Annotated in this window: 52 protein-coding genes and 1 pseudogene (1 of these 53 running past the window's edge); 32 read left to right on the top strand and 21 right to left on the bottom strand. The window is 62.8% G+C overall.

Annotated elements, in window-relative coordinates:
- The 6 genes from apnL to LPA34_RS22385 form a co-directional block, all read left to right on the top strand.
- Positions 1–1,141 carry the 3' portion of a D-apionate lactonase gene (gene apnL, locus LPA34_RS22410; protein ID WP_228982370.1) on the top strand. The gene continues 881 nt to the left of window position 1, outside the view, so 1,141 of the gene's 2,022 nt are visible here — the last part of the coding sequence; the start codon falls outside the window, past its left edge; its stop codon occupies positions 1,139–1,141.
- A 183-nt stretch (positions 1,142–1,324) separates the two neighbouring features.
- Positions 1,325–2,695: an MFS transporter gene (locus LPA34_RS22405; protein WP_228982369.1), complete on the top strand. Its 1,371-nt coding sequence runs from the start codon at positions 1,325–1,327 to the stop codon at positions 2,693–2,695.
- Positions 2,696–2,736: 41 nt separating this feature from the next.
- Entirely contained in the window at positions 2,737–3,567 is an 831-nt protein-coding gene (locus tag LPA34_RS22400; protein WP_228982368.1) for a phosphogluconate dehydrogenase C-terminal domain-containing protein, read from the top strand.
- 51 nt (positions 3,568–3,618) lie between these two features.
- Positions 3,619–4,863 (top strand): ribulose-bisphosphate carboxylase large subunit family protein, encoded by a 1,245-nt coding sequence (locus LPA34_RS22395; RefSeq protein ID WP_228982367.1) that lies wholly within the window; start codon positions 3,619–3,621, stop codon positions 4,861–4,863.
- Complete coding sequence (oiaK, locus tag LPA34_RS22390; protein ID WP_228982366.1) at positions 4,860–6,245, top strand: 3-oxo-isoapionate kinase OiaK; 1,386 nt, start codon at positions 4,860–4,862, stop codon at positions 6,243–6,245. The genes LPA34_RS22395 and oiaK overlap by 4 nt, the downstream gene beginning before the upstream one ends.
- 145 nt (positions 6,246–6,390) lie before the next feature.
- A complete protein-coding gene (locus LPA34_RS22385; protein ID WP_228982411.1) occupies positions 6,391–7,098 on the top strand; it encodes a transcriptional regulator NanR in 708 nt (235 codons plus the stop codon).
- A 28-nt stretch (positions 7,099–7,126) separates the two neighbouring features.
- Here LPA34_RS22385 and ehuA (LPA34_RS22380) read toward each other — a convergent pair whose 3' ends face one another.
- The 4 genes from ehuA (LPA34_RS22380) to ehuB (LPA34_RS22365) form a co-directional block, all read right to left on the bottom strand.
- Positions 7,127–7,954 (bottom strand): ectoine/hydroxyectoine ABC transporter ATP-binding protein EhuA, encoded by an 828-nt coding sequence (ehuA, locus tag LPA34_RS22380; RefSeq protein WP_324251774.1) that lies wholly within the window; start codon positions 7,952–7,954, stop codon positions 7,127–7,129.
- Between the two features lie 71 nt (positions 7,955–8,025).
- Positions 8,026–8,685, bottom strand: coding sequence for an ectoine/hydroxyectoine ABC transporter permease subunit EhuD (gene ehuD, locus LPA34_RS22375; RefSeq protein WP_228982365.1), 660 nt, complete (start codon positions 8,683–8,685; stop codon positions 8,026–8,028).
- The gene (gene ehuC / locus LPA34_RS22370) at positions 8,682–9,341 is read right to left on the bottom strand and encodes an ectoine/hydroxyectoine ABC transporter permease subunit EhuC (protein WP_228982359.1); all 660 of its coding nucleotides are present in this window, start codon (positions 9,339–9,341) and stop codon (positions 8,682–8,684) included. The genes ehuD (LPA34_RS22375) and ehuC (LPA34_RS22370) overlap by 4 nt, the downstream gene beginning before the upstream one ends.
- A gap of 105 nt (positions 9,342–9,446) precedes the next feature.
- Positions 9,447–10,301, bottom strand: coding sequence for an ectoine/hydroxyectoine ABC transporter substrate-binding protein EhuB (ehuB, locus tag LPA34_RS22365; protein WP_228982357.1), 855 nt, complete (start codon positions 10,299–10,301; stop codon positions 9,447–9,449).
- 229 nt (positions 10,302–10,530) lie between these two features.
- Here ehuB (LPA34_RS22365) and ehuR point away from each other — a divergent pair, with 229 nt between their 5' ends.
- From ehuR to LPA34_RS22330, 7 genes are all read left to right on the top strand, one after another.
- A complete protein-coding gene (ehuR, locus tag LPA34_RS22360; RefSeq protein WP_228982407.1) occupies positions 10,531–11,928 on the top strand; it encodes a MocR-like ectoine utilization transcription factor EhuR in 1,398 nt (465 codons plus the stop codon).
- 164 nt (positions 11,929–12,092) lie between these two features.
- Positions 12,093–13,097 (top strand): hydroxyectoine utilization dehydratase EutB, encoded by a 1,005-nt coding sequence (gene eutB / locus LPA34_RS22355; protein WP_228982351.1) that lies wholly within the window; start codon positions 12,093–12,095, stop codon positions 13,095–13,097.
- Entirely contained in the window at positions 13,094–14,122 is a 1,029-nt protein-coding gene (locus tag LPA34_RS22350; protein ID WP_228982350.1) for a cyclodeaminase, read from the top strand. The genes eutB and LPA34_RS22350 overlap by 4 nt, the downstream gene beginning before the upstream one ends.
- Positions 14,123–14,207: 85 nt before the next feature.
- Complete coding sequence (gene doeB / locus LPA34_RS22345) at positions 14,208–15,245, top strand: N(2)-acetyl-L-2,4-diaminobutanoate deacetylase DoeB (protein ID WP_228982348.1); 1,038 nt, start codon at positions 14,208–14,210, stop codon at positions 15,243–15,245.
- 7 nt (positions 15,246–15,252) lie between these two features.
- Positions 15,253–15,744, top strand: a complete 492-nt coding sequence (locus LPA34_RS22340; protein ID WP_228982345.1) for an Lrp/AsnC family transcriptional regulator — start codon at positions 15,253–15,255, stop codon at positions 15,742–15,744.
- A gap of 143 nt (positions 15,745–15,887) precedes the next feature.
- A complete protein-coding gene (locus LPA34_RS22335) occupies positions 15,888–17,396 on the top strand; it encodes an NAD-dependent succinate-semialdehyde dehydrogenase (RefSeq protein ID WP_228982343.1) in 1,509 nt (502 codons plus the stop codon).
- Positions 17,397–17,437: 41 nt separating this feature from the next.
- The gene (locus tag LPA34_RS22330) at positions 17,438–18,835 is read left to right on the top strand and encodes an aspartate aminotransferase family protein (RefSeq protein ID WP_228982340.1); all 1,398 of its coding nucleotides are present in this window, start codon (positions 17,438–17,440) and stop codon (positions 18,833–18,835) included.
- Between the two features lie 141 nt (positions 18,836–18,976).
- Here the strand turns inward: LPA34_RS22330 and LPA34_RS22325 are convergent, their stop codons facing one another.
- Both LPA34_RS22325 and doeA read right to left on the bottom strand, forming a co-directional pair.
- On the bottom strand, positions 18,977–20,071 hold the full coding sequence (locus LPA34_RS22325; RefSeq protein WP_228982337.1) for an alcohol dehydrogenase family protein: 1,095 nt from the start codon (positions 20,069–20,071) through the stop codon (positions 18,977–18,979).
- A gap of 61 nt (positions 20,072–20,132) precedes the next feature.
- Positions 20,133–21,353 carry an ectoine hydrolase DoeA gene (gene doeA, locus LPA34_RS22320; RefSeq protein WP_228982334.1) on the bottom strand — a complete coding sequence of 407 codons (1,221 nt, stop codon included), beginning with the start codon at positions 21,351–21,353 and terminating at the stop codon, positions 20,133–20,135.
- A gap of 392 nt (positions 21,354–21,745) precedes the next feature.
- Between doeA and ehuA (LPA34_RS22315) the strand changes: the two genes are divergently transcribed.
- The 11 genes from ehuA (LPA34_RS22315) (at position 21,746) to LPA34_RS22265 (ending at position 33,943) form a co-directional block, all read left to right on the top strand.
- A complete protein-coding gene (gene ehuA, locus LPA34_RS22315; protein WP_324251773.1) occupies positions 21,746–22,648 on the top strand; it encodes an ectoine/hydroxyectoine ABC transporter ATP-binding protein EhuA in 903 nt (300 codons plus the stop codon).
- A 69-nt stretch (positions 22,649–22,717) separates the two neighbouring features.
- Positions 22,718–23,560, top strand: a complete 843-nt coding sequence (gene ehuB, locus LPA34_RS22310) for an ectoine/hydroxyectoine ABC transporter substrate-binding protein EhuB (RefSeq protein ID WP_228982333.1) — start codon at positions 22,718–22,720, stop codon at positions 23,558–23,560.
- A gap of 73 nt (positions 23,561–23,633) precedes the next feature.
- Positions 23,634–24,293, top strand: coding sequence for an ectoine/hydroxyectoine ABC transporter permease subunit EhuC (gene ehuC, locus LPA34_RS22305; RefSeq protein WP_228982331.1), 660 nt, complete (start codon positions 23,634–23,636; stop codon positions 24,291–24,293).
- Between the two features lie 4 nt (positions 24,294–24,297).
- Complete coding sequence (gene ehuD, locus LPA34_RS22300; protein WP_228982329.1) at positions 24,298–24,957, top strand: ectoine/hydroxyectoine ABC transporter permease subunit EhuD; 660 nt, start codon at positions 24,298–24,300, stop codon at positions 24,955–24,957.
- A gap of 3 nt (positions 24,958–24,960) precedes the next feature.
- Positions 24,961–25,752 carry an ectoine utilization protein EutA gene (eutA, locus tag LPA34_RS22295; RefSeq protein WP_228982327.1) on the top strand — a complete coding sequence of 264 codons (792 nt, stop codon included), beginning with the start codon at positions 24,961–24,963 and terminating at the stop codon, positions 25,750–25,752.
- A gap of 223 nt (positions 25,753–25,975) precedes the next feature.
- Positions 25,976–27,283: an MFS transporter gene (locus LPA34_RS22290; RefSeq protein WP_228982325.1), complete on the top strand. Its 1,308-nt coding sequence runs from the start codon at positions 25,976–25,978 to the stop codon at positions 27,281–27,283.
- Positions 27,284–27,464: 181 nt separating this feature from the next.
- A complete protein-coding gene (locus LPA34_RS22285; RefSeq protein ID WP_228982324.1) occupies positions 27,465–28,508 on the top strand; it encodes a LacI family DNA-binding transcriptional regulator in 1,044 nt (347 codons plus the stop codon).
- Between the two features lie 213 nt (positions 28,509–28,721).
- Entirely contained in the window at positions 28,722–29,897 is a 1,176-nt protein-coding gene (locus tag LPA34_RS22280; RefSeq protein WP_228982321.1) for a porin, read from the top strand.
- Between the two features lie 98 nt (positions 29,898–29,995).
- Positions 29,996–31,804, top strand: a complete 1,809-nt coding sequence (gene araD, locus LPA34_RS22275) for an L-arabinonate dehydratase (RefSeq protein ID WP_228982319.1) — start codon at positions 29,996–29,998, stop codon at positions 31,802–31,804.
- A gap of 17 nt (positions 31,805–31,821) precedes the next feature.
- The gene (locus LPA34_RS22270; RefSeq protein ID WP_228982316.1) at positions 31,822–32,553 is read left to right on the top strand and encodes a ribonuclease activity regulator RraA; all 732 of its coding nucleotides are present in this window, start codon (positions 31,822–31,824) and stop codon (positions 32,551–32,553) included.
- A 136-nt stretch (positions 32,554–32,689) separates the two neighbouring features.
- The gene (locus LPA34_RS22265) at positions 32,690–33,943 is read left to right on the top strand and encodes an MFS transporter (RefSeq protein WP_411179024.1); all 1,254 of its coding nucleotides are present in this window, start codon (positions 32,690–32,692) and stop codon (positions 33,941–33,943) included.
- 185 nt (positions 33,944–34,128) lie between these two features.
- Here LPA34_RS22265 and LPA34_RS22260 read toward each other — a convergent pair whose 3' ends face one another.
- The 7 genes from LPA34_RS22260 to LPA34_RS22230 form a co-directional block, all read right to left on the bottom strand.
- The gene (locus tag LPA34_RS22260; protein WP_228982312.1) at positions 34,129–35,763 is read right to left on the bottom strand and encodes an FGGY-family carbohydrate kinase; all 1,635 of its coding nucleotides are present in this window, start codon (positions 35,761–35,763) and stop codon (positions 34,129–34,131) included.
- A 27-nt stretch (positions 35,764–35,790) separates the two neighbouring features.
- Positions 35,791–36,519, bottom strand: a complete 729-nt coding sequence (locus LPA34_RS22255) for an SDR family oxidoreductase (protein WP_228982310.1) — start codon at positions 36,517–36,519, stop codon at positions 35,791–35,793.
- Between the two features lie 26 nt (positions 36,520–36,545).
- Entirely contained in the window at positions 36,546–37,829 is a 1,284-nt protein-coding gene (locus LPA34_RS22250; RefSeq protein WP_228982308.1) for a sugar ABC transporter permease, read from the bottom strand.
- A gap of 15 nt (positions 37,830–37,844) precedes the next feature.
- Positions 37,845–38,648, bottom strand: a complete 804-nt coding sequence (locus LPA34_RS22245; RefSeq protein WP_228982306.1) for an ATP-binding cassette domain-containing protein — start codon at positions 38,646–38,648, stop codon at positions 37,845–37,847.
- A gap of 69 nt (positions 38,649–38,717) precedes the next feature.
- A complete protein-coding gene (locus LPA34_RS22240; protein WP_228982304.1) occupies positions 38,718–39,776 on the bottom strand; it encodes an ABC transporter substrate-binding protein in 1,059 nt (352 codons plus the stop codon).
- Between the two features lie 80 nt (positions 39,777–39,856).
- Entirely contained in the window at positions 39,857–40,828 is a 972-nt protein-coding gene (locus LPA34_RS22235) for an AraC family transcriptional regulator (RefSeq protein WP_228982302.1), read from the bottom strand.
- A 465-nt stretch (positions 40,829–41,293) separates the two neighbouring features.
- Positions 41,294–42,319: a substrate-binding domain-containing protein gene (locus LPA34_RS22230; protein ID WP_228982299.1), complete on the bottom strand. Its 1,026-nt coding sequence runs from the start codon at positions 42,317–42,319 to the stop codon at positions 41,294–41,296.
- Between the two features lie 256 nt (positions 42,320–42,575).
- On the opposite strand from LPA34_RS22230, the gene LPA34_RS22225 reads away from it, so the two are divergent.
- The 3 genes from LPA34_RS22225 to LPA34_RS22215 all read left to right on the top strand — a co-directional run bounded on the left by LPA34_RS22225 (position 42,576) and on the right by LPA34_RS22215 (position 45,101).
- The gene (locus LPA34_RS22225) at positions 42,576–43,634 is read left to right on the top strand and encodes a fatty acid desaturase (protein ID WP_228982298.1); all 1,059 of its coding nucleotides are present in this window, start codon (positions 42,576–42,578) and stop codon (positions 43,632–43,634) included.
- A 15-nt stretch (positions 43,635–43,649) separates the two neighbouring features.
- A complete protein-coding gene (locus tag LPA34_RS22220; RefSeq protein WP_228982295.1) occupies positions 43,650–43,973 on the top strand; it encodes a non-heme iron oxygenase ferredoxin subunit in 324 nt (107 codons plus the stop codon).
- A 93-nt stretch (positions 43,974–44,066) separates the two neighbouring features.
- Positions 44,067–45,101, top strand: a complete 1,035-nt coding sequence (locus LPA34_RS22215) for a sugar ABC transporter substrate-binding protein (protein ID WP_228982293.1) — start codon at positions 44,067–44,069, stop codon at positions 45,099–45,101.
- A 208-nt stretch (positions 45,102–45,309) separates the two neighbouring features.
- On the opposite strand, the gene metE is transcribed toward LPA34_RS22215, so the two are convergent.
- Positions 45,310–47,601: a 5-methyltetrahydropteroyltriglutamate--homocysteine S-methyltransferase gene (gene metE, locus LPA34_RS22210; protein ID WP_228982291.1), complete on the bottom strand. Its 2,292-nt coding sequence runs from the start codon at positions 47,599–47,601 to the stop codon at positions 45,310–45,312.
- Between the two features lie 110 nt (positions 47,602–47,711).
- Here metE and LPA34_RS22205 point away from each other — a divergent pair, with 110 nt between their 5' ends.
- The 3 genes from LPA34_RS22205 to LPA34_RS22195 all read left to right on the top strand — a co-directional run bounded on the left by LPA34_RS22205 (position 47,712) and on the right by LPA34_RS22195 (position 50,680).
- Complete coding sequence (locus tag LPA34_RS22205) at positions 47,712–48,620, top strand: LysR substrate-binding domain-containing protein (RefSeq protein ID WP_228982289.1); 909 nt, start codon at positions 47,712–47,714, stop codon at positions 48,618–48,620.
- A gap of 183 nt (positions 48,621–48,803) precedes the next feature.
- Positions 48,804–49,874: an MBL fold metallo-hydrolase gene (locus LPA34_RS22200; RefSeq protein ID WP_228982403.1), complete on the top strand. Its 1,071-nt coding sequence runs from the start codon at positions 48,804–48,806 to the stop codon at positions 49,872–49,874.
- 146 nt (positions 49,875–50,020) lie between these two features.
- Positions 50,021–50,680 carry a glutathione S-transferase family protein gene (locus tag LPA34_RS22195; protein WP_228982286.1) on the top strand — a complete coding sequence of 220 codons (660 nt, stop codon included), beginning with the start codon at positions 50,021–50,023 and terminating at the stop codon, positions 50,678–50,680.
- Positions 50,681–50,802: 122 nt separating this feature from the next.
- On the opposite strand, the gene LPA34_RS22190 is transcribed toward LPA34_RS22195, so the two are convergent.
- On the bottom strand, positions 50,803–51,411 hold the full coding sequence (locus LPA34_RS22190) for a TetR/AcrR family transcriptional regulator (RefSeq protein WP_228982284.1): 609 nt from the start codon (positions 51,409–51,411) through the stop codon (positions 50,803–50,805).
- 178 nt (positions 51,412–51,589) lie between these two features.
- Between LPA34_RS22190 and LPA34_RS22185 the strand changes: the two genes are divergently transcribed.
- Positions 51,590–52,621: a saccharopine dehydrogenase family protein gene (locus LPA34_RS22185; protein ID WP_228982278.1), complete on the top strand. Its 1,032-nt coding sequence runs from the start codon at positions 51,590–51,592 to the stop codon at positions 52,619–52,621.
- Between the two features lie 126 nt (positions 52,622–52,747).
- Here LPA34_RS22185 and LPA34_RS22180 read toward each other — a convergent pair whose 3' ends face one another.
- The 3 genes from LPA34_RS22180 to LPA34_RS22170 are packed head-to-tail and all read right to left on the bottom strand — an operon-like array spanning position 52,748 to position 54,382.
- Positions 52,748–53,458, bottom strand: coding sequence for an RNA polymerase sigma factor (locus LPA34_RS22180; protein WP_228982276.1), 711 nt, complete (start codon positions 53,456–53,458; stop codon positions 52,748–52,750).
- Positions 53,459–53,478: 20 nt separating this feature from the next.
- Positions 53,479–53,826, bottom strand: coding sequence for a cupredoxin domain-containing protein (locus LPA34_RS22175; RefSeq protein WP_228982402.1), 348 nt, complete (start codon positions 53,824–53,826; stop codon positions 53,479–53,481).
- Positions 53,827–53,848: 22 nt separating this feature from the next.
- Positions 53,849–54,382 (bottom strand): DUF4142 domain-containing protein, encoded by a 534-nt coding sequence (locus LPA34_RS22170; protein WP_228982274.1) that lies wholly within the window; start codon positions 54,380–54,382, stop codon positions 53,849–53,851.
- Between the two features lie 393 nt (positions 54,383–54,775).
- Between LPA34_RS22170 and LPA34_RS22165 the strand changes: the two genes are divergently transcribed.
- Positions 54,776–55,828 carry an alpha/beta fold hydrolase gene (locus tag LPA34_RS22165; protein ID WP_228982273.1) on the top strand — a complete coding sequence of 351 codons (1,053 nt, stop codon included), beginning with the start codon at positions 54,776–54,778 and terminating at the stop codon, positions 55,826–55,828.
- An 89-nt stretch (positions 55,829–55,917) separates the two neighbouring features.
- On the opposite strand, the gene ppnP is transcribed toward LPA34_RS22165, so the two are convergent.
- The 3 genes and pseudogenes from ppnP to LPA34_RS22150 form a co-directional block, all read right to left on the bottom strand.
- Positions 55,918–56,238 carry a pyrimidine/purine nucleoside phosphorylase gene (gene ppnP / locus LPA34_RS22160; protein WP_228982271.1) on the bottom strand — a complete coding sequence of 107 codons (321 nt, stop codon included), beginning with the start codon at positions 56,236–56,238 and terminating at the stop codon, positions 55,918–55,920.
- Between the two features lie 156 nt (positions 56,239–56,394).
- A complete protein-coding gene (locus LPA34_RS22155; RefSeq protein ID WP_228982269.1) occupies positions 56,395–57,099 on the bottom strand; it encodes a hypothetical protein in 705 nt (234 codons plus the stop codon).
- 162 nt (positions 57,100–57,261) lie between these two features.
- A pseudogene (locus LPA34_RS22150) lies at positions 57,262–57,422 on the bottom strand (porin); the annotation flags it as partial.

Below are 57,422 nucleotides of genomic sequence, written 5' to 3'. Positions count from 1 at the left end.
GCAACTGACGCTGCACTTCGATCCGCTCGCCGGTCACGGTCAGGCGGAGCTCGACCGGTTCGCGCAATTCCAGCGTCGCGCCGGGATTGCGGCCGTGCTTGAATGCGCGCTGCCCGGCGTCGGCGCTCCTGAAGAGGAATTGCAATCGATTGCGGTACAGATCCGGCAGGCCGGGCTCGCGTTGACCGGCATCGTCGTCAGTCCGTCCGTACACCGGCAGTCGAATCCGCCGGGGAGCAGCAGCCCGCCGTGCCCGTCGCTGGACGATGTGTACCGCGCCTGCCGTCGGGCGTTTCCGGATTTGCGTCTGGGCGGCGGGATGCTGAGTTACTTCACGGAACTCAACCGGAAGCGGCCGCCACTGGATCGGGTCGATTGGGTCACGCATGCAACCTGTCCAATCGTTCACGCAGCCGACGATCGCAGCGTAATGGAAACGCTGGAGGCGATCCCGCATATAACGCGCTCGTGTCGCGCGTTGATCGGCACGCAGCCGTATGCGATCGGACCGGTATCGATCGGCATGCGACAGAACCCGTATGGTTCGCGCGTGATGCCCAATCCGCAAGGTGCGCGCGTGGCGATGGCCGGTGACGACCCACGTCAGCGCGGTCTGTTTGGCGCCGCCTGGCTGGCGGGTTATGCGATGGCGCTGGAAGGCGCCGCGCTCGAGTGTCTAACTCTCGGCGCGTTGACAGGACCGCGTGGGCTGGCCGGTGGGCTGGCCGATAGCGCCACGGATCCGGCGCGCTACCCGGTATTTCATGTCGCGGCTGCGCTGGCGCGGATGGCGGGTAGAAGCCGGTTGCAGTGCCGCTCCGAAAGACCTCGGGACGTTGCGTGCTTCGGGGCGCGGGACGCCGGGGGACGCCTGCGCCTGATCATCGCCAATCTGACGCCGGAGAAACGCACGGTGCGGCTGGATTCCGGTTGCGGGAACAGGATGGGTGAACTGGGCGTCGCGACGCTCGACGAATCGTCGGCGGCGAAGGCGCGCGTCGGGCGCGTACTGGCGGACCCCATCAGCACCGGGTGCGACACCTTCGCCCTCGATCCATTTGCCTGCGTCCAGATCGCTTCCGGGCTGACACCTTTTGGACGGGATTTCCCGCCATACGAAGCCCGACGTTCATCTTCCTGACCGGCTGTCGACGTCAACGCGAAAACGCGTGATGGCGGAACGACCGATGCCCGCTTTTCTTGCTGATGAAACTTACTTGGTGAATACCCCAGTGTCTAAATTTCAAGCATGATGGTCTACTCATCATACCAGTTCATCACATGAGTGATGTGCACGAAAGGCGGCCAGCCTGGAGGATGTGAGATGCAAACCGTACCTGTGGATCCCATCGAACGATCGGCCATACGCAAGGTGTCGATCCGGCTGGTGCCGTTCGTGGCGTTGATGTTCTTTATCAATTTTCTCGACCGCACGGCGATCTCGTTCGCCGGTCCGAACGGCATGACGAAGGATCTCGGCTTGAGCGCCGCGCAGTTCGGGCTCGCAGCCGGCGTGTTTTTCATCGGCTACATCGTGCTGGAAATTCCGAGCAACCTCGCCTTGCACAAGTTCGGCGCCCGTCGCTGGCTGGCGCGGATCATGGTGTCGTGGGGCATCGTCGCGCTGCTGTTCACGTGGGTCAGCAGCATTCCCGGTCTGTACACGTTGCGTTTCCTGCTCGGCGTCGCCGAGGCGGGATTTTTCCCGGGCGCCATCCTGTTCCTCAGCATGTGGGTGCCCGCGCGATATCGCAGCCACATCCTCGCGCTCTTCTACCTGGCGCAACCGCTGACGATCGTGATCGGTGCGCCCGTCGCCGCCTTGCTGATCGAGGCGCATGGCGTGCTCGGGCTCGCGGGCTGGCGTGTGATGTTCTTCGGTGTCGCTGTGCCGGCCATCGTGATCGGCGTCGTGGCATGGTTTTATCTGGCTGACCGTCCATCGCAGGCGCGCTGGCTGACACCCGCCGAGAAAACCTGGCTCACCGCCGAACTCGAAGCGGAGGAGCGCGTCCGCGCCGACGCTTCCACACCGCACTCGATGCATGCGTTTGCCGCGCTCAGAAGCGGCCGCGTCTGGATGTTCGCGCTGATGTATTTCGGCCTGATCTACGGTCTCTACGCGCTGGCATTTTTCCTTCCGACGATCATCGGCGGCTTCGAAGGCCAGTTCGGCACGCATTTCAACGTGTTCCAGAAAGGCTTGATCACGGCCATTCCGTATCTGCCCGCCGCAATCGCACTGTTTTTCTGGAGCCGCAACGCGACGAAACACGGCGTACGTGCCTGGCACATCGGTGTGCCGGCGCTGATCGGCGCGGCGAGCATCCCGGTCGCGCTGTACATGCAATCGCCGGCGGCCACCGTCGCGGTGATCACCGTCACCGCTTGCGCGATCTTTTCCGCGCTGCCGAACTTCTGGGCACTGCCCGCGCGTTTCCTGTCCGGCGCCGCCGCCGCCGCGGGCATTGCGCTGATCAACACCATCGGCAATCTCGCGGGCTTCGTCGCGCCGTATCTGACTGGCGCAGTCAAGGACGCCACGGGTTCCTATCACATGCCCATGTTTGTCGTCGGCGCACTGATGCTGGTTAGCGCGGGACTCGCTTTCGCGTTCTGCAGTAACTCGCGGCTGCAGCAATCCGGCGACGGCGCTGCACCTGCGGCGCTCGAACCCCAATCGCATTCAGGCTAGCTGTCGCGCATTTCAATGAATCCATGCAAGGAGGTCGCACCATGAAAGAAAAGATCGCACTGTTCGGCGCTGGCGGAAAGATGGGCTTTCGCCTCACCAGCAACCTGTTGAAGTCCGACTACCGCGTCGCCCACGTCGAGGTGAGCGAGGCAGGACAGAAGCGCCTCAAGGAAGAATTGAACGTCGAGTGCGTATCGGTCGATGCAGCGCTCGACGGCGCGCAAGTGGTGATTCTCGCCGTACCTGACACGCTGATCGGCAAGCTCAGTCACGAGATCGCGCCGAAGCTGCCGGCGGGCACGATGGTGATGACGCTCGATGCCGCGGCGCCGTTCGCAGGTCATCTGCCAAAGCGCGACGACCTGACGTATTTCGTCGCGCACCCGTGTCATCCGCTGATCTTCAACGACGACGCCGATCCCAGGGCGCGCCGCGATTTCTTTGGGGGCGCGTATGCGAAGCAGTCGATCACCAGCGCGCTGATGCAAGGTCCGGAAGCAGCGTTCGATCTCGGTGAAGATGTGGCGAAGGTGATCTACGCGCCGATTCTTCGCTCGTATCGACTGAGTGTCGACCAGATGGCATTGCTCGAACCCGGGCTGTCGGAAACGGTCTGCGCGACGCTGCTGTACGTGATGCGCGAAGCGATGGACGAGACCGTGAAGCGAGGCGTGCCCAGGGAAGCCGCGCGCGACTTTCTGCTCGGCCACATGAACATCCTGAGCGCGGTGATCTTCAACGAAATTCCCGGCGCGTTCTCCGATGCGTGCAACAAGGCGATCGAATTCGGCAAGCCGCGGCTGATGCGCGACGACTGGAAGAACGTGTTCGATCATGCGGAGATCGCCGAGAGTATTCGCCGGATTACCTGACAGACCGGAGAACCATGCCTGCATGCTGATTTATGAACAGGGACTGATATCGTGAGCGAACGTATCCACGCCACTTACTGGCTCGAAACGGGCGATGATCCACAGCGCGCCGCCGACGTGATTGCCGGCGAACAGTCGAGCGGCACCTTCGTCGCGCTGCCCAACGAAACGCCGGAACTGAAGGCCCGTTCGGGCGCGCGTGTCGAGCGCCTCACCGTGCTGGAGACGGTTGGCGCGCCGAGCCTGCCGGGTGGAATCGCGTCGGACACGTACACGCGTTGCACGCTCGAACTGTCGTGGCCGATCGGGAACATCGGTCCATCGTTGCCGAATCTGATGTCCACGATTGCCGGCAATCTGTTCGAGTTGCGCCAGGTGTCGGGCCTGCGTCTGACTGAGCTCAGACTGCCGCCGTCGTTCGCGGCGGCCTATCCGGGGCCGGCGTTCGGTATCGAAGGCACGCGGCGGCTGAGCGGCGTGACCCACGGACCGTTGATCGGCACGATCATCAAACCGAGCGTGGGCCTGTCGGCGGCGGAGACCGCGCAGCAGGTGCGCGAACTCGTCGCGGGCGGCATCGACTTCATCAAGGACGACGAGTTGCAGGCGGATGGTCCGCATTGTCCGTTCGACGAGCGCGTGCGGGCGGTCATGCGCGTGGTCAACCGGGAGGCGGATCGCACCGGCAAGAAGGCGATGGTCGCGTTCAATCTGACCGGCGACCTGGACCAGATGCGTCGTCGCCACGATCTCGTGCTGGCCGAGGGCGGGACGTGCGTGATGGCGGTGCTGAACTCCGTCGGCCTCGTCGGTCTGCATGAACTGCGTCGCCACTCGCAATTGCCGGTTCACGCGCATCGCGCCGGCTGGGGGTATCTGTCGCGCTGCCCGGAACTCGGCTGGGACTACGCGCCGTGGCAAATGATCTGGCGTCTTGCCGGTGCCGACCATTTGCATGTGAACGGACTGCGCAACAAGTTCAGCGAACCCGATGACAGCGTGATCGCCGCCGCGCGCGCGGTGCTCGCGCCGGTGATGCCCGAAGCGCCGATGCCGGCGATGCCCGTCTTCAGTTCGGGACAGACCGGCCTGCAGGCAGCGGACACGTACGCCGCGATCGGCTGCGCCGATCTGATTCATACAGCCGGCGGCGGCATTTTCGGTCATCCCGGCGGCGTGGCGGCAGGCGTCGAGGCGTTGCGCGAGGCATGGGTCGCGGCCATCGCAGGGGTGCCGCTGAAGCAGCATGCTGCACGTCATCCCGCACTGAACGCCGCGCTGGAGTTCTGGAAATGAACGGAACGAGCGAGGCGACGTGGCCCGATGGGCTGCTGCTCGCGTATTACGGTGACGACTTCACCGGGTCGACGGACGCGATGGAGGCCATGTCGGCCGCCGGCGTGCCGACGGTGCTGTGTCTGCAACAGCCCACGCGCGAGTTGCTGGCGCGATTTCCAGAAGTTCGATGCGTGGGCATGGCCGGCTCTTCACGTGGACGTTCGACCACCTGGATGGACGACGAACTGCCAGAGGCATTTGCAAGCCTTGCCGCGCTCGGTGCGCCGATCCTGCAATACAAGGTTTGCTCGACGTTCGATTCGTCCCCGGAGGTCGGGTCGATCGGCCGCGCGATCGACATCGGCGTGAAGCATATGCCCGGAAGCTGGTCGCCGATGGTGGTGGGTGCGCCGCGCCTGAAGCGTTATCAGATGTTCGGCAACCTGTTTGCCGCGGTCGATGGTGCCGGCTACAGACTCGACCGGCATCCGACGATGTCACGGCATCCCGTCACGCCGATGAACGAGGCCGATCTTCGCCTGCATCTCGCGAGGCAGACAGCGCGCCGCATCGAACTGATCGACATGATCCAGCTTCGCGGCAGCGATATCGACACCCGGGTGCGCGCACTGAGCGCAGCCGACACGCCGGTGGCACTGATCGACGTGCTCGACGAAGAGACGCTGGCGGCGGCGGGCCGTTTGATCTGGGAGCAGCGCGGTGAAGGGATCTTTACGGCGGCGTCGTCGGGCTTGCAATACGCGCTTGCGGCGTACTGGCGAGCGTGCGGCCTGTTACCGCCGACGCCATCGCTACCCGTCGCCGGACCCGTTCAGGCGATTGCTGTAGCAAGCGGCAGCTGCTCGCCGGTGACGGCCGCGCAGATCGGCTGGGCGCGCGCGCACGGTTTTCACGCGGAGCGCCTGGATTTGCACAGGGCGCTCGATCCGCGCGATGGCGCCGCGGAGATCGAACGCGTCGTGACGGCGGCCGGACAGGCGTTGACTCAGGGGATCAGCACGATCGTGCATAGCGCCGAGGGGCCGGACGATCCGGCGGTAACCGGCTTCGACGCCATTGCATCGTCAGCACGGCTTGCGCGCCACGACGCGGCGCGCATGGTCGGGCACGCATTGGCGGAGGTGATGCGGCGGCTGCTCGACCGCTTCGATCTGCCGCGTGTAGTGGTCGCGGGTGGCGACAGCTCGGGCGAAGTGGCAGGCGCGCTCGGTATCGATGCGCTGAGCGTCGTGGCAGGACTTGCGCCAGGCGCCCCTCTGTGTCGCGCGTGGTCCGCCGAGGCGCGGCGCGATGGTCTGCAAATCGTGCTGAAAGGCGGCCAGCTGGGCGATGCGGCATTCTTTGGCGCAGTCAGGGAAGGGCGGGTGTCGGGGGCGTGACGTCGGGACGCGTGTCGAAACAGCGAACGGTTGCGCCGCGGCCAGTGGTCTTGCGGTGTCACGCTCACCGTTCGCCTGGCACGCTTCCATCTGTCGGGTGGTCCGTGGTAAGGTCATTACACCACCTGTTTTATGCGGACATGTTATGGCTGAGATCATTCAGCGTCGAAAGCTGTATCAGGAAGTTGTCGACCGGCTCATGGAGCGCATCCGCTCGGGCGAAATTGCGCCGGGCGCCCAGCTTCCATCCGAGCGGGAGTTGATGGAAATTTACGGGGTAGGCAGGCCGGCTATCCGCGAAGCGCTGCAAACGCTGGAGCGCTCCGGCATCGTCGAGATCGTCCACGGTGAGCGCGCGAGGGTCGTCGTTCCCACGGCAGACCGGCTGATCGCGCAGGTTGCCGGCGGCGCGATGCATCTGCTGCGCAGCCATCCCGACATGCTGGTCCACCTGAAAGAGGCGCGCGTCTTTCTCGAGATGGGTACTGCGCGTATGGCGGCGGAGCGGGCAACGGAGGAAGACGTCGCCCGGCTGCAACTCAGTGTCGCCCGGCACCGCGCTTCAATGGTCAATCTCGAGGAGTTTATCGAGCGGGACATGGCGTTTCATCGCGAGATCGCGTTGATCAGCGGCAATCCGATTTTTCCGTCGATTGTCGAATCGCTGTTTCGCTGGGCGGGAGAGTACTACCAGCCGCTAGTGCGCGCGCCGGGTGCCGAGGAATTAACGTTGTCGGAGCATCAGCGAATCGTCGATGCGATCGCGAAACATGATGGCGACGGCGCGGCTGAAGCGATGCGTGCGCATTTGAATCGCGCAAACGACTTGTACCGGATTCTCAGCCGCGCGTAAATGTCGGACTGCGACACCATCGCAAACCTCACACCGCTTCCTTCACAGCCCGCAGGAACTGCTGCGTCCGTTCATGCCGGGGCGCGCTGAAGAACTGTTGCGGCGGACCCTGTTCGATGATCTTGCCCTGCGAGAAAAAGCACACACGGTCCGCGAATTCACGCGCGAAGCCCATCTGGTGCGTGACCATCAGCATCGTCAGATCGTGCTCGCTGCCGAGCCGCCGGATCACGTTCAGCACTTCGCCGCACAGTTCAGGATCGAGCGCCGACGTTACTTCGTCGAATAGCATCACCTTCGGCCGCATCGCCAGCGCGCGGGCAATCGCCACGCGCTGCTGCTGACCGCCGGATAGCTGCGATGGATAGTGATTGCATTTGTCCTCGAGGCCGACGAGCGCGAGCAGGTCGCGGGCGCGCCCAGTCGCTTCCTTGCGTGAGAGCCCCAGTACCTGAATCGGCGCTTCGATCGTATTGGCGAGTGCCGTCATGTGCGGAAACAGATTGAAGCTCTGAAACACCATGCCGATCTTGCTGCGCACGCGCCGTAGATGTTTGACCGAGGCCGGCACCAGCACGCCGTTCCTGCGCATGTGCGTGAGCGGTTCGCCGTCCACTTCGATCATGCCGTCGGTCAGCGGATCGAGCGTCATCAACACGCGCAACAGGGTCGATTTTCCTGAACCGCTCGGGCCGATGATCGCCACTTTCTCATTGCGGCCGACTTCCAGATCGAGTTCGTCGAGTACCGTCAGCGCACCGTAGCGCTTCGTCACGCCGGTAAAGCGCACCATCGGCGCATCGCCTCGCGCACCGGTCTGCGACTCAAGTACGGCGGCGGGATCGTCTCGTTTCATTGGGTTCTCCACGGATGGATCCGGATGCGAAGGGGGGTGAGCATCGAGGGCATCAAGGTCGGTCTTCATGGTCACGGCAGCCTCAATCCGTTTTCAAGCCGTCGCACGAGTTGCGCGAAGCTCACGCTGATCAGCAGGAAGAAGATGCCCGCCAGCGTGATCGGTTCCAGATAACGAAACGTTTCCGAGCCGATGTTCTTGGCCTGCTGCATCAATTCGACCACGGTGATCGCGGACAGCACGGGCGTGTCCTTGAACATCGCCACCAGATAATTGCCGAGTGCCGGAATCACCGCGCGAATCGCCTGTGGCAGGATCACGCCGCTATAGGTGCGCCACGGCGACAGCGACAGCGCGCACGCCGCTTCCCACTGGCCGCGCGCCACGCCGTTCAGGCCGGCGCGATACACCTCGGACGTGTAGCACGCATAGTGCAGCGCGATACCGATCGTACCCGCGGTCAGCGCGGACATCGTGATGCCGTACACAGGCAGCACATAGAACAGCACATAGACCTGAATGAGCAAGGGCGTGCTGCGAATGAATTCGACGACGAACCCGACGGTCCGCGCCAGCGGTTTGATCGGGCTGCGCCGCAGCACCGCGAACACGAGTCCGAGCACCAGCGCGACGGAGAAACCGATCAACGTGATGAGGATCGTGTACATCGACGCGTGCAGCAGGGCGGGCAGAATCCGTACTGCGTAATGCAGATCGAAGAAGCTGTTCATCGAACGGCCCTCTGATTGATGCCATGACTCACACGGCGTTCGAAATACCGCATCAGTGTGGCGAGAATCTGCGCGAGCACGAAGTAGATGAGCAGCGTGAGCGTGAAAATCTGCGCGGTCCTGAAGGTGGCCTCATCGAGTTGCCGGGCGCGGAACGTCAGGTCCGACAGCGTGATCAGCGACACCAGCGAGGTGCCCTTGAGCAGCTCGATCATCAGATTGGTGGCGGGCGGCAGCGCGTTGATCATTGCTTGCGGCAGGATGATGCGGCGCATCCGGGTCAGTGGCGACAGGTTGAGCGCGAGCGCCGCCTCGAACTGGGCGCCCGGCACCGAGCGCAGCGCGCCACGCAGGATTTCCGAGCCGTACGCGCCGTAGTGCAGACCGAGTCCGACGATCGCGACGGTAAACGGCGTCATCTCGATCCGGAACGGCGGCAGGGGCAGCACGAAGAAAAACCAGAACAGTTGCACGAGCAACGAGGTGCCGCGAAAGGTCTCGACATAGGCGTTGCCGAGCCAGCGCAGCGGTGCCCACGGCGCGAGCTTCGCGGCCGTCCCGACGAACGCCATGGCGATGGCGAGCACGGTGCTGCACGCGGCGATCCCGATCGTGACGAGGGTGCCCTGGAGCAGCAGGGGAAACAGTTCACGCATGGCGGTTCCTCGCTTGCATGACGGCGCGCGCGGTTGCGCGCGCCTTAAGCTTCATGACCGGCCTTCGATACCACGTTGCCGATGAGCCGGGCGTGTAGCGGGCTACTACTTGCCGCAGATGTCCGCGGCGGTACGCGTCGTCAGATTCGATCTGTCGAAGCCGAACGGGGCGACCGTTTGCAGATGGTCGGGCGTGCCGAGCCATGCGTGCAATTGCTTGTCGACCGCATCGCGCAGATCGGTGTCCTCGGGACGGAACGCGAGCGCGCCGTAGCCGGTGTGCTTCGGATCGTCCGTGAACTTTGCCACCGCTTCGACCTGGCCAGCGTCCTTGGCGGCGAGGCCTTTCATCGTCAACGTCGTACCGGCGGCCGCATCGGCGCGGCGCGCGCGCACGGCCTGCAGTTGCGCGGTGGTGTCGGGCACCTGTATCAGCTGGGCATCTTTCACGCCTGCATCGCGCGAATTGGCGAGCTCGACCGCGCCGGCCATCACGGCCAGCTTCAGGTCGGGCTGTTTGCCGATATCGCCGAAGCTATGCAGATTCTTCGGATTGCCCTTCAGCACGAGCAGCGTGTCCTGGATCTGGTACTGCGGATCGGCGAACGCCACCTGTTTGCAACGCTCCGGCGTGATGTACATGCCGGCGGCGATCACGTCGAAACGGCCCGCGCGCAGGCCCGGAATCAGCGAACCCCATTCGGTCAGCACGCCGTCCACTTTCTTCACGCCCATTTTGGCGAAAATCTTGCGGGCGATCTCCGGCGATTCGCCCGTAACCTTGCCGTCAGGTGTCGTGTAGGCAAACGGCGCTTCGTTTGCATAGCCGATACGCACTTCGCCGGTGCGCTGGATGCGCTGCAACGTCGTTTCCGCCGATGCGCCCTGAGCCTGCGTCACCAGAGCCGCCGCGGCGACGCAGAGCGCTCCCAGCAATCCTGAAGTGTGCTTCGCTTTCATATCGATCCCATTCCGTGGCGTTTGAATGTCGCGGTGCATCATGCGCCGCAGCGGGGTGAAAGGCAGGCGTTGCTGCTGACCGACCCGGCCGGCAGCGCGTCCGTGAATGCAGGATACAAAGCCATATTTTTGTTTGCTAATGCTCTAGGACAATAATTTTCATGCACTGTTTGGCCGCACTATCGGAGCGAGGTATGAATGCGTGACCCGACAACAGCGGAGGGCAGCGGTGATCGAGCAATGGCGGGAAGCCGTGCGTGCGGTGCACGGCGTGGAATCGAAATATAAGCGGCTGGTCAAGGCGATCGCGGGCGACATCGAAAGTGCTGCGTTGCTGGCGGGCGCGCGCCTGCCGCCGCAGCGCGACGTCGCCGGAGAACTGGCGATCAGCGTGCAGACGGTGACTAACGCCTATAAGGAGCTGGAGCGGCAAGGGTTGATCCGTTGCGAGGTGGGGCGCGGCAGCTTCGTGGCGGCGCGCGTCACTGAAACCATGTCGAGCTATATGCTCGATACGGCCGAGCGCTCGGTGGTCGACTTCTCGATCGCGCGGATCATCCATACGCAGGAACACGACGCCATGTGGCGCAAGGTGTGCGCGACGCTCTCGACGCTCGACGACCAGCCCTGGATTCGCGCGTTCCGGCCGATCGCGGGCTTCGAGCATCACCGGCAGGCCGGGATCGCGTGGCTCGCGTCGTTGGGCATGCCGGCTTCGGCGGATACGCTGCTGGTCACGAACGGCGCCGCGCATGGCATCTTTCTGGCGCTGGCTTCGCTGGTGGGACCCGGCGACACGGTGCTGTGCGAAAGCCTCACGGATCACGGCGTGATCGGCTCGGCGAACGTACTGGGCTTCACGTTGAAGGGTCTTGAGATCGACGAGTACGGCATTCACCCCGAACACTTCGAGGAGATGTGCGATAGCGAGCGCATCACGGCCCTTGTCTGCACGCCCACCCTGAACAATCCCACGGTCGCGCTGATGCCCGATTCGCGGCGTCGCGCGATTGCGAAAATCGCCGAGCGCTACGGCGTGTACGTTATCGAGGACGATGTCTACGGTCCCTTGCCGGCAAAAGCCGGCACACCGATTTCGAGTCTGATTCCCGATCTGTCGTTCTATTGCACGAGTTTGACGAAGTCGGTCATGGCCGGTTTGCGGATCGGCTATCTCGCCACTCCGCGGCGGCTCGCGCTACGCGCGGAAAGCGTGCTGCGTGTGAGCAGCTGGATGGCGACGCCGCCGATGGCCGAGGTGGCGACGCGCTGGATCGTCGATGGAACTGCCGCACGGCTCGTGGAAATACAGCGCGAGCTTCTGGGGCGGCGTCAGGCGCAATTGCAGCAAACGCTCGGCAACTATGTGCTCGGCGCGCATCCTCAGGCACTGTCTGCCTGGTTGCGCGTGCCCGACCACTGGCGTACCGACCGTCTGGTGAGGGAACTGCGCAACCGCGATATTGCCGTGACTTCGCCTGATCCATTTCTCGTGCGCGACGCGGACCGGCCGAATGCGGTACGCGTGTGCGTCGGCGCCGAGGTCGGCGAAGAGACCTATAAAAGCGCACTGGAAACGATGCGCGACGTGTTCGAGCAGTACCCGCAGGTGCACGATTTCACCTGACCTCAAGTGGATTCCGCGCTGCTCGCATGAAATGAACTAGGACAATGGAAATCGTTTTTTAGAACATTAGACTGGGCTGCATTGAAAACGATGCGGCCGCAACCAGCGTAACAACGCAAGTGCGACAGCATCGGAATTGAACCCTTTCGTGCAGGGCCGAGTTCATGTCCGTTCTGTCGTTAGTCGATGTCTACCGCGCGCGTCGCCGTATCGAGGGGCGCGTCTGCCATACGCCGCTCGTCGAATCGCAAAGCTTGTCGGCGAGGGCGGGCACGCCGGTGTTTCTGAAACTCGAAACCGTGCAGCCGACCGGCAGCTTCAAGCTGCGCGGGGCCACCAACGCACTCGCCCGACTCGCCGAACAGGGCTGCCGGAAAGTCGTGACCGCCTCGACGGGCAATCACGGCCGCGCGGTTGCGCATGCGGCCCGCGCGCTGGGTATCGATGCGACGGTCTGCATGTCGACGCTGGTGCCGGGGAATAAGGTCGATGCGGTCCGGGCGCTCGGCGCGCACGTGCGGATTGCCGGCAAAAGCCAGGACGAAGCTGAACATGAAGCGTTGAGACTGGTGCGCGAAGAAGGCTTTGCCTACGTCCCGCCATTCGACGATCCGCACGTGATCGCCGGTCAGGGGACCATCGGACTCGAAATCGTCGAGGCGTTGCCGGAGGTCGCGAACATCGTCGTGCCGCTATCCGGCGGCGGCCTGTTTGCCGGCATTGCGTTCGCCGCCAAAAGCGCGAATCGCGCGATCGGCCTGACCGGCGTGACGATGGCGCGTGGCGCCGCAATGCATGCGAGTCTTGCGGCCGGCCAGCCGGTACTCGTGGAAGAGGTCGAAACGCTCGCCGATTCGCTCGGCGGCGGCATCGGACTCGAAAACCGCTATACGTATGCGCTCACGCGCGATCTGATCGACGAGACCGTATTGCTCGACGAAGCGTCGATCGCACGCGGCATCGTGCATGCATACCGGCATGAACGGCTCGTCGTGGAAGGCGCGGCCGCTGCAGGCATCGCCGCCTTGCTCGATGGCGTATTGCCGGCCGGGCGCATCAAACGCGGGCCGCTCGTGCTCATCGTGACGGGCGCCAATATCGATATGGACCAGCACCGCCGCATCGTCGATGCCGCGTCGACCCAACCTGCCTCGCACACTGTCTCATGACCTCGATCACGCTCCTCGGCGAAGCTGAGCTTCGCCAACTCGTGCCGCTCGATCTTGCCGCCGTCGACCAGGTCGAAGCAGCCTTTCTCGCACTCGCCACCGAAGCTGTCGCGATGCCGCCGATCCTGCGTCTCGATCTGCCTGGACACAACGGCGAAGTCGACGTCAAGACGGCGTATCTGCCGCGCTTCGACAGCTTCGCTATCAAGGTGAGTCCCGGGTTTTTCGACAATCCGTCGCTCGGTTTGCCGAGTCTGAACGGGCTGATGCTGGTGTTGTCGGCAAGGACCGGCCTGACCGAAGCGGTGCTGCTCGACAACGGTTATCTGACGGCCGTGCGCACGGCAGCCGCCGGCGCGGTCGCCGCGCGCTGGCTGGCGAAGCGGCATACGCCGCAAGTCGCGGTGCTTGGCGCCGGCGAGCAGGCACATCTGCAATTGCGGGCGTTGATGCTGGTGCGTCGTGTCGAACATGTGCGCGTATGGGCGCGTAATCCGGCTAGCGCACAGCGTTTCGCGCAGGAGATAACCGCCTCGCTCGGCGTGCGCTGCGACGTTGCACGCGATGTCCACGATGCGCTCGCCGAAGCGGACGTCGCGATCACCACCACGCCAAGCCGCACGCCCCTGATCGAAGCCGGGGACCTGCATCCAGGCCTGCACATCACGGCGATGGGTTCCGACACCGAGCACAAGAATGAAATCGCGCCGGCAGCGCTCGCGGCGGCACGCTATGTATGCGACCGCGCGCAGCAAACGCGCGTGCTGGGCGAGTTGCATCACGCGCTGAAGGCTGGCGTGATGCGCGCCGACGCCGCGATAACGGAGCTGGGTCAGGTGATTGCCCGGCAGGCCGCGGGCCGCGTCGATGAAACCGATGTGACGATCTGCGACCTGACCGGCACCGGCGCGCAGGACACCGCGATTGCCTCGCTCGCATTGAAGCGGGCGCATGCCGCGGGCGCGGGGACGGTTTTTCGCAATGACGTGAAGCGCCAGGACGGGACGACGTCTGAAACGACATAACGGGAAGGAACGGGATACGGGCGTGTTCCGGCATCGAAATGTTCCATGGCACGCCGTGCAAGCTGTTCGTGACGGAGTAATACATATGCGGGCATCACCTATTCAGCCGACGGTCGATTTCAACGCCGGGGGCGAACAACATGGCTTTCTGAAGTTGCCACATTCGCACGACACGTCCGCGTGGGGTGCGGAGATGATTCCGGTCACGGTGATCCGCAACGGCGACGGACCGACGGCGCTCCTCACCGGCGGCAATCACGGCGACGAATACGAAGGCCCGATCGCGTTGTCGAAGCTGGCCGCGACGTTGAAAGCCAAAGACGTCAAAGGGCGCGTGATCATCGTGCCGTTCATGAATTTTCCCGCGTTCCGCGCGGGCAGCCGCACGTCGCCGATCGATCGTGGCAATCTGAATCGCAGTTTTCCCGGCAAACCGGACGGCACGATCACCGAAAAGATCGCCGATTATTTTCAGCGTTATCTGTTGCCGCTCGCCGATTACGTGCTCGATCTGCACGCCGGTGGCCGCACGCTCGACTTCGTGCCGTTCGCCGCGATTCACCTGCTGCCGGATGCCGGTCAGCAGGCCCGGTGCGAAGCGGCGATGCATGCGTTCGGTGCACCGTATTCAATGCGGATGCTCGAACTCGATAGCGTCGGCCTGTACGACACAGCGGTTGAAGAAGCGGGCAAGGTTTTTGTGTCGACCGAACTCGGCGGCGGCGGTACGGCGACGGTGCAAAGCGTGGCGGTGGCGGAGCAGGGCGTGCGCGGCTTCCTGCAGCACGCGGGCATCCTCGGGCAAGACGAGGCCATGCGTCAGACAAGGCATGAAACCCCGCGCACCACGACGCTGCTCGACATGCCCGACAGTACCTGCTTTACGACGAGCGAACACGACGGTCTGCTGGAGTTGTGCAAGGACCTGGGCGAGAGCGTTGAAAGCGGCGAAGTGATCGCGCGGATCTACGACGCCTCGCGTACCGGCGTCGCGCCCGTCGAATATCGCGCGCGACGCAGCGGGCTGCTCGCGGCCCGGCATTTTCCGGGCCTCGTGCGGATCGGCGATACGGTGGCGGTGGTGGCCGATGTCGTCGAGCGCGGCATACCGGTGACGGTCTGATCTCGCGATGAAACTCGACCGCTACGATCTGGCGATTTTGCGCATCCTCGCGCACGACGGACGCATCACCAAGTCGCATCTCGCCGGGGAGATCAATCTGTCAATCTCGCCGGCGTGGGAGCGCGTCAAACGCCTGGAAGAGGGCGGCGTGATTCGCGGTTATCGCGCCGATATCGACTGGGTGCGCGCCTTCAAGGGCAGCCGCGTGGTGGTCGAGGTCACGCTGGCGCGCCATACCGCGCACGACATGCGGCGCTTCGAGGAGCGGATCGCCGCCGCACCGGAGGTCGTGCAATGCCACGCGACAGGCGGCGGCGTCGACTATGTGATGCACGTGATGTCGCGCGACATCGACCACTACCAACGCTTCATCGATTCGCTCCTGACCGACGAACTGGGTATCGAAAAGTACTTTACCTACATCGTCACGAAGGTGGTGAAGAGCAACGCGGAAGGCTTGCCTGACTGGGCGGAACAGACGATTGGCGACGGTAGTTAAAGCGCATCGCGATCTCGCCAGAAAATCGCCACGCGTCGCGGTGAAATCCAGAAAAAACACCGGTTTTGCGACGTCACAACCAGAAAAACCGCCTCGCCACCGGAAGTACAGTGACAGACATACATCGCACGCAGGAGATCGTCATGTTGCTGGGTCATCCGGTTTTATTCAAATCGCTGTGTTACGTCGACGGACGCTGGGTACATAGCGCGAGCGCCGCGAGTGTCGCCGTGCAGAATCCGGCGAATCAGGCGGTGCTCGGCCACGTGCCGATGCTCGACGCCTCGCAAATCACCGAAGCAGTCGATGCGGCGCAGCGTGCGTTCTCTACATGGCGCTGGCTGCCGGTCGCTAAACGCTCGGCACTGCTGTTGCGCTGGCATGAGCTGATCCTGCGCCATCAGCATGACCTGGCTGCGATTCTGTCGCTCGAGCAGGGCAAGCCGCTCGCCGAAGCGCGGGGCGAAATCGCCTACGGCGCGAGTTTCGTCGAATGGTTCGCGCATGAAGTGCGACGTCTGAACGGCCGCACGATTCCCACGCATATCGACGGCGCGCACCTGGGCACGGTGATCGAGCCGGTCGGTGTGGCGGCGCTGATCACGCCGTGGAATTTCCCCTGCGCGATGATTACGCGCAAGGCCGCCGCCGCGCTCGCCGCCGGTTGCAGCGTGGTGGTGAAGCCCGCGCATGAAACGCCGTTCTCCGCGCTCGCGCTCGCACAACTCGCGGAAGAAGCGGGCTTTCCCGCAGGCGTATTCAATGTCGTGCTCGGCGAGCCGCAAATGGCGATGGAAACGCTGGTGCGCGATACCCGGGTGCGCTCGGTGAGCTTCACGGGTTCAACGCGCGTCGGCGCGCTGGTCATGCAGACCGCGGCCCAGGCCGGCATCAAGAAGACGGCACTCGAACTCGGCGGCAACGCGCCCTTCATCGTGACCGAAGATGCCGATCCCGATCAGGCTGTACGCGTCGCGATCGCGGCGAAGTTTCAGACTTCGGGTCAGGACTGCTGCGCGGCGAATCGCATCTTCGTTGCCCGCCCGCTGTACGAAGCGTTCGTCGCGCAATATAGCGAAGCCGTGAAAGCGCTGAAGGTCGGTGCTGCATTCGAAGCGGACGTGGACGTCGGTCCGCTGATGCATCAGGCGGCGTTCGACGCCACCGCGCAGCGCATTGCCGATGCGAAAGAGAAGGGCGCGCGCATTACGGCCGGCGGCGCGGCCCATGAACGCGGAGGCTGGTTTTTCGAACCGACCGTGGTCGCGGACGCCGCGCCCGGCATGCGCATCTACGACGAAGAAAACTTTGCGCCGATCTCGGCGGTCTCGCCGTTCGACTCGCTCGACGAAGCCATTGAACGCGCGAACGACACCGAATACGGCCTCGCCGCGTATGTCTGCGCGAAAGATCTCAACACGGTGTTTCAACTGATTCGCCGTCTCGACTTCGCCATGGTGTCGGTAAACGGCGCGAAATTCACCGGCGCGCCGATTCCATTCGGCGGCATCAAATCATCCGGACTCGGCCGCGAAGGCGGGGTCGAAGGCTTCGAGCCGTTTGTCGAAACCCGTTATTTCTGCCTCGGCCAACTCGGTTTGCCGGTAACCGGCAGCCTTCCCGCTCACCGCGCAGCGGCTGCGACCGCCTGAGCCCATCCAGTCCTCTCATCGATCATATAAAGGAGCTTCTCATGACCCAGCTCGACCAACTCTTCGACGCCGATCGCGCGCACTTCATGCATCCGTCGACGCACGCTCACGACCATGCGAGCGGGGCACTGCCCGGGCGCATCGTGACCGGTGCGAAAGGCATTCGCATCGAAGACCATCAAGGCAAGACGTTTATCGACGCTTTCGCGGGTCTGTATTGCGTGAACATCGGCTATGGCCGCACCGAGGTTGCCGAAGCGATCTACGAGCAGGCGAAGAAGCTGGCGTACTACCACACGTACGTCGGTCACTCGACGGATACGATCATCGAACTGTCGTCGCGCATCATCGACTGGGCGCCGCAGGGCATGAAGAAGGTGTACTACGGCATGTCCGGTTCGGACGCGAACGAAACGCAGATCAAGCTCGTCTGGTATTACAACAACGTGAAGGGCCGCCCGGACAAGAAGAAAATCATCTCGCGCCAGCGCGGGTATCACGGTTCGGGAATCGTCACCGGCAGTCTGACCGGCTTGCCGAGCTTCCATCAGTATTTCGATTTGCCGGTCGAGCGTGTCAAGCATACGGTGTGTCCGCACTGGTACCGGCAGGCGCCGGCCGGCATGAACGAGGCGCAATTCGTTGCGTACTGTGTGGAGGAACTGGAAAAACTGATTGCGAAGGAAGGCGCGAATACGATCGCGGCCTTCATCGCCGAACCGGTGATGGGCACGGGCGGCATCCTGCCGCCGCCGGCGGGTTACTGGCCGGCGATCCAGCAGGTGTTGAAGAAGCACGACATCCTGATGATCTGCGATGAAGTGGTGTGCGGTTTCGGCCGACTCGGCTCGAAGATGGGCGCGCAACACTACGGCATCACGCCGGATCTGATCACCGTGGCGAAGGGTTTGACCAGCGCGTATGCGCCGCTGTCGGGCGTGATCGTCAGCGAAGGCGTGTGGGACGTGATCGACAAGGCATCGCAGGAATCCGGCGCGATGGGGCATGGCTGGACCTACTCGGGTCACCCGATCTGCGCCGCCGCGGCGCTCGCGAACCTCGATATTCTCGAGCGTGAGAATCTCACGCAGAACGCGGCGCAAACCGGTGCGTATCTGCTCGAACAGTTGCACACGGCGTTCGATTCTCATCCGCTGGTCGGCGAAGTGCGCGGCGTGGGCATGCTGGCCGCGCTCGAATTCATGGCCGACAAGGACGGGCGTCAACCATTCGATGCGACGCTGAAGGTCGGCCCGCGCGTCTCCGCTGCCGCGTTGCAGCGCGGGTTGATCGCGCGCGCCATGCCGCACGGCGACATCCTGGGCTTCGCGCCGCCGTTGATCACCACGCGTGATGAGGTGGACGAAATCGTGAGGCTGGCACGTGAAGCGGTGGATGAAGTCGCGTCGCAGGTTCTGGCTCCAGCAGCCTCCGCGTAACGAAGCGACGCGCCGGTGTGTGCCGCAGCGAGTGGTGGCACACACCGGTGTTCCAGTCGATGATCGTATGGGAAGCGAGTAGAAAACAGCCGGGCCAGCGGATGATCGCTGGCCCGGCTGTGTGTTATGCAGGCCCGCTATTCAGGCCTGTTTTGTGGCTTGCGTGTAGTGCCGGTCTGGAATCACAACGATGTTGCCCACGAAGCGCCTGGCCATGAATTGCGTTTGCGCTTCATGGAACTGCGACAGGGGATACATCGCAGCCAGAATGGGCTTGATCGTGCCGGCCTGGATATAACCGAGCACGCGTTTGAAGGCGCCGCGCGTCCCTTGCGAAGACCCGTTCAGCTGTAACTGCTTCAGGTACATCGTGCGCAGGTCCAGCTGGACTACCGGTCCGGCAATGGCACCGGCCGTGGTGTAACGGCCTTCCGGCCGAAGCACATTGAGCAGCTTGCCGAACAGCGCGCCGCCGACCAGGTCGGCCACGATATCGACCGGCCGCCCACCGGTCATCCGTTCTACTTCCGTGGCGAAATTCTCGCTGTCGCGAAGCATCACGCCTTGCGCGCCGAGTTTGAGCACCGCATCTTCCTTGCCCTTGCTGACCACGGCATACGGAATCGCCCCGCGTGCGCGGCACAGTTGAATGATTCCCGAGCCGACACCGCCGGAGGCGCCCGTGATGAGCACCGTTTCGCCGCTTTTTACCGCAGCGCGTTCGATCATCTGTTCGCCGGTGTGATACGCGCACCAGAACGTCGCGAGTTCGGCGTCGGAGTAAGTGGAATCGACACGATGTGCGCTCTCCGCGGGCACTGCGGTGTATTCGGCGTAACCGCCGTCGCGGCCGTGGCCGATGTAGTCGATATCGGCGAGGCTGTCGTCGTCGCGGTTATAAATCGATGCATCGACGATCACGCGTTCGCCGATACGGGCATCGCTGACCCCGCTGCCCACCGCGACCACACGTCCGACAATATCCGCGCCCTGAATGCGCGGGAACGACAGCGTCGAGCGGCCGCGCCGCCAGGTGGAGACGGCTTGCGGATCGTCGTCCGTACCGTATGCGCCCTCGCGGACCCATACGTCGGTATTGTTCAGCCCGCAAGCGGTGACTTCGAGCAACACTTCGCCGGCCTGGCAGGCGGGAACCGGCACGTCGTCGCGATAGACGAGTTTGTCGAGGCCGCCGTGGTCGGTCAGCACGACGGCCTTCATTGTTCTGGGAAGCATGTTTTCCCTTTAACGTGTCCCTGTGCGCGACGCGGCCGCGGCGGCACAGGGGTAGGTGAGCTTATGGTTTGACGAACAGCTTGCGCGGCGTGTTGCAGAACGTCTCGACACCGGACTCCGTAATCAGAATGCTTTCGGTGATTTCGAGTCCCCAGTCGTCGAGCCACAGTCCGGGCATGAAGTGAAACGTCATGCCCGGTTCGAGGACCGTCTTGTCCCCCGGCCGCAGGCTCATCGTGCGTTCGCCCCAGTCAGGCGGATAGCTCGCACCGATCGGATAGCCGCAGCGGCTGTTTTTCTCGATGCCGTATTTGTGCAGCATCGCGAAGAACGCGTTGGCGATGTCTTCGCACGTGTTGCCGGGTCTGGCGGCGGCGAGGCCTGCCTCGATGCCTTCCACCACCGCGCGCTCGCCGTCGATGAAATGCTTCGGCGGCTTGCCGAGGTACACGGTGCGCGATTGCGGGCAGTGATAGCGCTTGAAGCAGCCGGCGATTTCGAAGAACGTGCCCGCGTCCCTGGCGAAGGGCGTGTCGTCCCAGGTCAGATGCGGGGCCGCGGCATCGGCGCCGGTCGGCAACAGCGGCACGATTGCCGGATAGTCGCCACCGTAACCGTCGACGCCGGTAATACCCGCCGAGTAGATCTCGGCGACGAGATCGTTCTTGCGCATGCCGGGTTCGATCCGCTCGACGATATGCGCATGCATCTTTTCGACGATGCGTGCGGCCACGCGCATGTATTCGATTTCACGCGGCGACTTGACGGCGCGCTGCCAGTTCACGAGGCTGGTTGCGTCCTGCCATTTCGCCTTCGGCAGATGAGCGACGAGCGAGCGATAAGCCGCGGCGCTGAAATAGTAGTTGTCCATTTCCACGCCGATCTTCAACGCGCCCCAGCCGCGCGCTTCGATTACCTCACGCGCGAGGTAGTCCATCGGATGCCGCACGGCCGACTGCACGTAATGATCCGGATATCCGACTATCTGCCCGTGCTCCATGAACACGGTGCGCTTTGCACCGTTCGCGTCCTGGCCACGGCCGAACCAGACCGGTTCGCCGTCCAGCGCGAGCAGCACGCACTGATGCACGTAGAACGACCAGCCGTCATAACCGGTGAGCCACGCCATGTTGGTCGGATCGGAGACGATCAGCAATTCGATCCCTGCCGCCTGCATTGCCTTGCGCGTCTTGCCGATACGGGCGGCGTATTCGGCACGTTCGAATGGCAGGCGTACGACGGGCGCCGTGGTCCGCGGTTCCTGTTGCGTTGTATCTGACATCTTCCCCTCTCTCTTCGTGACGTCGTTGCGAAAGGCGGTGCCTCGTGCACGCAATGAGACACCTGCAGGCTTTGATGGCCGCAGTCTAATGCCGCGAAAAACGGCTTTTAATGTGCTAGTTCAATCTTCGCCACCGACCTGAACCGGGGGCGTGGAACCTGGCGACATCGTCAGCTTTTTCGCGCTGCGCTTATAGGTGTTGTCCCTGACCCGCACGCCGGCTTCTTGCCCGGACAGCCTTTCGCCTTATGGCGTGGCCCGGTTTTCGCGGGGAAAAGAATTGTTCTAGAGCAATCGGATACCGAATATGGCTTTGTATTCTCGTTTGCAGAGTTGTTCTCGCAGCACCCCATTCAATGAGGTCAGGTATGACGAACGGGAACCGGATCGATATGAACACCGCGCGAGTCACCGACATGCTGGGCGTTTCAGGCGTCGCCCCGGCGACCCTTCCCCCGGACTGCCCGGCCGCATCTGGCGACACCTTTTTGCCACGCCGGGAGGCGTCGATGACGAAGCCGTTGATCAGTATTGATCGCATCACGAAGCGTTATGGCGCGCTGACCGTGCTCGACGAACTCTCGCTCGACGTGATGCCGGGCGAGAAGCTCGCGCTGATCGGCCCGTCGGGTTCCGGCAAGACCACGATCCTGCGCATTCTGATGACGCTCGAATCGATCGATGGCGGCCACATCGAAGTAGACGGCGAGCAGCTGTTTCATATGCCGCGCGGCGGCCAGATGGTGCCTGCGAACGAGCGCCATCTGCAGAGGATGCGCGAGAAGATCGGCATGGTCTTCCAGCACTTCAATCTGTTTCCGCACAAGAGCGTGCTCGATAACGTGACGCTCGCGCCAATGCTGACCAAGGGCGAGAGCCGCGAGTCGGCGGAAAAGCGTGCGCTGGAACTACTCGACATGGTCGGAATGGCCGACAAGGCAAAGAGCCGTCCGGCGCAACTGTCCGGCGGCCAGAAGCAGCGCGTGGCAATCGCGCGGGCGCTTGCCCTCGCACCGAGAATCATGCTGTTCGACGAAGTGACTTCAGCGCTCGATCCCGAGCTTGTGGAAGAAGTGCTGAACGTGATGCAGCGGCTCGCCAGACAGACCGACATGACGATGTTGCTCGTCACGCATGAAATGGGTTTCGCACACGATTTTGCCGACCGTGTGCTGTTTTTCGACCGCGGCAGGATCGTGGAGGAGGGCAAGCCCGAAGATATCTTCAGTCATCCAGAGCATGAGCGCACCAAGGCATTTCTTCGCAAGATCATCGCGGGGGGGCGCCGGATCTGACCGTCGTATACCACACCACGCCACACACGCCTGTCGTTGCACACCACCACGCTTTAGGAGCCAAAAATCATGAAATTGAAAGGGATTCTGATCACGGGGACGTTGTCGCTGCTGACCTTGACCGGCCTTGCGGTCGCCGCGCAGGACAAACTGGCGCAACTCAGGGAGCAAGGTTTCGCGCGCATCGCGATCGCCAACGAACCGCCGTTTACCGCGGTCGGCGCCGACGGCAAGGTGACGGGCGCCGGGCCTGATGTGGCGCGTGCGGTGTTCAGGAAGCTGGGTGTCAACGATATCGTCGCGTCGATCTCCGAGTATGGCGCGATGATTCCGGGCCTCGCGGTGGGACGGCATGATGCGATCGCAGCGGGTCTCTTCATGACGCCGCAGCGCTGCGCCGCCGTCGCGTATTCGGAGCCGGTGCTGTGCGCGGTGGAGGCGTTCGCCGTCAAGAAGGGCAACACCAAAAGCATCAAGACCTACGAGGAAATCGCCAGGGATCCTGCGGCTGTGATCGGCGTCGAAGGCGGCACGACCGAACAGAAACTCGCGACCGCCGCGCATATTCCGACCGAACGCGTCATCATCGTGCCGGACGGTCAGAGTGGACTGAAGATGCTGCAGGACGGTCGCATCGATGCGTTCGCACTGCCGCTGTTGTCGATCAGCGACCTGCTCACCAAAGCGAAAGACGCGAACCTCGAATCGATCGCGCCGGTGCAGGGCACGCCCGTGCAATGCGACGGCGTGGCATTTCGCAAGCAGGACACCGCACTGCGCGATGCTTTCGACGTCGAACTGAAGAAGATGAAGGAATCCGGCGAGTTCGCAAAGATCGTCGAGCCGTACGGATTCTCGGCAAAGGCGGCGATGTCGACGACCCGCGACAAGTTGTGCGCGGCGAAGAACTAGATCTGCCCAGGCCGTCTGGCACGCTATGCAGTAGCACGCCAGACGGTCATTCCGTTGCCTGCGAGGTGCGCTCATGAACGACTGGTCCGGCTATCTGCTGCTGATTCTGAAAGGCGCGGAGGCAACCGTTGAACTCACTGTGATGGGGACGGTGCTTGCGCTCGTGATGGCCTTCGTCGCGGGACTCGGGCGGCTGTCCCGATTCCTTGCGGTGCGCGCGCTCGCTACCTCGTATATCGAGTTTTTCCGCGGCACGTCGGTATTCGTCCAGCTGTTCTGGGCGTATTTCGTATTGCCGATGGTCGGATTCACACTGACGCCGCTCCAGGCCGGCGTGCTCGCACTCGGCTTGAACGTGGGCGCGTACGGCGCCGAAGTAGTACGTGGCGCGATCGTCGCGATCGGCGACGAGCAGCGGAGTGCATGCGTCGCGTTGAATCTGTCCACGTATCAGCGCATGCGTCACGTGATCCTGCCGCAAGCCTTGCCGCTGATGCTGCCGACCTTTGGCAACAACGCGATCGAGCTGCTCAAGGGCACGGCAGTCGTCTCGCTGATCTCGCTTGGCGACATGACGTTCCAGGCGCAGGTCGTACGCGCGCAAACCGGCAATACGCTGATACCGTTCGCGACGATTCTCGCGCTGTATTTCGCAATGGCCTGCCTGATTTCGTTCGGCGTGCGCAAGCTTGAACGCCGGATGACCTTTGGTCTCGACGGGATGAGGAGATAACCGTATGGAATGGGACTGGAGTTTCGCGCGCGAGATCATGCCGATCCTGCTGCAGGGCCTGAAGATCACCGTGCTCGCGACCCTGCTTGGCGCGGTGGTGGCGGCGGTGACCGGCATGGCGTTCGCGATCCTGAAGCTTTCGCCGAATCGCGCGGTGTCGCGTACCACAACGGCCGTGGCGAGCTTTATTCGTGGCACCCCGTTGCTCGTGCAGCTTTACTTTGTTTTCTATGTGTTGCCCGATATCGGTATCCGGATGCCGGCGCTCGCCGCCGGTGTACTCGCGCTCGGCGTTCATTACGCGACGTATACGGCCGAGGTTTACCGGACCGGCATTGAAAACGTACCCCGTGGGCAATGGGAAGCCGCCCGGGCGTGCAACCTGAGTCCGGTGCAGATGTGGCGGCACATCATCTTGCCCGAAGCGGTCCCGCCGATGCTGCCCGCGCTCGCGAACTATCTGATTTCGATGTTCAAGGAAACGCCGTTGCTGTCGGCGATCACGGTCCTCGAATTGATGAACGAGGCGAAGATCGTCGCGAACACGGACTACCGTTACCTCGAACCGATGACGCTCGTCGGCGTGCTGTTTCTGTGTATCAGCCTTGTCGCGGTGGTCGGTGTACGGCTGCTCGAAAAACGTTATCCCCATCTCGGGCACTAGACGATGCCGACCGTGATCCATCCGTTAAGCAAAACGCCGCAACTCGACGAGCGTGCGCTCGAAAAGCGCATCGGCCTCGTGATCCTCGCAACCGATCACACGACCGAGCCGGACTTTGCGGCACTCGTCGCGAATGAGCGTATCGGTATCTACGTGAATCGCGTGCCGTATGCAAACCCGGTAACACGGGAGAATCTGCTCGCGATGCAGCCGTCGCTGACCGCCGGCGCCGCGCTGATCCTGCCCGGCGAAGCGCTCGACGTGGTGATGTATTCGTGCACGTCGGCGTCCGTCATGATCGGCGACGCGGAGATCGAACGGGCGATTCATGCGGCGAAACCCGAGGCACAGGTCGTCACGCCGACGGCCGCCGCGGTGACCGCGCTAAAAGCGCTTGGCGCGCGCCGCATCAGCGTGCTGACGCCTTATACCGTTGAAACCAGCCAGCCGATGGCCGGGTACTTCACTGCACAAGGTTTCATCATCGACCGCTTCACGTGCCTCGGTTTGACCGATGACCGGGAGATGGCGCGGATTTCGCACGACGATATCGTCGCGTTCGCGCTTGACGCAATGGCTGAAGAATCCGACGCGCTCTTCATCTCCTGCACGGCGGTACGGGCGGCGGCTGTCATCGCGAAAATCGAGACTTCGATCGGCAAGGCGGTCGTGAGCAGCAATCTCGCCACTGCCTGGATGTGTCTGCGTCTTTGCGGCGACAGCGCGGCCAGACCTGCGCGGGGGCGGTTGATGACGCTGCCACTGGTTGAACGTCAGGCCAGACAGGAACGCTGAAGGCTACGCCAGGCGGACGGTCGGTCCCATGCAAGATACTCGCGGTCCCATCCCCAACGTCGAGCCCGCTAACCACGACCGCTGAGTCGACATGGAGCAGGGGCATGTTGACCACATGAAATGACAGCGATACCATTCAGGTCTATACTTGCGCGGCGAGGTGCGCTGTCTGCTAATTTGAAATGACAGCGATACCATCGATAAAAAACTTGCGGAGACACGGATGAAAATCATGGAAGCCACTTCCGTTGCCAGAAAAGCGGCCAGCGGACGATACAGATGGACCATTTGCGCGCTCATCTTTTTTGCGACGACGATCAACTACATGGATCGCCAGATGCTGGGGTTGCTGGCCCCACTGCTGCAAAAGGATATTGGCTGGAACCAGATCCAGTACGCGCAGACCGTGATGGTGTTCACGGTCACCTATGCAGTGGGCCTTGCGACGTTTGGCCGGATCGCTGACCGGTTCAGCACCAAAGTGGTCTACGGTGGTGCGATGGCGATGTGGAGCCTCGCCGCGATGCTGCACGCGGTGGCGGCGACCGTCCCGGGCTTCGCGGCCGTGCGCGGTTTTCTGGGCTTCAGCGAGGCGGCGAACTTCCCGGTCGCCATCCGCACCACGGCCACGTGGTTTCCGAAGAAGGAACGCGCGCTGGCCACCGGCCTGTGGAACATGGGCGCCACTATCGGCGGGATCGTCGCGCCGGCGTTCGTGCCGATTGCCGCGGTCATGTGGGGCTGGCGTGCGACCTTCGTCGTGGCAGGGGCGACCGGTTTCGTCTGGCTGGCGGTGTGGCTGCTGGTGTACCGTCCTCCCGCGGAGCATCCGTCGGTATCGGCGGGCGAACTGGCGTACATCAATGCGGACCAGGACGAAGGCGTCGAGCAATCCGTGAGCTGGCTTTCGGTGCTGAAGTACCGCGAAACCTGGGCGTTCATTTTCGGCAAGCTGCTGACCGATCCGGTGTGGTGGTTCTATCTGTTCTGGCTGCCCAAATGGCTCAACGAGTCGCGGCACATCGACATCAGCAATCTGGGTCTGCCGCTGATCGTCATTTATGCGATGGCATCCGGCGGCAGTGTGGCGGGCGGCTGGCTGTCGTCCCGTCTGATGAAGCGCTCCAGCAAGCCGAATGTCGCACGCAAGGTCGCAATGGGCATCTGCGCGGTGTGCGTCCTGCCGATTGCCACGCTCTCGCATTTTCAAAGCCTGTGGTATGCGGTGTTCGCCGTCGGTCTGGCCGCCGCGGCTCACCAGGGGTGGTCCGCGAATCTTGTCACCACGGTCGGCGACGTGTTCCCGCGCCGGCTGGTTGGCACCGTGATCGGTATCGGCGGCGTGGCAGGCATGGTCGGCTCGTTCTTCTACTCAGGCGTAATCGGCGAGACGTTGCAGCGCACGGGTCAGTACTGGGCGCTCTTCGCGGTTGGTGCGTCGGCCTATCTGGTCGCGCTCGGTGTCATTCATCTGCTGATGCCGCGCATGACGCCGGTGAAGCTGCGCGGGCAGCACACTACGTCGGCCTGAACGCTGCGTTGAAGCCGGCAACGGCTTGTGTTGTGTCCTGGTTTTGTTGCGGGAAGGCCCGCGGCGTAAGGTAGACTCTGATTCGCGCACAATCTGGAAGGACGGCCCGGGAAGAAGTTCCCGGGCCGTCCTTCCGGGAATTTCCGCGTAACAATTGTGCAGACCGTGAATCAGACTATTAATGCCCAGCCCAAAAGAAAAAGTGGCGCCGTTTGCCGGCAAACGGCCGCGTGGCGGATCACGGGAGATCCGTCTAACTGAAGTCGCGACGCTGGCGCGCGTATCGCCGATCACGGTGTCGCGCGCGCTCAACAATCCTCAGGTTGTCGCGCCGGAAACGCTCAAACGTATCCAGCTTGCCGTCCAGCAGCTCGGCTATGTGCCGAACCGGCTCGCCGGCAGCCTGTCGTCGTCCAGGTCGCGGCTCATCGCCGCAATCGTGCCGACCGTCACGCATTCGCTGTTCGCGGCATCCATCCAGGCATTCAGCAACGCGATGTCACGCGCCGGCTATCAGGTTTTGCTGGGCCTGAGCGGGTACAGCGACGTCGACGAGTGCCAGGTGCTGGACGCGTTGTTGAGCCGGCGTCCGGAAGCGATGCTGCTGATCGGCGTCGCGCGTTCGTCAGCGCTGCGTGCACGGCTGCTGAACGTCAATATTCCCACCGTCGAAACATGGGACATGACCGACACGCCCGTCGACATGCTGGTCGGCTTCTCGCACCACGACGCCGGGGTCGCCGTGGCGGAGCGCTTTCTGGCGCGCGGCAAGCGGCGTCCAGCCATTATCTCGGCCAACGACGAACGTGCGATGGCCCGTCGCGAGGGCTTCATTGAGACCATGGCGCGTCATGGCATCGACAATGTCGCGCAGGTCCTCGTCAAGCCGCCAAGCTCGGTGGCGCAGGGGCATAACTCGTTTGCCACGATTCTCGCGGAGCGCCCGGATGTCGATGCAGTGTTCTGCGGCTCCGATCTGCTCGCGCTCGGCGTACTGAGCGAGGCGAGGGCCCGCGGCCTCGATGTGCCGTCGCGGCTCGCCGTGTGCGGCTTCGGCGATCTCGAGTTCTCGGCCGACCTGGTGCCGGCCCTGACCACGGTTCAAATGGACGGCAGCCGCATCGGCATGACCGCCGCGCATTGTCTGATCGACCGGCTCGACGGCTCGCCGGCGCGGCCGAAGATCGATATCGGCTTCACGCTGGTCGGACGCGAGACGGCCTGAGGGGAGCGTTCAGCTCACCTTGCAACACACGATTCACGTAACGCCAAGGGTTTACCCTTTGTATTTTGTTTAAATGATTGCGTTATCATTTCTAAACTGCTCCGGCAGTTTTTTTGACGTTGACGATGATATCGCTGTCATTGAGCGGGCGGGCCACGCGTACCTCGCAGGCAAGCGCCTGCATTTACAAAAACAGGATGAAGGAGACGCGTGATGACGAAGCACGGAAAAATAAAGGCATTACTGATCGCAGGTGCGGCACTGGGTGCCGGCGCGGCGAATGCGCAAAGCAGCGTGACCCTGTACGGGGCGGTGGACGACGCGTTCGTCTACGCCAACAACCAGAAGGGTCATTCGAACTTCTATCTGCGCCAGGGCAATCTGTATGCGTCGAAGTGGGGCCTGCGCGGCGTGGAGGACATCGGCGGCGGCACCAGCGTGATCTTCGATTTGCAGAACGGCTTCGATCTCAATAGCGGCGCCCTGTCGTCGTCCTCGCAGATCTTCAACCGCGAAGCGTTCGTGGGTTTGCAGAACCAGCAATACGGCACGTTCACGATGGGCCGCCAGTACACGCCGTACTACCTGTTCGTCGGGCCGCTTGCGTCGAGTACCTGGCTGACCGGCGCGACCGGCGCGCATCCTGGCGACATCGACGGGCTCGACACGACGATTCGCATCAACAACGCGCTGGTCTATACGACGCCGACCTGGAACGGCCTGCAGGCCAGCGGCATGTACGCGCTCGGCGGCATTGCGGGCAGCACCGGCAAGGGGCAGACGATCAGCGCGGGCGTCAAGTATGCGACTGGTCCCATCGGCCTCGCGGCGGGCTATCTGCGCATGGACAACGCGCAACAGACCACGGGCTTCGATCCGGCGTCCACCGGCAGCTTCGGCACGTCTTCGCTGAACACGGGCTACGCGTCGGCGAAGACGATCCAGCACATCGCGGCCGCCGCCAACTACACGATCGGCAACCTGATGATGGGCGTCACGTATACGAACGTCGAATACGTGTCGGGCAACCACTCGATTTTCCGCGACACCGCTGTGTTCAACACCTACGCCGCGCTCGCCACGTACCGCTTCACGCCGGCTTTCGATGTGGCTGGTGCGTTCTCGTACACGCTGGCGTCGAAGGCGAACGGCATCTCCAGTGCGGCGCGCTATCAGCAGTACTCGCTGAAGGAGGCCTATCACCTGTCGAAGCGCACCTCGCTGTATGCACTGGAGGCGTATCAGCGTGCCAGCGGCCAGACGCTGGGCGCGAATGGCGCAGGCAATATCATCGACGCGACGCCCTCGGTTGGCGATTCGCAGAACGCGACACCGTCGTCGACAAATTCGCAATTCGTCGGCATGGTGGGGATCGCATTCCTGTTCTAGCCGGGTGAGGCGCACGGGGATGCGCTTGCGCATCCTCGCTGTACCCGTGCCCCAGCGCCCCGGAACCGGCAATCTTTATCTTATAGGTGGAACTCAGCTTGACCTCGAACCGAAAACTTCCCGAAGAGCTTCGTAGTTACCGCTGGTACGGCGTGAACGATCTGCGCTCATTCGGTCATCGCTCGCGAACCGCGCAGATGGGTTACCACGCGTCGGATTACATGGGTAAGCCAGTGATCGCCGTGGTCAACACCTGGAGTGAGATCAATTCCTGCCATACGCACTTCAAGCAGCGCGTCGAAGAGGTGAAGCGCGGTATCTGGCAGGCGGGCGGCTTTCCGGTCGAGATGCCGGTGATGACGCTTGCCGAGCCGTTCCAGAAACCGACCACGATGCTGTACCGCAACTTCCTCGCGATGGAAACCGAGGAACTGCTGAAGTCCTATCCGTTCGATGGCTGCGTGCTGATGGGCGGCTGCGACAAGACCACGCCCGGCCTGCTGATGGGCGCGCTCAGCATGAACCTGCCGGCGATCTTTCTGCCGGCCGGGCCGATGCTGCGCGGCAACTGGAACGGCCGGACGCTGGGCAGTGGTTCGGACACGTGGAAATACTGGGCCGAGTTGCGTGCGGGCAAAATCACCGAGGAAGAGTGGAAGGGCATCGAAAGCGGCATCGCGCGCTCGCCGGGTCACTGCATGACGATGGGCACGGCCTCGACGATGACGAGCGCCACCGAGGCGCTCGGTCTGACACTGCCGGGATTCTCGTCGATTCCCGCGGTGGATTCGCGGCACGCGCAGTTTGCGTCGCTGACCGGCCAGCGCATCGTCGAGATGGTATGGACCGACCTGAAGCCGTCGGACATCCTGACCGCGAAGTCCTTCGACAACGCCATCACCACCGTGCTGTCGATGTCCGGCTCGACGAATGCGATCGTCCATCTCGTGGCGGTGGCGCGCCGCGCCGGCATCGACCTGACGACAGCGCGCTTCGATGAACTCGCGCGCATTACACCGGTTCTGGGCAATCTGCGCCCATCCGGCCAGTATCTGATGGAAGACTTTTTCTACGCAGGCGGCTTGCGCGCGCTGCTCGCCGAACTGGGCGAGCTGATCGACGGCACGCAGATGACCGTCAACGGCTCGACGCTCGGCGCCAACATCGAGGGCGCGGAAATTTTCGATGACGACGTCATCCGCAAGCGTGGCAATCCGCTCGTCGCGAGCGACGCGCTTGCGGTATTGACCGGCAATCTCGCGCCGGACGGTGCGGTCATCAAACCGGCCGCGATGGAAGCACATCTGCTGAAGCACCGCGGCCCGGCCGTGGTATTTCGCGACTACGCCGACATGGCGGCGCGCATCGACACGGAAGAACTCGACGTGACCGCCGATTCGGTGATCGTGCTGCAGCACGCCGGCCCGATCGGCGCACCCGGCATGCCGGAGTGGGGCCAGTTGCCGATTCCGCAGAAGCTCCTGAAGCAGGGCGTGCGCGACATGTTGCGGATTTCCGATGCGCGCATGAGCGGCACGAGCTACGGTGCGTGCGTGCTGCACGTGGCGCCCGAATCGTTCGTCGGTGGCCCGCTCGCACTGGTGAAGGATGGCGACATGATCGAACTCGACGTGTCGGCCCGCCGCCTGCATCTCGATATCAGCGTGCTGGAACTGGCGGCGCGCAAGGCCGCATGGATGCCGCCAAAACGGCCGTTCGAGCGCGGCTTCGGCGTCATGCATCAACTGCACGTGACGCAGGCGAACAAGGGCTGCGATTTCGACTTCCTCGAAGAGCCTGTGAGGCCTCCCGCGGAGTCCGCCCCGGCATCTCTTCAGCAGACCACGCAAGATGCGCCGCAAGACACGTCGCAAGCGGCGAAGCGCAACGAGCCGGAAATTCACTAACCCATTCAGGGCACTTCATGACTGCATCCGATATCACCGTCAGCGACGCCACGCTTGAGCAGCTCCGGCATGTCAGCACGGCCACGCTCACCACGCAGCTGTTCAAACGTGGCCTGCGCAACGTGTTTTTGCAGGGCGTCGCGCCGCTCGTCAAACCCGCGCCGGGCGCGGCGAATCTGGTGGGCCCGGCGTTCACGCTGCGCAACATTCCCGCGCGTGAGGACATCGACCACGTCGGGATATTCCAGGACCCCGACCACCCGCAGCGCAAGGCGGTCGAAACCGCGCCGCCGGGTAGCGTGCTGGTGCAGGACTGCCGGGGCGAGCGCACGGTGGCCTCGGTCGGTTCGATTCTCGCGCTGCGGCTCGCGAAACGGGGTGTCGCGGGCATGGTTTCCGACGGACCGGTGCGCGACAGCGGCACGATCGCGGAACTCGGTCTGCCGCTGTGGTGCGCCGGCGCGAGTGCACCGCTGAATCTGGCGAAACATCATGCGGTCGACGTGAACGTGCCGATCGCATGCGGCGGCGTGGCGGTGTATCCGGGCGACATCGTCGTCGCGGACGTGGATGGCGTCGTGATCGTGCCGCGCGCGATGGCCGAAGGCGTCGCGCGCGATTCGATCGAGCAGGAGCAGCTCGAGGTTTTCATCTCGCAGCGTATCGACGAAGGCCGGCCGTTACGCGGCACGTACCCGCCGAACGAAGAAACGCTGGCTGCTTACGCACAATGGCTCGCGCAAAAATAACAGGACGCTGAAGGTCTTTTCGATCCGTCCCACAGCAATCGCCCGCGCGGACAGCGCGGGCGCAGGAGGCATCGTGAATATCGTTGCGCCGGCAATCGGCGAAGCGCGCCTGATTAATCGTCTGGCGCTCAGATTGATGCCGCTCCTCGGCCTGCTTTATCTGGTGGCGTACATCGACCGCTCCAATATCAGCTTCGCCAAGCTGCAGATGCTCGACAGTCTCGGGCTCTCCGAGGCGGCCTATGGACTCGGCGCGTCGCTGTTCTTCATCGGCTATCTGCTGTTCGAGGTACCCAGCAACCTGATGCTTCACAAGTACGGTGCGCCGCGCTGGATGGCCCGCATCATGCTGAGCTGGGGCATCGTCACCGTGCTGCTCGCGTTCACCCGCAGCGCGCCGATGTTTTACGTGCTGCGGTTCCTGCTCGGCGCCTCGGAGGCGGGGCTGTATCCGGGCGTGATCTACTATCTGACGCTGTGGTTTCCGGCGCGGCATCGGGTACGGATGCTCGGATATTTCACGGTCGGCAGCAGTCTGGGCAACATGATCGGTGCGCCGATTTGCGGCTGGCTGCTCGACAAGGGTGGACTCGCCGGCCTGCACGGCTGGCAACTTGTCTTCCTCGTGACGGGCGTGCCGTCGATCCTGCTCACGTTCGTCGTACTGTTCCTGCTGCCCGCGTCGCCGGACCAGGCAAGATTCCTTGCCGTCGACGAAAAGCAATGGCTCATCCAGACGCTCGCCGCCGAACGCGCGCAGGCGGATGTACCGGGCTCCGGCCATGCTTCCCTCCTCAGTGTGCTGGTGCAGCCGCGCGTGATCGGCATGGCGCTGTACTACATGATGCTGTCCATTTCCGTGTACGGCGTGAGCTACTGGTTGCCGACGCTCGTCAAGGGGTTCGGCGTCAGCAACACGACCAACGGCCTGCTGAACATCATTCCGTGGCTGATGGCGACCATCGTGCTGGCGTGGCTGCCCTCGAAGCTAAGAGGCGGTGACCGGGCGATCACCGCGATGCTGATCGCGGCGCTGCTCGGCGTCGCCTGCTTCCTGAGCGCGGTGTTTCTGCCGACCAATACGCTGCGTTTCGCCGCGCTCTGTTTCGGCGCGCCCTGCATGTATCTGCTGATTCCGTGTTTCTGGACGCTGCCTTCGAAGTTCCTGTTCGGCGCGCAGGCCGCGGCGGGCATTGCGGCGATCAATTCGCTCGGCAATATCGGGGGCTTCATTGCGCAGAATCTGGTGCCGTGGGTTCGCGAGACCACTGGCAGCGTCAAGGCGCCGATGTTGATTCCCGCGTCATGCCTGCTGCTGTTCGCGGCGATTACGGTGCCGATCCTGTGTCGTGCGAAGGGCGCGAGCGTGGCCGGGACCGGGCGCCGGTGACGCTCGCGAAGCGCCACTCGAAACCCGCGCGAGGTTCCTCGAAGCGATCGCCGGCGGCATCGGGACATCTGGCGATGTGCGAATAGAGCGTGCCCATGCGCGGCAAACGGGTTGCCACACGTTTTTGCGTAGATGGAAGACGACGGGATAGACGCCGCTCACGCGGCACTCCCGTCGTCGCGGTTCTAGCGGATTTCCCTCGCCACGCCCTGCAACTTCGTGAACGCGCGAAACCGTGCCTCGTGCCGCGCCGCGATGTCACCTGCGGCCGGCTCGTAGGTCTTGCTGATATGCGACATCCTGGCCATCGCCGAGCGCACATCGTCGAACTGGCCGCCCGCTACGCCGCCCAGCATCGCGGAGCCCAGCAGCACAGGATCTTCCGCCTGCGTGGCGAGCAGAGGCTTGCCCGTCGCATCCGCGAGCAGTTGCCGAACGAGATCGAGGCGCCCAGCGCCGCCGCTGATCACCACCCGCGCGATCGGCGCACCGGCCATCGCCTGGGTTTCGATGATCTGGCGAAGGCCGTAACCAATACTGCAGAGGCCGGCAATGTAGAGCGCGACCAGGCTATCCAGGTCGTCTTCCATGGTGAGGCCCGCGATCACCGCTCTCGCGTGCGGATCGGCGAACGGCGCGCGGTTTCCGAGAAACTCCGGCACGACATGCAGCCCGTTCGCCAGCAACACAGCCTCCGACGAACTGTGCGCCGTCTGCGCGGCGAGAGCCGCGAGCATGACCGGCAGCGACTGCCCAGCCTGTTCCGCCTTGCGCTGTGCATCCGGGGCAGCGGGGTGCATCGAGAGCAGCCGTTCGATCGCCGCGCCCGCCACCGATTGCCCGCCCTCGTTGAGCCATGCATCGGGCACCATCGCCGAAAAATAAGGCCCCCACACGCCGGGCACGAAGACCGGACTGCGGGTCGTGGTCATCGTGCACGACGAGGTGCCGAAGACGTAGCCAAGACAGGACTCCGGCTCGCCATCGGCGCCCACCGTGCCGATCCCGCCGGCATGGGCATCGATCACGCCCGTGGCGACCGGCGTTCCGGTGCGCAGGCCGAGTTCCGATGCGGCTGTTGCCGTGAGTCCGCTGCCGAGCGGCGTTCCGGCATCGACGACGCGCTCGCCGATGCGCGCAAAGCCCTCGTCCGCCAGCACGCCGAGGCCGATGGTGCGGAAGTAGCTCTCGTCCCAGCGTCGCTCATGCGCGAGATAGGTCCATTTGCAGGTCACCGTGCAGGTGGATCTGGACAGATCCCCGGTCGCGCGCCAGGTCAGGAAGTCGGTCAGGTCGAAGAACTGCCATGCGGCCTCGAAGACCTCCGGCCGGTTCTCGACGAGCCACAGCAGTTTCGGTGTTTCCATTTCCGGCGAAATCTTGCCGCCGACAAATTTCAGCACCTCGTGGCCCGTCGCGTTGATGCGCTCCGCCTGCTCCACCGCGCGGTGATCCATCCACACGATGATGTCGCGCTCCGCCTGCTCCGACGGGCCCACGGGCAAGGGCTGGCCGCCCGCGCCCAGCACGACGAGCGAACAGGTGGCGTCGAACCCGATGCCCGCGACCTGATCGGGCGACACCGCGGCCTGCGACAGCGCATCCTTCACGGAATCACAGACGGCATTCCAGATCTCGCCGCTCGACTGTTCGACGATCGAGCCGCTCGCATGGAACAACGTGATGTCACGCTTCGCCGAGGCCAGCATGCGTCCGGCAACGTCGAAGATGCCAGCGCGGGCGCTGCCCGTGCCGACGTCAACGCCGATCACATAACGTGTGCTGCCGGTCGTGCCGGCGGTTGGGTTTTCTGAGGTCATGGCTCACTGTCGGTTATGTGAGGCGTTTCAGAGATCGACGCTGTTCGGAAGGATCACGATATCGCGGATGGTCACGTTGCGCGACCGCGTCAGCATGAAGAGCACCGCTTCGGCGACCTCTTCGGGCTGCATCAGGCTGCCTGAGGCGAGTGCTTCCTCCATCTTCGCTTTCGGCCAGTCGTCGAGCAATGCGGTGACGACCGGGCCGGGCAACACCCCGCCGACGCGCACGCCATGTTTGGAGAGCTGCCGCCGGGTCGTGTGAACGAAGGCCTGCACCGCGAATTTCGACGCCGTGTAGATCGGTTCCCACACGACTGGAACCATCCCCGCGATGGAACTGGTGAAGACGATATCGCCCGATTTCCGCGCGATCATGTGCGGCAGCACGGCGTGAACCGACCGGAATGCGGCGTTGACGTTCAGGTTCAGCACGCGATCCCACTCGTCCGGATTGCCGTCGACCACTTCGCCGCCGACGTAAGCGCCGGCATTCGCGTGGAAGATGTCGAGGCCGCCGGCGAGATCGAGGATTTTCGGCAGCATCGCGGAGACCTCCGCCGGCTTCAGCAGGTCGACGACCAGCGGCAGCGCGTTCGGGCCCAGTTCCTTGCAGAGTGACGTAAGCCTGTCCTCTGCACGGTCGACCAGAACGACCTTCACGCCTTCCGCGATCAGTGCGCGCGCGCAGGCAAGGCCGATACCCGATGCCGCACCCGTGATGGCGGCAATCTTTCCCTTCAAGGATTCAGTCATCTACTTTTCTCCTAGATTCTCTGGAACTACGCGCGGCCATGCGAGACGCGGGATTGCCGGGCGAGCGAGTCGACGATCACCGCGATCGCCAGCACCGCGCCGGTGATCATGAAGCGCAGCGACGACGACAGGTTCAGGAGCGTCAGCCCGCTCGCAATCGACTGGATCACGATAATGCCCAGCACAGCTGAATACGCGCTGCCGCGGCCGCCAAAGAGGCTGGTGCCGCCGATCACGGCCGCCGCGATGGCGTTCAGGTTCACGTCGCCGCTGCCGGCCTGCTGGCTCGCGGAGGCGAGCCGCGCGGCCGTCAGCACGCCGCCGAGCGCGGCGAGACTGGCGCACAGCACGAAGGCGCTGGTGTAGATGGCGTCGACCTTGATGCCTGCCCGCCTCGCGGCCTCGTGATTGCCGCCCACTGCGTGCATCGACCGGCCCCAGCGCGTCCTCTTGAGCGCGTAATCCATCGCGACCGCGATGCCGAGGAAGACGCCGAACATCAGCGGAACACCCCGTCCCTGGTTCAGGTAGGCAACCACCGCTTCCAGCAGCACGGTGATAGCCACGCTGCGCACGAGCAGGCTGCTCACCGAGGGCGCCGAGAGACGGGACGCGCTGCGGCGCTCGCGTGTGCGCAGCCCGAGCACCAGCATCACGACACCCGGCGCCAGTGCAAGAAGGTAGGAAACGACGGCGGGGATGATGATGAGTTGCCCGAGGTTCACCATCGCCGAGCCGTACGGCAGGTTGATCGATCCGGTCGCGCCGAGGACATAGAGTTGCAAACCGAGGATCGCCAGCAGCCCGGCCAGCGTCGCGACGAAGCTCGGCATGCCGAGGCGGTTGAGCAGCAGCGCGTACAGGACACCGACGAGCGCGCCGACGGCGACGGCGGCGACGATGGCCAGCAGCACCGGCCAGCCGTGATTGACCCACAGCATCCCGACGAGGGCCGACGCGAAGCCGCTCATCGAGCCCACCGACAGATCGATCTGTCCCACCATCAGCACGCAGACGATGCCGAGCGAGATCACACCGACCGTCGAGCAGTCGAACAGCAGATTGACCAGATTGTCGGCCGAGAGGAACACCGGGTTAAGACTGGTGAACACGGTCCAGATAATGATCAGGCCCGCGATGACCGGCAGCGCGCCCAGATCGCCCGAGCGCACCCGCGAGACGAAGGCGGCGACGGCGTCGCCAATCCCGGTGACGTGCTTGACGCGGATATCGCTGCGGTCGAGGAGCGTGGACGGCTGTGGCGCGCCTTGCGTTTCAGGCGGGGAGCCGTCTTTTATTTCGTTGCTCATGATCGTTCCTTTGGTTCAGACGCCCTGTTCGGCCTGGCGCCGGCCGGCGCGACGTGACACCGCGTTCTCGGTGGCGCCGGTGATGGCGGCCACCAGTTCTTCATTCGACGAATCGGGATAGAAGACACCGTTGTTGCGGCCGAGCCGCAGCACCACGATCCGGTCCGCCACGGCGCGAACGTCCTCCATGTTGTGGCTGATCATGATGACCGCGTGGCCGCGGTCGCGTACCCGCTCGATCAGGTTCAGCACCTCGGCGGTTTGCGCCACGCCGAGCGCCGCCGTCGGTTCGTCGAGCATGATCAGCTTCGGGTCGAGCAGCAGCGAGCGGGCGATCGCCACGGTCTGGCGCTGGCCGCCCGACAGCGACGCGACCACGTCGCGCACGCTCGGGATGCGGGCCGACAGCTCGTTCAGAAGCGTCCAGGCCTTCACCTCCATGGCGACCTCGTCGAGACGCAGCGGATTCAGCTCGCGCCCGAGGTAGATGTTCGCGACAACATCGAGGTTTTCGCACAAGGCAAGATCCTGGAACACCGTGGCGATGCCGAGGTCGAGCGCCGCGCCCGGATTGGAAAGCGTGACCGGCTGGCCGCGGAACGTGATCGTGCCGGTGGTGGGTTGATGGACACCGGCGAGCACCTTTACCAGCGTCGATTTTCCGGCACCGTTGTCGCCCACCAGCGCGACGACTTCGCCGGCATGCACGTCAAGCTCGATGTCCGTCAGGGCCGAGACCGCTCCGAAGTTCTTCGAGACGCCGCGCAGGCTCAGCACCAGTTCGCCGGGCCCGGGCCGTGTTGTGGAGTTGTCAGTCATTTGACGGATACCTCGTGATGAGTAAGGAGACCCGGCGCGAGCCGGGTCCCATCCGGGCTTCGCGCCGGATCAGTTCGTGATGCCGAGCTTCTTGCACCCTTCGGCATAGCGGTCGGTGCACAGATCCTTCGAGCTCGCGAAGCCCTTGTCGACCACTTCCGCCTTGAGATTCTTCGCCGTGATGACCGCCGGCTTGAAGAGCTGGGACGGCGTATTGAAGAGCGTCGTTTCACCCTTCGGCGTCTGGCCCGACAGGAAGCCGACGGCCACCTTCGCCGCCGCCGCCGCGACGATCTCGCTCGGCTTCAGGATCGTGTTGTACTCGTCGCCCGCGATGATCAACTGCAATCCCGCGATCGTCGCGTCGTTGCCGGTCACCGGCGGCACCGGGTTCACGCCAGCTGCCTTGAACGCCGCGATGGCTCCGCCGCCCGTGCCGTCGTTGGCGGCCACGACACCGACAATCTGCGAGCCGAAGCGGGTGATCTGACCGCTGACCCATTGCTGGGCTTTCGGCGGTGCCCAGTCCGGTGTGTCGTACTCGGCCAGCGTCTTGTAGCCGCTGCCCTGCAACCCGGCATGGATGCCCTTCTTGATCAGTCCCGCCGCCGCGTCGGTCGGCGAACCGTTGACCTCGAGCACGCCGCCCTTGCTGGTCGGCACGCCCGTTTCCTTCAGGTGCTGGACGAGCGACTGCGCGATGGCGCGGCCGATGTTCTCGTTGTCGAACGACACGTAGTAGTTGGCGGGCGTCGAAGGGACGGGGCGGTCATAGGCAATCACCTTGATACCCTGGCTCTGCGCCATATGGACGAGCGACGCGGCCGCTGTCGAATCCACCGGGTCGAGGACGATCACCTTCGCGCCCTGTGCGATCACCGAGTTGAACTGCTGCTGCTGCATGGCGACGTCGGCATTGGCGTTCTGGTAGAGCACCTTGCAGTCGGGGCAGAGCTTGCTCATTTCGGCCTTGAAGCCGGGGAAGTCGTGCTGTTCGTAGCGCGTCGACGCCTGGTCGGGCATCAGGAAGGCAACCGTGCCACTGGGCGCGGCCATGGCCGCCGTGGCGCTCATCAGGCTGAGGCTCAGCGCGCTGGCGCGGATCAACTGGTTCGAAAGGCTGGTCATCGAGTGTCTCCGTTTTTAGTAAGATTCCGGCGTGGTGCCGCCGTGGTTGAACCGCGGGTGAGGCTTGTTGTTGAACTTCGTTAGTTCGCGTGACGGTGCCTGGAAAAGTGCCAGTCATGCGATTCGATCGCGCTGGCAGCATTGAGCTGCTGACAGGCGCGCCATCGCGAAGGCGACATGTCCTTTTGCAGCAGGAACTGCCGGTTAAAGTTCGAGAGATTATTAAAGCCGACCTGGTAGCAGATATCCGTGATATTCAGTTCGCCCGCCATCAGCAACTGGCACGCCAGATTGATGCGCAGCCGGTTCACATACTGCACGAAGGGCACGCCGGTATGCCGCCGGAAATATCGTGAGAATGCGCTGACACTTTGTCCCGTGAGTTCGGCCAGCTCCACTTCGCGCAACGCCTGCGACAGGTTCTTGCCGATATAGGCAAGCACGTGATTGATGCGGGTCTCGGCATGGCGTGCCGGATCCGCATGATGAGCGGCACTCGCCAGCTTCACCGGCTCCGCGCCTTGCACGAGCAGGTCGAGCAAGGCAAGAAACAGTGTGATGCGCCGCACGCCTTGTGCAGCCAGCATTTCGCGCATGACCGGTTCGGCGGCCGCGCCCGTTTCCGCTGTGAACAGCACGCCCCACGCCGATGCATCGAGTAAGGATTCCACGCGCCTGATCTCCGGGAACACCGCGATGGCGCGTGCGACAAACCCGGCATCGAACTGCAGGATGAGACAGCGTTCATCCACATGCTCGCCTTGCGGCACATTGCTGACCCAGTTGTGCGGCAGGTTCGGTCCTGTCATCACGAGATTGCCGGGCGCGAAGTCGCCGATGTAATCGCCTACGAAGTATTTTCCCGTCGTCGATGTAATGAGCTGGATTTCGTATTCAGGGTGGAAGTGCCAGCGCACCGTGCGATAGGGATAACCATGCGACCACACCTTGAACGACTCATCGTGCGGCACGGCGACTAGTTCCAGATCGGGCTGGACGATCCTGGCGCGACGCGTGTCCGTATGCGCGCTGGCAGCCCGAATGGTGTGCATCTGTCTTCCTCCCGATCCATTTTTTTCGGGCGGTTCGCGTACACCGTATCGCGCTCCGCCATGGATGAAAGTTAGCCCTGTCGCGGAGAGATCACCACTGAAATTACAGCCGCTGACCGATACTTTATTGCATTCGGGTAAATCCTTACGGTCCCGGAAGTCAATTTCCGGTGAGTTGCGATCCGGCGCCAGAACCAGAAGTAAGGGCAGCCGGAAGTAACGACGGATTTAATTTTCGGTGCGTCACATGGGAGTTGAGCGCGTCTGGCGGCCTGTACGGCGACGGAATCCCCACCAGCCCGCGAGCGTGGTGAAACTCACCACCGGGAGCACCATCACCCAGAATCCGTGGCGGTTTTCGAAGGCGTCTGTTCGAAGTCGAACATGACATCGTCGACGACGGTCAGCAACGCATCATGCTAATGCTCGATGCACGAAGGGGCTGTCGCAACCCGTCCACGCAGGTTAATACAGTGAGTAACGGGAATGCGTTTCTATCGGGATGATCGCCTGCGCGGGAACGGCTCGACCTTCGCGCGCGGATTTCAGGTGTTCAACGGCTGTGCGCAGTAGCAGTCGCAGGTCCTGTGTCAGCAGATAGTCGATTGCGTCGGATCGCAAAAGTGGTTCCGTTATGCGGTTGACTTCGTGGGTCACGTAGATCGTGCGGCCCGTCAGGTTGCGTTCGTGCAGCGCCGCCGCCAGTCCTTCGTTTCCACCCGCCACGTTGTAGATGGCATCGAGCTTCCCGTGCTCGTCCAGAAAACGCATGGTTGCTTCATAGGTCGCGGCCCCGGAGTCCGCGCCCTTGATCACCTCCACGAGGTTCACGTTCGGGAACCGATGCCGTAACAGCGAACGAAATCCGATCTCACGATCTTCGTGGCATGTATAAGAAAACGTCGCGACGACCACGGCCACGTCCGGGGAAGTGTGCGTCTGGAGATGTCGTCCAATGAGAAACGCGGCTGACTGTCCGGCCGCCCGGTTATTCACCCCAACATACGTATGACGTGCGTCGGCATCGACGTCGGTGATCAGCGTGACAACCGGCTTGCCTGCGGTCATGCATTCGCGCAGTGCGGCGGTCGTCGTTGCGGTATTCGTGCAGATGATGCCGATGCCGTCGGTCTCCACGGCCGCCTCGCGTACCCGGGCGGCAACTTCGTCGTCGGAAGCGCCGACACATGGCACGACCGCGAGATTTACGCCGGACGCGACAAATTCCGCTTCGAGGTCGGCTGCGGTGCGCGTGAGTTCGTCCGTGAATGCGTCACCTGCCTGGGCCAGCACTCTGAAATCGTAAGCGCTCTGCCTGACGCGAGCCGACGATCGTGCCGGCGAGCCCGAGGCCAGTTGCCTCAACGCCGCTTCAACGGCGCTTCGCGTGCGCGGATGCACGCCGGGCCGATCGTTCAGTGCGCGATCGATGGTTGCCCTGCTGAGCTGTGTGATCTCCATCAGCTGTTTGAGCGTCGGCTTGTCTTTCATGTGCGTCCCCACACTTGCGGGCGGACCAGGGTGTCCGCGTAGCCGTTATTTTGCCTCAAATTGAGGTTATTGAGGTTTTCCGCGTTTCGACATGAAAAATCGTCCTGAAATGCCCTCTGGAATACCCTTTGTGGCTCAGAATGAGGCATATTAGTCTTTGACGTGTGCTCATTAAGAGTCTTAAATTGGCTCAACGATGGCCGATGCTTCATCCGGCTCACCGCTCGGTCAAACATCAAGCACTGAGGTGCAACTCATGTCCGTACAGCAAGGCAGCACGAAAACGATCACCATGGACGACTGGTATAAGTGCCGGCTCGACAGGAAGGTGCTCAAGGAAGTCACGCGGCGCAACGATAAGGACGCGTTGTTGCATCTCAGCGGTTTCATCGCGCTGGTCGTGGCAAGCGGCGTGCTCGCATGGCTGTCGCGCGGCACGCTGTGGTGCGTGCCTGCACTCCTGCTGTACGGGACGATCTATGCGTTCGCCGAAGCGATCGAACACGAGTTGCGCCATCGCACGCCATTCCGGAGTGAATGGTTGAACGAGTCGGTCCATTGGCTCATCTGTTTCATGACGTGGCGCGAACAGGTCTATAGCCGCTGGTCGCATGCCCAGCATCACACGTACACCCATCTGACGGCGACAGTGCCAGCCGACGTCGAACTGGCGGTGACGCGGCCGCCGAACTACCTGAAGCTCGCCACCGATTTCCTGCGCGTCTCACATGGCATTCATCATCTGGGCAACATCGTTCTGCACAGCTTCGGCATCGTGTCGAAGAACGCGAAGGCGGTTGTCCCGCCGATTGAATATCGCGCGATGTGCCGCAACTCGCGCGTGATCCTCGCGCTATACATCGGCGCGATTGCGTGGGCGATCGCCGCGCACAGCTGGCTGCCGGTGGTCTTTTTGCTGCTGCCGCGCGCGTACGGTGCCTGGCTGCACGAACTGCTGGCGATCACGCAGCACACCGGACTGCGTGAGAACGAACTCGATCACCGCTTCTCGACGCGAACCCTCAAGCTGAACCGCTTCCTGCAGTTCCTTTACTGGAACATGAACTATCACGTCGAGCACCACATGTTCCCGAACGTGCCGTTTCATGCGCTGCCGAAACTGCGCAAGGCAATCGAAGCAGATCTGCCGCCCGCATACGACGGTCTCTTCAGCACATGGGGCGAAATCATTCATGTCTTCAGGATGCAGCGACACGATCCCGATTACATGGTGACGCCACACGTTCCGGGAAAAGCGGCTCAGGCCGAAGCAGAACCGGCCGGCGATCAGCCGTTCGTAGCGCAGGCGCGTTAATCGGGGAGACACATCATGAACATTCTTCAATGGCATCACGTTTGCGCATGCGATGACATCGACGAAGAAGACGTCGTCGATTTCGAGCACGACGGCAAGCTGTACGCGATCTATCACACACCGAGCGGTTTTTACGCATCGGCGGGTCTCTGCACGCATGAGACCGCACGGCTCACCGAAGGTCTCGTGTTCGGCGAGGTGATCGAATGTCCGATGCACATGGGGCGCTTTCATATTCCCACCGGTGCGGCGAAAGGCGCGCCCGTTTGCGTGAACCTCGTCACGCACCCCGTCAGGATCGAAGACGGCAAGGTCTATATCGGCCTCGCCGACGAGTGACGCCGCGTCCTTTGTGATGTGGTTCACCTCACAAAGGCAAGGCGGGATGGGCCGGTGCGCGACATCGGCAAGCCAATCATAAAGGAGACAATCATGAAACCATCAATCCACCGGGCGTTTCGCCTGGCTGCCGTAGTATTGGGTCTCGGACTGTGCGCCAGCGCATTCGCCGCGCCTGTCGCCCGTTTCGATTTCATCTCGCATGCGCCGGATTCGGACGCCTGGTGGAACACGGTCAAGAACGGCATCAAGCAGGCCGACACGGATTTCAATGTGGAGACCGATTACCGCAATCCGCCGAACGGCGATATCGCGGACATGGTGCAGCTGGTCAATCAGGCGGCGGCGCGCAACTATGACGGCGTCGTTTCGACGATCGCCGACTACGATCTGCTAAAGAGCGTGTTTCCGAAGCTCAAGGCGAAGAACATCCCGTTCATCACTGCGAATACAGGTACGGAGCAGCAGAGCGCCGACCTGGGTGCGTTGCTGCACGTCGGGCAGCCGGAATATCTGGCAGGCAAGGAGGCCGGACTGCGCGCGAAGGCCGACGGCATCAAGACGTTTCTATGTGTGAACCACTACGCAACGAACCCGTTGTCGTTCCAGCGTTGTCGTGGTTTCGCGGACGCCATCGGTGCGGATATGAAGACGTCGGTACTCGATTCGGGCACGGACCCGACGGGCATCGAAGCGAAGGTAAGCGCATTTCTGCGCACGCATCCGGATACTCAGGCCGTGCTGACGCTCGGCCCGACTTCTGCTGATCCGACGATCCGCGCGGTCACCAAAATGGGCCTTGCCGGCAAGATCTGGTTCGCGACGTTCGACATCGATTCCGATGTGGCGAAGGCGATCAAGGACGGCACGATCAGGTTCTGCACCGACCAGCAACCGTATCTGCAAGGCTATATTCCCATCGCGATGCTGGCGATCATGCACAGGAATCGCAACACGGATGTGCTGCAGGCACGTGCGGAACTGCAGAAGAACCCGAAGTTCATGAAGCGTCTGCAGGACTACGGTCTCAAGCCTGTGTATGAGGCGCGCAATATCAGTTCTGGGCCCGGCTTCATCACGCAGCAGAACATCGGGCAGGTGTCGGCGCTGGCGGGCACGTACCGCTGATATCGCATGAGGATCGTGCACTCCGCGAGAACGGCTGTGTCGGCGCCTGTTTCCTGTTGAGCATGCGGCCAGCCACGCGGAACGCGAGAACCGCCAGATAGCGGACGGCCACCTTCCGGTGGCCGTATACATTGACTGATTCCTTGTCCGCTGGGGCGTCGTTACCGTTAGTACCGAACGGCGCCAGCAACCCATGTAGCAAGTGACATCAGACAGCCTGACGCAGGGTTTTCGCGGCAGCCACCATGTTCGTGAGCGCCGGAATCACTTCTTCCCATGCACGCGTCTTCAGGCCGCAATCCGGATTCACCCACAGGCGTTCCGCGGGAATGCGTTCCGCCGCCTTCTTCATCAACTGAACAATATGATCCAGGCTCGGGATGTTCGGCGAATGGATGTCGTACACGCCGGGGCCGATTTCGTTCGGGTAGTTGAAGTGATCGAACGCATCGAGCAGTTCCATGTCCGAGCGTGACGTTTCGATTGTGATGACGTCCGCGTCCATATCCGCGATCGACGCGATGATGTCGTTGAACTCCGAATAGCACATATGCGTGTGAATCTGCGTTTCGTCCTTCACACCGTTTGCGGTGATACGGAACGATTCCACGGCCCACTGCAGGTATTCGTTCCACTGTGACTTGCGCAGCGGCAGTCCTTCGCGGAGCGCGGCTTCGTCGATCTGGATCACGCGCACACCGGCCTTTTCAAGGTCGAGCACTTCCTCGCGGATGGCCAGCGCCAGCTGGTAGCACGAGGTCGAGCGCGGCTGGTCGTCGCGCACGAACGACCAGTTCAGGATCGTGACCGGTCCGGTCAGCATGCCCTTCATCGGCTTGGCCGTCTGCGATTGTGCGTATTTGATCCACTCGACGGTCATTGCCTTCGGACGGCTGATGTCGCCGAACAGAATGGGCGGCTTCACGCAGCGCGAGCCGTACGACTGCACCCAGCCGAACTGGCTGAACGCGTAGCCGTCAAGCTGCTCGCCGAAGTATTCGACCATGTCGTTGCGTTCCGCTTCGCCATGCACGAGCACGTCGAGACCCAGCGCTTCCTGTTCTTTCACGCTGCGGGTGATTTCGCGCTCCATCGCGGCCTTGTATCCAGCCGCATCGAGTTCACCTGCCTTGAACTGGCTGCGCGCGTGGCGGATTTCTCCCGTCTGCGGGAACGAGCCGATCGTGGTCGTCGGGAAAGCCGGCAGATTGAGGATCGCTGCCTGCTTTTCGGCGCGCTGCGGATACCCGCTCGCACGCTTGCCGAGCGCGGCATCGATGCGTGCGATTGCCGCCTTGACCGCCGGGTTATGTACACGCGGCGACGAACGACGGCTTTCAATTGCAGCAGCGTTCGCAGCGAGCGCACCGGCAACCGACGCACGCCCGTTGTTCAGTGCACCAGCCAGCACAGTCAGTTCATCGAGTTTTTGCAGCGCGAATGCGAGCCACGATTTGATCCCGGCATCAAGCTTCTGCTCGCTGTTCAGATCGACCGGCGTATGCAGCAGCGAGCACGACGGCGCAATCCACAGCCGGTCGCCCAGTGTCTGATGCAGCGGTTCGAGCCACTCCAGCGCCGCGTTCAGGTCGGTCTTCCAGATGTTCCGGCCGTTGATCGCACCAACGGACAATACCGCCGAATCCGGTAGTTGCGCCGCGACCAGGGCGACTTCATCGCGCGCATTGATCGCATCGATATGCAGGCCGTCGACGGGAAGCTGGCATGCAACTTCGAGGTTGTCCTTCAACTGGCCGAAGTAGGTCGCAAGCAGCAGCCGCACCCGGCGCGCCGACAGCGCGTCGTATGCGGTGACAAACGCTTCGCGCCACTTCGCATCGAGCTCGGTGACGAGCACTGGCTCGTCGATCTGCACCCACTCGATGCCTTGCGCCGTGAAGTAGTCGAGCAACGCTGCATACACGGGAAGGATGCGCGGCAGCAGCGCGAGCTTGTCGGAATCGTCTTTCGCCTTGCCAAGCCACAGGTACGACACCGGCCCGATGATGACGGGCTTGGCCTTCACGCCGGCTGCGCTGGCTTCCGCGAGCTGTTCGATGAGGCGCGAGGGGTCGAGCGAGAAGTTCGTTGCCGCATCGAACTCGGGGACGATGTAGTGGTAGTTCGTATCGAACCACTTCGTCATCTCGCCAGCGGCCACGCCGCCGCAACAGGCGCTGTGGTCTTCCGCGCCGTGGGCCGAACGGCCGCGCGCCACGCGGAAATAGTTGTCGAGCCTGTCGCCGTGGAAACCGCGCACCCGCTCCGGCAGGTTGCCGAGCGTGAAGCTCATGTCGAGCACCTGGTCGTAAAACGCAAAGTCGCCGACCGGAGCGAAATCCAGCTTTGCCTGATTCTCCCAGTGGCGTGCGCGAAGTTGCTTGCCGGTCGCCTTCAGTTCATCGCGTGACGATTGACCCTTCCAGTACGTTTCGAGTGCGAACTTCAGTTCGCGTTTTGCGCCGATGCGCGGAAAGCCGAGGTTGTGTGTCGTGACCATTTTTGTACGCCGTCCAGAGGAAATAACCTGGAAGCGATGATAGAATTTTCGAAGTATGAATAAAAATGGATTAATTTCATACATCGATTAATCTACTTCATGGAGTCGCAATGCTCGAACGCAGTCACCTGATGGTTGTCAGGGAAGTGGAGCGCCAGGGCTCACTGACGGCGGCGGCCGAGGTGCTGCACCTCACACAGTCGGCGTTGAGCCATACCGTCAAGAAGCTGGAGCAGCAGCTGGGCACGCCGGTCTGGACGCGCGAAGGGCGATCGATGCGTCTCACGCAGGCAGGTCAATACCTTCTTGGCCTCGCGAACCGGATGCTGCCCCAGTTCGAGCTTGCCGAGGCGCGCGTGAAGCAGTACGCGAACGGCGAGCGTGGCACGTTGCGCATCGGCATGGAGTGCCACCCGTGTTACCAGTGGCTGCTCAAGGTCGTATCGCCGTATCTGGCGCGTTGGCCGGACGTTGATGTCGACGTGAAGCAGCGGTTTCAGTTCGGCGGAATCGGTGCGCTGTTTGGCTATGACATCGACGTGCTGGTCACGCCTGATCCGTTGAAGAAGCCAGGACTGCGCTTCGAGCCGGTATTCGACTATGAACAGGTGCTCGTTGTCGCCGAGGGTCATGCGCTGGCGCACGTGCCTTACGTCACGCCCGAGCAGCTTGGAGCCGAAGTGCTGATCACCTATCCCGTCGAAACAGACAGGCTGGACATCTACAACCAGTTCCTGACGCCGGCCAACGTCGTGCCGAAAAAACACAAGGTCATCGAGACCACCGACATCATGTTGCAGATGGTCGCGAGCGGGCGCGGCGTCGCCGCGTTACCGCGCTGGCTGGCGGAAGAGTATGCGGACTCGATGCCGCTCATGCCGCTGCGGCTCGGCAGGAAGGGCATCTCCAAGCAGATATTTCTGGGCACCCGGGAGTCGGATGAGACCATCGATTATCTGGCGGCTTTCGTCGCGCTCGCTCGCGAATCGGACTGGAGCGGCACACGATTACGCTCCTGACCGGCGTCGTTCGTTGCGATGCAAAAACCTGACAAAGCCTCTGCGGAACTGTACGCTGCCCAATAGACCCGGTTTTACCGACTGCGGCAGTCAGTAACGAAGAAGCTGAGCAGTCCTTCTCCGGCTTCGGGACCATCACGCCCTGCTTGCGCATCGCCTCCCTTTCTTCCAGAGCCTGCCATGCTGATCTTCCGCCAGCTTTTCGATGCCACCTCGTCCACCTATACGTACCTGCTGGGCGACAGCGATAACGGCGAGGCGCTACTGATCGATCCTGTCTACGAGCAGGTGCCGCGCGATCTGGCGTTGCTGCAGGAGTTGGGCCTGCGGCTGCGGGCGACGCTCGACACCCACGTGCACGCCGACCACGTGACGGGCGCCTGGCGTTTGAGCCAGCGCTGCGGCAGCCGTATCGCGCTCGCCGGGGCAGCTGGCGCCATGGGGGTGAATCAGCCGCTGCGCCACGGCGATCGCATTGATTTCGGAAGCCGCTACCTGACCGTGCGTGCTACACCCGGCCATACCAATGGCTGCCTGACCTATGTTCTGGACGACCAGCAGATGGCCTTCACCGGTGACAGCCTGTTGATTCGCGGCTGTGGCCGGACCGATTTCCAGCAGGGGAGTCCGCAGCAGCTGTTCGCCTCGGTGCGCGAGCAGATCCTGACGCTGCCCGACGACTGCCTGCTTTATCCCGCGCACGACTATCGCGGCATTACTGTCACCAGCGTGGTCGAGGAGCGGCGCTTCAACCCGCGCCTGGGCGGCGACGTGGACGTCGGCGACTTCATCGGCCATATGAACAATCTGAATTTGCCTCATCCGAAGCTGATGGCCGTGGCGGTGCCCGCCAACCTGCGCTGCGGCGAGCCGGATCGCGACGCGCTACCGGCGGAGACGCCGGCGTGGGCGCCACTGACGCTGCGCTTCAGCGGAGTATGGGAGATCGAGCCCATGACGCTGCTCGAGTATGCGTCCACGCTACAGATCGTGGATGTGCGTGAAGCGCCGGAATTCATCGATCGTCTGGGCCATCTGTCCGGTGCGCGGTTGATACCGCTGTCGCAGTTGATGGACCGGCTCGATGAACTGGACCGCGAACGGCCAGTGGTGGCGGTGTGCCGCTCGGGAGTGCGCTCGGCCCAGGCCAGCGTGTTGTTGTCGCGGTCGGGTTTTGGCAAGGTGGCGAACCTTGCCGGCGGCATGTTGCGCTGGAAGACGGAGGCGCTGCCGGTGGCGTCGGGCAGCGTCTGACGGTTTGCGGTGCATGTATGGCACCGGCGGAAGTTGGGCGGCCGGTCGATGTATTCAGCGTCGTGTCGATTTCCAGTGGTTTCATTCGTCGAGGAGTAAGAGGCCCGCTGAATGCGGCCGTCTATCTCTATCCTGGGAGACGCTTCATGACGCTGAAACTCTACTACCACCCGTTTTCGTCCTGTTGCCAGAAGGCACTGGTCGCGCTGTACGAAAATGCCGTCCCGTTCGAATCGCACATACTCGCCGGTCCGGACAGCCCGGCGTTTCGCGAACTGGCTGAACGCTGGTCCATGAAGCGCTTTCCGGTGCTCGTGGATGGCGAACGCACCGTCATCGAGGCGAGTTGCATCATCGAATACGTGGGCCTGTACGCGCCTGGCCCAGTGTGCCTGATTCCCGGGGACCCGCGTGCCGCACTTGAGGTGCGAACGATGGACCGCTTCTTCGACAACTATGTCTCGACGCCCCAGCAAAAGATCGTGGCTGATTCGCTTCGACCCGAAGATGCCCGTGATCCCTACGGCGTGCTGGAAGCACGGAACATGCTCGATACGGCTTATACCTGGCTCGACAAGGTGATGTCGCACCGCGAATGGGCAGCCGGCGAGCATTTCAGTCTTGCCGATTGCGGTGCCGCGCCCTTCCTGTTCTATGCAGACTGGACACATCCCATCGGCAATGCTCATCCCAACGTGACGGCCTATCGTCGACGGCTGCTGGAGCGGCCATCGTTTGCGCGGGCAGTGGATGAAGCGCGGCCGTACCGCAAGCTCTTTCCGCTGGGCGCTCCTGATCGCGACTGACCGGTGCGGTGGGAACCGCTTTCAACGGCCCGGTGTGCCATTCAACTTCGGCATCTGTCACGGCTTCGACTGTCGACGCGTATCGGGCATACCGGCGCGAAGGCGCGGCGGTATGCCTCGCGTCAGCCGGGATTGTCCGCGGCCGAGATCAGGGCGAGCGCCGCGGGCAGGAGCGGCTGCGCCGCCCCTTTTGCAAGCTGTCCGTAGACGTAGGCGCCGTCGACAAGAAGTGCGATCTGGCTGGCGAGACTATCGGGCCTGGCAATGCCGATTTGCCGCACCAGCGCACCGAGACGGCGGCGCAATTCGGCCTTGTGTCTGAGGGCCACCACCCGCGCGGGATGATCCGGCGCCGGAAACTCCGTTGCCACGTTGAGAAATGGACAGCCGCGGTATTTCGGCGTGGCGATGTCGCGAGCGATCCACTGAAGATGAGCTTTGAGCTCATCTCTGGGGGCGTTCCGGTGGCGCGTCGCAGTCTTGTCCCAGGCGACCCAATAATTCGTGTCATCCCGCTCGAGCACCGCTGCAACGAGCTCGTCCTTGGTCGTGAAGTGCCGGTAAAGACTGGTCTTCGCAACCCCTGACCGCTCGACGACGAGATCGACGCCGACGGCTCTGACACCTTCCTGGTAGAACAGATCGGCTGCTGTATCGAGTATGCGTTCCCGAACGCTGGTGGAACTGGCGGTTCCGGCTTCTTTTGCTGTGGCGAGTGTGCCTCTGCTCATGGCAAGTCCTCCTGAGAGACGTCATGTTCCGGCTTGCCGGTTACTGTACCAGATCTGTCTTGACACGCTACAGATCTGTACTCTATTCTTCGAAAAACATACAGGTCTGTAGCGTTTCGAAATAGGGAAGCCGCTGTCCCGCAGTTCGAAGAAAAACCATGACAACTGGAGTTTTGCGATGACATTAAACCGAACCGTCGCCGTCTTCGGCGCCTACGGCCATACCGGCCGCTTCGTGGTGTCTGAGCTGGTCAGGCGTGGCTGGAGACCGGTCATGTCTGGACGCGATGCCAGCAAGCTGAATGCCTTCGGAGCAGCTTATCCCGAGCTGGACATTCGACCCGCGTCGACAGATGACCCGGATTCGCTCGACCGCGCGCTTGCGGGTGCGGCCGCGGTCATCAATTGCGCGGGCCCATTCGCCAGAACCTCTGCGCCCGTGATCGAAGCCGCGCTGCGTGCGCGGATTCCTTATCTGGACGTCGCGGCGGAGATCGAGGCCAATCTGGATACGTTCGAGCAATACGCCGACCGGGCGCGCGATGCGGGCATCGTGATTGTGCCTGCGATGGCGTTCTTTGGCGGCCTGGGCGATCTCCTCGCCACGGCGGCGATGGGCGACTGGGTAGCCGCTGACGAAATCTGCATTGCTTATGGGCTCAGCAGCTGGCGGCCGACACACGGCACACGGGTTACCGGTCAGGTTTCGAGGCAGCGCAGAGACGGGCGACGCATCGTTTTTACAAAAGGGCAGATGGCATTCCGCACGGACGCCGCACCGCTGGCCGAATGGACGTTCCCTGCACCGCTCGGAAGGCAGCCGGTCGTCGGAGAATTCACGATGGCGGACACGGTGACGATTTCGCGCCATCTGAGGACGCCCGAGATCCGCTCGTACATGACGGCCGGGGCAGTCAAGGATCTGTCGGACCCGAACCCGTCGCTGCCGGCCGCGGTCGACGGAAGCGGACGCTCCGCGCAGACCTTTCTGGTCGAGGTGGTCGTGCGTTCGGGAGACAACGAACGCCGCGCGGCGGCAAGCGGGCAGGACATCTACGCGATCAGCGCACCGCTCGTGGTCGAAGCGGCTACGCGTGTCGTCAGTGGGCTGGTTCACGGAACGGGCGTCATCACCGCAGGCGAGGCCTTTGACGCACGTGACTTTCTGGAATCGCTCGGTCAGCAGCATCTGTCACTGGAGATGCCGTGAAGTCCGGATCTGTCTTCAGGAGCCTCGACTACGGCTCCGATACGCGGTTGCATGGTTCACCGCGTCTCCTTGAGATCCAGACCCAGGCAGCCACGCTATTAATTGAACGGTAGCGAGTCGAACCGGCTACTGGCTGTCGCCCGGGCCGTACTCATCCGCTATCCGCAACAGCACGCTGGTGACCACCCGGTCGCATTGAGATCCGCCAAACTCGAACAGGTCGCGCTCGGCGAGATCGATTTCCCGCGCCAGTGATTCACGCAGGAGGCTCTTCGCGCGGAAATGCCGGCTGCGCACCGTTGCCTCCGGGATGTCGAGACACTGCGCGGTTTCCTCGACACTCATTTCCTCGATTGAACGCAGCACGAAGACGACCCGGAAGGCATCCGGCAGTGCGTCCAGCTTGCGTTCGAGTAACGCACGCATTTCGGCACGTGCTACCGCGTGGTCTGGAGAATCGGAATCGTGTGCGGTCATTGCGTCAACTGCATCTTGATGAGTGCTCAAATCCACCATCGGAATCACGTTTTGACGCCGCGCCTCCCGGCGCAGGCGGCCAAAACATTCATTGAGTACCAGCCGGGACAACCAGGTGAAAAGCGCCGAGTCGCCGCGGAACTTGCCGATCGACCGGTAAGCCGACATATACGCTTCCTGCAACGCATCTTCCGCCTCCGCGTCGTTATGCAGCGTGCCGCGCGCCAGACGATACAGGCGCCGGTTGTGCCTGCGCATCAGCAGTTCGAATGCAGATCGGTCCCCCGCGACAATGCGACGGACGATCGACTGATCGTCATCCGCGAGGGGCAGCGGATATGTTCCAGCGTTGTTCGTCATGAAGTTTTCGCCAAACCGCGTTACCCGACGGTGAGTGTGCCATGCATGGTGGGGTGCAGGTTGCACAGATAAGGATAGCTTCCCGGCCGGCGGGCGATGTAGCTCCAGGAGGCGTTCGGCGCGATATTGCCCGAGTCGAACGCCTTCGAGCTTGCGCTCGCCGTGTGAGGAAACAGGTCCTTGTTGACCCACACCACGCGACTCCCGCGATGTACCTTCAACGCGGGCGGATTGAACTGCATCTGCTCGATCACGACAAAGTACGTTTCGGGCGCCGCGGCGGCGCTGGCATGCAGTGCCGCGCCGAGGAGCGCCACCTGAACGCCGGCCAGCACGAAAACGCTCCTGCGCACCTTGCCCCGGCGCATTCCGGCACCGCTGCCCCGGCGATCATCCACCGCTCTTCTCCAGTTCTGCCTGAAGATGCCTGGCGTGTTCGAGATGTGCAACAAACGCCGGCCGCACCTTTACGAGCAGCGCCTTCAGCTCTTCGTTCTGGGCCCCCGGGATCAAGGTCTTGTCGAGCGCGGCCAGCACGTTCTCGTGATAGATCACTTCATGATCGACATACGCGCGGTCAAAACCTCCACCCTTAAGCGTTTTCAGACTGGCAAGGTTTGCATCGCCGCCTTGCTTCAGGCTTTGACTTGTCGGGTTGGCCTCCGGTGTCACGCCCAGCTTGTGCACGAGATCGGTGGCGGCCTGATTGACGCCACTGTGGTCGGTGACCATTCGCTGCGCGAACGCCTTGACGTCCTTCGATCCTGTTTTCGACTCCGCGAGCTTGCCCGCGTCGATATCGACCTGATTCGCGGTCACCACGATGGCCGCGATCTGGGGATCGGTTGGGCCCGCGCTCTGCGCCCAGCCGGAGACGCTGACAAGAGCCAGTGCCCCGAACAGGGCAACGTTATTCAACTTCATGAGGTTTCTCCCGTGCAATGGTTATGTGTCTGGCTGGCCCACGCGGGCCAGATCCGCTTCTACCTGTTCCATGGACTTGGATGTCACGTCGGGAAGCCCTGTTCCCAACCGTGGCTGGAACCCGGATGGGCACCCGGTCGGATTAAAAAACGGACGAATGGAAACGTTGTGTATCGGCGTGACCGGTAGATACATTGCGACACAAACCTCGTCGAGGTCTGGGCTATAAACCGGGTTGCAACAAGCGGGTCACACACCGGTGAACTGCTAAAGCGTTCGCGTCGTCGCGGAACCGGTCATCGGTTAATCACGCTAATCGTGATCAGGATGCGAGGAGGTTTTCGCGGAATCGAATCTTTGCGTGCAGACCAACTCTCAACAGGAGAAACAAACATGTCCGAAGAAATCAACCAGAACCGCCGGCGTCTGTTTGGTATTGCAGCTGCGTCCGTTGCTGCCGCCCAGTTCGGCATGACCGGTTCCGCGCATGCGCAGGGCAGCCAGTCAAAGCAAGCAGGATTGAAAAAGATAAAACCGGGCGCGAACACGTCATTCGATGCGCCGAAGCAGATCGATGCAGGCGTGCTGAACGTTGGGTACGTGGAGGTGGGTCCCGCCAATGGTCCGGCGGTGATCCTTCTGCACGGCTGGCCTTACGACATCCACAGTTACGTCGATGTCGCCCCCTTGCTGGCGGCGTCAGGCTACAGGGTAATCGTCCCGCATTTGCGCGGTTATGGCACGACGCGCATCATTTCGGACGCGACGTTACGCAACGGCCAGCAGGCAGCGCTCGGCGCCGACGTCATCGCGCTCATGGACGCGCTGAAAATCGACAGGGCGATTCTTGCCGGCTACGACTGGGGCGGCCGCACGGCCTGCATTGTCGCGGCGCTCTGGCCGCAGCGCTGCAAGGCGCTCGTTGCCGTGAGCGGATATCTGATCGGCAGTCAGGAAGCCAATAGAATGCCGCTGCCGCCAAAGGCCGAGTACGCGTGGTGGTATCAGTATTACTTCGCTACCGAACGCGGCCGCGCAGGCTACGAAAAGAATCGGCGCGAGTTTGCCCGGCTTGTCTGGCAGACCGCTTCACCGAAATGGGCGTTCGACGATGCAACGTTCGAACGCAGTGCCGTGTCGTTCGACAATCCGGATCATGTGGACATCGTGATCAGTAATTATCGCTGGCGCCTGGGGCTCGTCGCGGGCGAGCCGCAATACGACGCGCTGGAAAAGCGGCTGGCCAGCAGCCCGTTCATCACAGTCCCCACGATCACGCTCGAAGGGGATGCCAACGGTGCACCGCATCCGGAAGCGGCGTCCTACGCGAACAGATTTTCCGGCAAATACGCGCACCGGGTAATCACCGGCGACATCGGCCATAACCTGCCCCAGGAAGCGCCACAGGCGTTTGCTGACGCAGTCATCGAGGTAGCGGCTTACTGATCGAGCGCAGGCGTCCGGCACAGGCGGAGCGTGCCCGTGCCGCCGCATGCATGCGCATGCGGCGTCGGACACCATGCGCCGGTCCGTCTTTACAGATAACTGCAGACGTAGTCGAGCGTTTCGATCACATCGATATCGAAACGACTCTTGCCGGGCACGGAGAAGGACTCGCCCGCGCCATACGTCTTCCACTCGTCACTGCCATCGAGGCGGATGCGGCACTGGCCGGCCTGCACCTCCATGAGTTCCGGCGCGTCGGTGCCGAAGTTGAGCGTGCCGGGCAGGATCACGCCGAGCGTCTTGCGCGTGCCGTCGCTAAAGAGCACGGTGTGCGAGACACACTTGCCATCGAAGTAGACGTTGGCTCGTTTGATAATGGAAACCTGATCGAATTGCGTTGTGGCCGTCATGGCGGTCTTCCTCTGGGTCATCGTGAATGGATGCGTTGACGCCGCGTCGCGGCAGCGGGCGGTGCGCGATCAGCGCGGGTTTTCGGACGGGCGCAAGCTCGCCATCATACAGACGCCCGACGGTGTGCACGACGTTGCCGTCGCGACGCCAGACGATCAGTCGACCCGGCACCAACGACCAGAATCCGGGCACACAGTGGCCTGTTCGCCGTTCAGCAAGACCTGCTCTGCATCCGGTTGCAATGAGGTCGAAGGGGCGATGTCGAAGGCAACCTTCAGCGCATGTCCAACATCGGGATCTTCGATGGGCAGCTCCCAGGTCAGGAATATCTGGATCCAGTCCTGGTCCGGCACGAAGTCGTCGACATTAAATCCGCTGCTACCGCGCCGGATGACGCCATGAGGCTGGCCAGTATCGAATATCACAGCCGTTCCCCGGGTCAGAGGAATGCGGTGACCCAAAGAGGGAAAATGCAGGTCCAGCCCTCTGTCTTCGCTCAGGAAGAGATTGCAAAAGGCCGCACCGCCATATTGCGCGGCGTCATGGTGGTATCTCGCACCGCGGCAGGCCATGAGGCCGACGTCACTGGAGGCCAGCACCGAAGGCAGTCCAGACGCGCGTGTCCAGTCAGACACGGCCTGCACGCAGCGTGTGTAGTCCGGCCAGCGCACCCGCGCACGCGCCAGGGGCATGACCTCGACGTCACCGGGTTCCAGGACCATGCGCGACGATATCTCCCTTTGCCAGTCCGCAAGCAGACGAGCAGGGGGCACAGGCACGTCGACCGTGCCTGACAGCACGACGTCGCTCACGCGTCGACCGCGGATGACGTCGCCACTCCAGAACCAGGTGGTCAGCATGTCTGGCACTCGATGCAGTTGAGGGGGCTCATCTGCATCATTGTAACGATTCCAGCGAAGCGCTTCGGCGCGACCCGACCCCAGGCGGACACCGCCTGAGCGTCATGCAAGGTTAAGGCGTTATCCAACGCCTTTCCGCATGCGCCGCAGGCGATATGCGGGTCAGAAGCGGTGGCGTATACCGACGCGGAATGCCGCCTGATCGTCGGCGCCCGTGCCTGATGGGCCAAAGAAACTCGTGCTCGAACCGATCTGTGCCTGCACGTCGCCGGTTGCCGCGTTGTGACCCGACGCCTGCTGGTAGATGCCGAGCACGTACACGT

The organism is Paraburkholderia gardini, assembly GCF_907164575.1.
Taxonomy (GTDB): domain Bacteria; phylum Pseudomonadota; class Gammaproteobacteria; order Burkholderiales; family Burkholderiaceae; genus Paraburkholderia; species Paraburkholderia gardini.
Note: the sequence above shows the minus strand (reverse complement) of the source record. Positions and strands in the feature narration are given on the sequence as shown.

Coding starts and splice junctions, on each gene's coding strand:
- LPA34_RS22405 (WP_228982369.1), top strand. CDS start 1,325: ATGCAAACCGTACCTGTGGATCCCATCGAACGATCGGCCATACGCAAG.
- LPA34_RS22400 (WP_228982368.1), top strand. CDS start 2,737: ATGAAAGAAAAGATCGCACTGTTCGGCGCTGGCGGAAAGATGGGCTTT.
- oiaK (WP_228982366.1), top strand. CDS start 4,860: ATGAACGGAACGAGCGAGGCGACGTGGCCCGATGGGCTGCTGCTCGCG.
- LPA34_RS22385 (WP_228982411.1), top strand. CDS start 6,391: ATGGCTGAGATCATTCAGCGTCGAAAGCTGTATCAGGAAGTTGTCGAC.
- ehuA (WP_324251774.1), bottom strand. CDS start 7,954: ATGAAACGAGACGATCCCGCCGCCGTACTTGAGTCGCAGACCGGTGCG.
- ehuD (WP_228982365.1), bottom strand. CDS start 8,685: ATGAACAGCTTCTTCGATCTGCATTACGCAGTACGGATTCTGCCCGCC.
- ehuC (WP_228982359.1), bottom strand. CDS start 9,341: ATGCGTGAACTGTTTCCCCTGCTGCTCCAGGGCACCCTCGTCACGATC.
- ehuB (WP_228982357.1), bottom strand. CDS start 10,301: ATGAAAGCGAAGCACACTTCAGGATTGCTGGGAGCGCTCTGCGTCGCC.
- eutB (WP_228982351.1), top strand. CDS start 12,093: ATGTCCGTTCTGTCGTTAGTCGATGTCTACCGCGCGCGTCGCCGTATC.
- LPA34_RS22350 (WP_228982350.1), top strand. CDS start 13,094: ATGACCTCGATCACGCTCCTCGGCGAAGCTGAGCTTCGCCAACTCGTG.
- doeB (WP_228982348.1), top strand. CDS start 14,208: ATGCGGGCATCACCTATTCAGCCGACGGTCGATTTCAACGCCGGGGGC.
- LPA34_RS22340 (WP_228982345.1), top strand. CDS start 15,253: ATGAAACTCGACCGCTACGATCTGGCGATTTTGCGCATCCTCGCGCAC.
- LPA34_RS22335 (WP_228982343.1), top strand. CDS start 15,888: ATGTTGCTGGGTCATCCGGTTTTATTCAAATCGCTGTGTTACGTCGAC.
- LPA34_RS22330 (WP_228982340.1), top strand. CDS start 17,438: ATGACCCAGCTCGACCAACTCTTCGACGCCGATCGCGCGCACTTCATG.
- LPA34_RS22325 (WP_228982337.1), bottom strand. CDS start 20,071: ATGCTTCCCAGAACAATGAAGGCCGTCGTGCTGACCGACCACGGCGGC.
- doeA (WP_228982334.1), bottom strand. CDS start 21,353: ATGTCAGATACAACGCAACAGGAACCGCGGACCACGGCGCCCGTCGTA.
- ehuA (WP_324251773.1), top strand. CDS start 21,746: ATGAACACCGCGCGAGTCACCGACATGCTGGGCGTTTCAGGCGTCGCC.
- ehuB (WP_228982333.1), top strand. CDS start 22,718: ATGAAATTGAAAGGGATTCTGATCACGGGGACGTTGTCGCTGCTGACC.
- ehuC (WP_228982331.1), top strand. CDS start 23,634: ATGAACGACTGGTCCGGCTATCTGCTGCTGATTCTGAAAGGCGCGGAG.
- ehuD (WP_228982329.1), top strand. CDS start 24,298: ATGGAATGGGACTGGAGTTTCGCGCGCGAGATCATGCCGATCCTGCTG.
- eutA (WP_228982327.1), top strand. CDS start 24,961: ATGCCGACCGTGATCCATCCGTTAAGCAAAACGCCGCAACTCGACGAG.
- LPA34_RS22290 (WP_228982325.1), top strand. CDS start 25,976: ATGAAAATCATGGAAGCCACTTCCGTTGCCAGAAAAGCGGCCAGCGGA.
- LPA34_RS22285 (WP_228982324.1), top strand. CDS start 27,465: ATGCCCAGCCCAAAAGAAAAAGTGGCGCCGTTTGCCGGCAAACGGCCG.
- LPA34_RS22280 (WP_228982321.1), top strand. CDS start 28,722: ATGACGAAGCACGGAAAAATAAAGGCATTACTGATCGCAGGTGCGGCA.
- LPA34_RS22270 (WP_228982316.1), top strand. CDS start 31,822: ATGACTGCATCCGATATCACCGTCAGCGACGCCACGCTTGAGCAGCTC.
- LPA34_RS22265 (WP_411179024.1), top strand. CDS start 32,690: ATGCCGCTCCTCGGCCTGCTTTATCTGGTGGCGTACATCGACCGCTCC.
- LPA34_RS22260 (WP_228982312.1), bottom strand. CDS start 35,763: ATGACCTCAGAAAACCCAACCGCCGGCACGACCGGCAGCACACGTTAT.
- LPA34_RS22255 (WP_228982310.1), bottom strand. CDS start 36,519: ATGACTGAATCCTTGAAGGGAAAGATTGCCGCCATCACGGGTGCGGCA.
- LPA34_RS22250 (WP_228982308.1), bottom strand. CDS start 37,829: ATGAGCAACGAAATAAAAGACGGCTCCCCGCCTGAAACGCAAGGCGCG.
- LPA34_RS22245 (WP_228982306.1), bottom strand. CDS start 38,648: ATGACTGACAACTCCACAACACGGCCCGGGCCCGGCGAACTGGTGCTG.
- LPA34_RS22240 (WP_228982304.1), bottom strand. CDS start 39,776: ATGACCAGCCTTTCGAACCAGTTGATCCGCGCCAGCGCGCTGAGCCTC.
- LPA34_RS22235 (WP_228982302.1), bottom strand. CDS start 40,828: ATGCACACCATTCGGGCTGCCAGCGCGCATACGGACACGCGTCGCGCC.
- LPA34_RS22230 (WP_228982299.1), bottom strand. CDS start 42,319: ATGAAAGACAAGCCGACGCTCAAACAGCTGATGGAGATCACACAGCTC.
- LPA34_RS22225 (WP_228982298.1), top strand. CDS start 42,576: ATGTCCGTACAGCAAGGCAGCACGAAAACGATCACCATGGACGACTGG.
- LPA34_RS22220 (WP_228982295.1), top strand. CDS start 43,650: ATGAACATTCTTCAATGGCATCACGTTTGCGCATGCGATGACATCGAC.
- LPA34_RS22215 (WP_228982293.1), top strand. CDS start 44,067: ATGAAACCATCAATCCACCGGGCGTTTCGCCTGGCTGCCGTAGTATTG.
- metE (WP_228982291.1), bottom strand. CDS start 47,601: ATGGTCACGACACACAACCTCGGCTTTCCGCGCATCGGCGCAAAACGC.
- LPA34_RS22205 (WP_228982289.1), top strand. CDS start 47,712: ATGCTCGAACGCAGTCACCTGATGGTTGTCAGGGAAGTGGAGCGCCAG.
- LPA34_RS22195 (WP_228982286.1), top strand. CDS start 50,021: ATGACGCTGAAACTCTACTACCACCCGTTTTCGTCCTGTTGCCAGAAG.
- LPA34_RS22190 (WP_228982284.1), bottom strand. CDS start 51,411: ATGAGCAGAGGCACACTCGCCACAGCAAAAGAAGCCGGAACCGCCAGT.
- LPA34_RS22185 (WP_228982278.1), top strand. CDS start 51,590: ATGACATTAAACCGAACCGTCGCCGTCTTCGGCGCCTACGGCCATACC.
- LPA34_RS22180 (WP_228982276.1), bottom strand. CDS start 53,458: ATGACGAACAACGCTGGAACATATCCGCTGCCCCTCGCGGATGACGAT.
- LPA34_RS22175 (WP_228982402.1), bottom strand. CDS start 53,826: ATGCGCCGGGGCAAGGTGCGCAGGAGCGTTTTCGTGCTGGCCGGCGTT.
- LPA34_RS22170 (WP_228982274.1), bottom strand. CDS start 54,382: ATGAAGTTGAATAACGTTGCCCTGTTCGGGGCACTGGCTCTTGTCAGC.
- LPA34_RS22165 (WP_228982273.1), top strand. CDS start 54,776: ATGTCCGAAGAAATCAACCAGAACCGCCGGCGTCTGTTTGGTATTGCA.
- ppnP (WP_228982271.1), bottom strand. CDS start 56,238: ATGACGGCCACAACGCAATTCGATCAGGTTTCCATTATCAAACGAGCC.
- LPA34_RS22155 (WP_228982269.1), bottom strand. CDS start 57,099: ATGCTGACCACCTGGTTCTGGAGTGGCGACGTCATCCGCGGTCGACGC.